General features: G+C 66.1%; 51 protein-coding genes (1 of these 51 cut by a window edge). 31 read left to right on the top strand and 20 right to left on the bottom strand.

The genetic code is table 11. The features are described 5' to 3' along the window. Positions 1-1,428: flagellin (locus QX128_RS24490; protein ID WP_316238743.1), on the top strand; the 1,428-nt coding region annotated here is incomplete at its 5' end. Between the two features lie 178 nt (positions 1,429-1,606). On the opposite strand, the gene flbT is transcribed toward QX128_RS24490, so the two are convergent. After that, positions 1,607-2,032 (bottom strand): flagellar biosynthesis repressor FlbT, encoded by a 426-nt coding sequence (flbT, locus tag QX128_RS24485; protein ID WP_315715996.1) that lies wholly within the window; start codon positions 2,030-2,032, stop codon positions 1,607-1,609. A gap of 388 nt (positions 2,033-2,420) precedes the next feature. Between flbT and QX128_RS24480 the strand changes: the two genes are divergently transcribed. The 3 genes from QX128_RS24480 to flaF all read left to right on the top strand — a co-directional run bounded on the left by QX128_RS24480 (position 2,421) and on the right by flaF (position 6,505). Beyond that, entirely contained in the window at positions 2,421-3,965 is a 1,545-nt protein-coding gene (locus tag QX128_RS24480; protein ID WP_316238742.1) for a flagellin, read from the top strand. Between the two features lie 231 nt (positions 3,966-4,196). Next, positions 4,197-5,768: a flagellin gene (locus tag QX128_RS24475; protein WP_316180414.1), complete on the top strand. Its 1,572-nt coding sequence runs from the start codon at positions 4,197-4,199 to the stop codon at positions 5,766-5,768. 371 nt (positions 5,769-6,139) lie between these two features. Further along, positions 6,140-6,505 carry a flagellar biosynthesis regulator FlaF gene (gene flaF, locus QX128_RS24470; protein ID WP_315715999.1) on the top strand — a complete coding sequence of 122 codons (366 nt, stop codon included), beginning with the start codon at positions 6,140-6,142 and terminating at the stop codon, positions 6,503-6,505. A gap of 490 nt (positions 6,506-6,995) precedes the next feature. Here flaF and QX128_RS24465 read toward each other — a convergent pair whose 3' ends face one another. The 4 genes from QX128_RS24465 to QX128_RS24450 all read right to left on the bottom strand — a co-directional run bounded on the left by QX128_RS24465 (position 6,996) and on the right by QX128_RS24450 (position 9,647). Beyond that, positions 6,996-7,382, bottom strand: coding sequence for a hypothetical protein (locus tag QX128_RS24465; protein ID WP_316180416.1), 387 nt, complete (start codon positions 7,380-7,382; stop codon positions 6,996-6,998). Between the two features lie 212 nt (positions 7,383-7,594). Then, positions 7,595-8,080 carry a hypothetical protein gene (locus tag QX128_RS24460; protein ID WP_316180418.1) on the bottom strand — a complete coding sequence of 162 codons (486 nt, stop codon included), beginning with the start codon at positions 8,078-8,080 and terminating at the stop codon, positions 7,595-7,597. A gap of 56 nt (positions 8,081-8,136) precedes the next feature. Beyond that, positions 8,137-8,523 (bottom strand): flagellar assembly peptidoglycan hydrolase FlgJ, encoded by a 387-nt coding sequence (flgJ, locus tag QX128_RS24455; RefSeq protein WP_316180420.1) that lies wholly within the window; start codon positions 8,521-8,523, stop codon positions 8,137-8,139. Beyond that, on the bottom strand, positions 8,523-9,647 hold the full coding sequence (locus QX128_RS24450; protein WP_315738786.1) for a flagellar basal body P-ring protein FlgI: 1,125 nt from the start codon (positions 9,645-9,647) through the stop codon (positions 8,523-8,525). The genes flgJ and QX128_RS24450 overlap by 1 nt, the downstream gene beginning before the upstream one ends. 269 nt (positions 9,648-9,916) lie before the next feature. Here QX128_RS24450 and QX128_RS24445 point away from each other — a divergent pair, with 269 nt between their 5' ends. Then, positions 9,917-10,330, top strand: a complete 414-nt coding sequence (locus QX128_RS24445) for a flagellar assembly protein FliX (protein ID WP_315804304.1) — start codon at positions 9,917-9,919, stop codon at positions 10,328-10,330. Positions 10,331-10,346: 16 nt separating this feature from the next. On the opposite strand, the gene QX128_RS24440 is transcribed toward QX128_RS24445, so the two are convergent. Next, positions 10,347-10,721, bottom strand: coding sequence for a helix-turn-helix domain-containing protein (locus tag QX128_RS24440; protein ID WP_316238741.1), 375 nt, complete (start codon positions 10,719-10,721; stop codon positions 10,347-10,349). Between the two features lie 144 nt (positions 10,722-10,865). Between QX128_RS24440 and QX128_RS24435 the strand changes: the two genes are divergently transcribed. The 6 genes from QX128_RS24435 to QX128_RS24410 all read left to right on the top strand — a co-directional run bounded on the left by QX128_RS24435 (position 10,866) and on the right by QX128_RS24410 (position 16,435). Next, positions 10,866-11,477 (top strand): NAD(P)-dependent oxidoreductase, encoded by a 612-nt coding sequence (locus tag QX128_RS24435; protein WP_316238740.1) that lies wholly within the window; start codon positions 10,866-10,868, stop codon positions 11,475-11,477. 228 nt (positions 11,478-11,705) lie between these two features. Further along, positions 11,706-12,071 (top strand): RNA polymerase-binding protein DksA, encoded by a 366-nt coding sequence (gene dksA / locus QX128_RS24430; protein WP_170323279.1) that lies wholly within the window; start codon positions 11,706-11,708, stop codon positions 12,069-12,071. A 238-nt stretch (positions 12,072-12,309) separates the two neighbouring features. Next, positions 12,310-13,548: a cache domain-containing protein gene (locus tag QX128_RS24425; protein ID WP_316238739.1), complete on the top strand. Its 1,239-nt coding sequence runs from the start codon at positions 12,310-12,312 to the stop codon at positions 13,546-13,548. 17 nt (positions 13,549-13,565) lie between these two features. Next, positions 13,566-14,366: a sensor histidine kinase gene (locus tag QX128_RS24420; RefSeq protein ID WP_316238738.1), complete on the top strand. Its 801-nt coding sequence runs from the start codon at positions 13,566-13,568 to the stop codon at positions 14,364-14,366. Positions 14,367-14,463: 97 nt separating this feature from the next. Continuing rightward, the gene (locus QX128_RS24415) at positions 14,464-15,501 is read left to right on the top strand and encodes an aldehyde reductase (protein ID WP_316238737.1); all 1,038 of its coding nucleotides are present in this window, start codon (positions 14,464-14,466) and stop codon (positions 15,499-15,501) included. 142 nt (positions 15,502-15,643) lie between these two features. Beyond that, positions 15,644-16,435: a 2-keto-4-pentenoate hydratase gene (locus QX128_RS24410; protein WP_316238736.1), complete on the top strand. Its 792-nt coding sequence runs from the start codon at positions 15,644-15,646 to the stop codon at positions 16,433-16,435. Positions 16,436-16,793: 358 nt separating this feature from the next. Here QX128_RS24410 and flgH read toward each other — a convergent pair whose 3' ends face one another. The 4 genes from flgH to flgF are packed head-to-tail and all read right to left on the bottom strand — an operon-like array spanning position 16,794 to position 20,241. Then, positions 16,794-17,573 (bottom strand): flagellar basal body L-ring protein FlgH, encoded by a 780-nt coding sequence (gene flgH / locus QX128_RS24405; protein WP_315804298.1) that lies wholly within the window; start codon positions 17,571-17,573, stop codon positions 16,794-16,796. Between the two features lie 5 nt (positions 17,574-17,578). Beyond that, positions 17,579-18,643: a flagellar basal body P-ring formation chaperone FlgA gene (gene flgA, locus QX128_RS24400; RefSeq protein WP_316238735.1), complete on the bottom strand. Its 1,065-nt coding sequence runs from the start codon at positions 18,641-18,643 to the stop codon at positions 17,579-17,581. A gap of 22 nt (positions 18,644-18,665) precedes the next feature. Beyond that, the gene (gene flgG / locus QX128_RS24395; protein ID WP_315804296.1) at positions 18,666-19,454 is read right to left on the bottom strand and encodes a flagellar basal-body rod protein FlgG; all 789 of its coding nucleotides are present in this window, start codon (positions 19,452-19,454) and stop codon (positions 18,666-18,668) included. 22 nt (positions 19,455-19,476) lie between these two features. Next, entirely contained in the window at positions 19,477-20,241 is a 765-nt protein-coding gene (flgF, locus tag QX128_RS24390) for a flagellar basal-body rod protein FlgF (protein WP_316238734.1), read from the bottom strand. Between the two features lie 376 nt (positions 20,242-20,617). On the opposite strand from flgF, the gene fliL reads away from it, so the two are divergent. The 5 genes from fliL (at position 20,618) to QX128_RS24365 (ending at position 27,477) form a co-directional block, all read left to right on the top strand. After that, entirely contained in the window at positions 20,618-21,112 is a 495-nt protein-coding gene (gene fliL / locus QX128_RS24385; RefSeq protein WP_316238733.1) for a flagellar basal body-associated protein FliL, read from the top strand. A gap of 20 nt (positions 21,113-21,132) precedes the next feature. Beyond that, positions 21,133-22,335 (top strand): flagellar motor switch protein FliM, encoded by a 1,203-nt coding sequence (gene fliM, locus QX128_RS24380; protein WP_315804293.1) that lies wholly within the window; start codon positions 21,133-21,135, stop codon positions 22,333-22,335. Beyond that, positions 22,332-22,811 carry a DUF6468 domain-containing protein gene (locus tag QX128_RS24375; RefSeq protein ID WP_315804292.1) on the top strand — a complete coding sequence of 160 codons (480 nt, stop codon included), beginning with the start codon at positions 22,332-22,334 and terminating at the stop codon, positions 22,809-22,811. Before fliM ends, QX128_RS24375 begins: the two co-directional genes overlap by 4 nt. Continuing rightward, positions 22,808-23,578: a flagellar protein FlbB gene (locus QX128_RS24370; RefSeq protein ID WP_315804291.1), complete on the top strand. Its 771-nt coding sequence runs from the start codon at positions 22,808-22,810 to the stop codon at positions 23,576-23,578. The genes QX128_RS24375 and QX128_RS24370 overlap by 4 nt, the downstream gene beginning before the upstream one ends. Positions 23,579-23,682: 104 nt before the next feature. Continuing rightward, positions 23,683-27,477, top strand: a complete 3,795-nt coding sequence (locus tag QX128_RS24365; RefSeq protein ID WP_316238732.1) for a tetratricopeptide repeat protein — start codon at positions 23,683-23,685, stop codon at positions 27,475-27,477. A 131-nt stretch (positions 27,478-27,608) separates the two neighbouring features. On the opposite strand, the gene fliP is transcribed toward QX128_RS24365, so the two are convergent. Continuing rightward, on the bottom strand, positions 27,609-28,364 hold the full coding sequence (gene fliP, locus QX128_RS24360; protein ID WP_316238731.1) for a flagellar type III secretion system pore protein FliP: 756 nt from the start codon (positions 28,362-28,364) through the stop codon (positions 27,609-27,611). After that, on the bottom strand, positions 28,361-29,428 hold the full coding sequence (locus tag QX128_RS24355; RefSeq protein WP_315804288.1) for a flagellar biosynthetic protein FliO: 1,068 nt from the start codon (positions 29,426-29,428) through the stop codon (positions 28,361-28,363). The genes fliP and QX128_RS24355 overlap by 4 nt, the downstream gene beginning before the upstream one ends. A gap of 356 nt (positions 29,429-29,784) precedes the next feature. Here QX128_RS24355 and flgB point away from each other — a divergent pair, with 356 nt between their 5' ends. The 9 genes from flgB to QX128_RS24310 all read left to right on the top strand — a co-directional run bounded on the left by flgB (position 29,785) and on the right by QX128_RS24310 (position 38,162). Further along, positions 29,785-30,192, top strand: coding sequence for a flagellar basal body rod protein FlgB (flgB, locus tag QX128_RS24350; protein WP_316238730.1), 408 nt, complete (start codon positions 29,785-29,787; stop codon positions 30,190-30,192). Positions 30,193-30,222: 30 nt separating this feature from the next. Further along, the gene (flgC, locus tag QX128_RS24345; protein WP_315716023.1) at positions 30,223-30,648 is read left to right on the top strand and encodes a flagellar basal body rod protein FlgC; all 426 of its coding nucleotides are present in this window, start codon (positions 30,223-30,225) and stop codon (positions 30,646-30,648) included. Positions 30,649-30,664: 16 nt separating this feature from the next. Next, on the top strand, positions 30,665-31,021 hold the full coding sequence (gene fliE, locus QX128_RS24340) for a flagellar hook-basal body complex protein FliE (protein ID WP_315716024.1): 357 nt from the start codon (positions 30,665-30,667) through the stop codon (positions 31,019-31,021). A gap of 132 nt (positions 31,022-31,153) precedes the next feature. Continuing rightward, complete coding sequence (fliQ, locus tag QX128_RS24335) at positions 31,154-31,417, top strand: flagellar biosynthesis protein FliQ (protein ID WP_008965881.1); 264 nt, start codon at positions 31,154-31,156, stop codon at positions 31,415-31,417. 218 nt (positions 31,418-31,635) lie between these two features. Then, a complete protein-coding gene (fliR, locus tag QX128_RS24330) occupies positions 31,636-32,403 on the top strand; it encodes a flagellar biosynthetic protein FliR (RefSeq protein WP_315716025.1) in 768 nt (255 codons plus the stop codon). 12 nt (positions 32,404-32,415) lie between these two features. Further along, a complete protein-coding gene (gene flhB, locus QX128_RS24325; RefSeq protein ID WP_316238729.1) occupies positions 32,416-33,495 on the top strand; it encodes a flagellar biosynthesis protein FlhB in 1,080 nt (359 codons plus the stop codon). A gap of 155 nt (positions 33,496-33,650) precedes the next feature. Continuing rightward, positions 33,651-36,218 carry a cell cycle histidine kinase CckA gene (cckA, locus tag QX128_RS24320; RefSeq protein WP_315804285.1) on the top strand — a complete coding sequence of 856 codons (2,568 nt, stop codon included), beginning with the start codon at positions 33,651-33,653 and terminating at the stop codon, positions 36,216-36,218. 166 nt (positions 36,219-36,384) lie between these two features. Further along, positions 36,385-37,350: a Tim44 domain-containing protein gene (locus QX128_RS24315; RefSeq protein ID WP_316180463.1), complete on the top strand. Its 966-nt coding sequence runs from the start codon at positions 36,385-36,387 to the stop codon at positions 37,348-37,350. Between the two features lie 107 nt (positions 37,351-37,457). Beyond that, a complete protein-coding gene (locus QX128_RS24310; RefSeq protein ID WP_316218140.1) occupies positions 37,458-38,162 on the top strand; it encodes a glutathione S-transferase in 705 nt (234 codons plus the stop codon). Positions 38,163-38,458: 296 nt separating this feature from the next. On the opposite strand, the gene QX128_RS24305 is transcribed toward QX128_RS24310, so the two are convergent. From QX128_RS24305 to QX128_RS24290, 4 genes are all read right to left on the bottom strand, one after another. After that, positions 38,459-38,683, bottom strand: a complete 225-nt coding sequence (locus QX128_RS24305; RefSeq protein WP_315804283.1) for a hypothetical protein — start codon at positions 38,681-38,683, stop codon at positions 38,459-38,461. Between the two features lie 163 nt (positions 38,684-38,846). Continuing rightward, complete coding sequence (locus QX128_RS24300) at positions 38,847-39,326, bottom strand: hypothetical protein (RefSeq protein WP_316238728.1); 480 nt, start codon at positions 39,324-39,326, stop codon at positions 38,847-38,849. A 144-nt stretch (positions 39,327-39,470) separates the two neighbouring features. Next, a complete protein-coding gene (locus QX128_RS24295) occupies positions 39,471-39,788 on the bottom strand; it encodes a Kazal-type serine protease inhibitor family protein (RefSeq protein ID WP_316238727.1) in 318 nt (105 codons plus the stop codon). 103 nt (positions 39,789-39,891) lie between these two features. Beyond that, positions 39,892-40,572, bottom strand: a complete 681-nt coding sequence (locus QX128_RS24290; RefSeq protein ID WP_316238726.1) for an alpha/beta hydrolase — start codon at positions 40,570-40,572, stop codon at positions 39,892-39,894. Between the two features lie 116 nt (positions 40,573-40,688). Here QX128_RS24290 and QX128_RS24285 point away from each other — a divergent pair, with 116 nt between their 5' ends. Genes QX128_RS24285 through QX128_RS24280 form a run of 3 tightly spaced genes read left to right on the top strand, consistent with a single transcriptional unit; the run spans position 40,689 to position 43,675 of the window. Beyond that, entirely contained in the window at positions 40,689-42,344 is a 1,656-nt protein-coding gene (locus QX128_RS24285; RefSeq protein WP_316238725.1) for a fumarate hydratase, read from the top strand. A 3-nt stretch (positions 42,345-42,347) separates the two neighbouring features. Further along, positions 42,348-42,983, top strand: a complete 636-nt coding sequence (locus QX128_RS33260; RefSeq protein ID WP_410053177.1) for a hypothetical protein — start codon at positions 42,348-42,350, stop codon at positions 42,981-42,983. Further along, positions 42,977-43,675 (top strand): DUF429 domain-containing protein, encoded by a 699-nt coding sequence (locus QX128_RS24280; RefSeq protein WP_316238724.1) that lies wholly within the window; start codon positions 42,977-42,979, stop codon positions 43,673-43,675. Before QX128_RS33260 ends, QX128_RS24280 begins: the two co-directional genes overlap by 7 nt. Before the next feature lie 901 nt (positions 43,676-44,576). Here the strand turns inward: QX128_RS24280 and QX128_RS24275 are convergent. The 4 genes from QX128_RS24275 to QX128_RS24260 all read right to left on the bottom strand — a co-directional run bounded on the left by QX128_RS24275 (position 44,577) and on the right by QX128_RS24260 (position 47,694). Next, positions 44,577-44,873, bottom strand: a complete 297-nt coding sequence (locus tag QX128_RS24275; protein ID WP_315739925.1) for a hypothetical protein — start codon at positions 44,871-44,873, stop codon at positions 44,577-44,579. A 119-nt stretch (positions 44,874-44,992) separates the two neighbouring features. After that, the gene (locus QX128_RS24270) at positions 44,993-45,544 is read right to left on the bottom strand and encodes a septation protein IspZ (RefSeq protein ID WP_315804277.1); all 552 of its coding nucleotides are present in this window, start codon (positions 45,542-45,544) and stop codon (positions 44,993-44,995) included. A gap of 25 nt (positions 45,545-45,569) precedes the next feature. After that, complete coding sequence (locus QX128_RS24265) at positions 45,570-46,154, bottom strand: hypothetical protein (RefSeq protein ID WP_316238723.1); 585 nt, start codon at positions 46,152-46,154, stop codon at positions 45,570-45,572. Positions 46,155-46,269: 115 nt separating this feature from the next. Continuing rightward, positions 46,270-47,694, bottom strand: a complete 1,425-nt coding sequence (locus tag QX128_RS24260) for a carotenoid oxygenase family protein (RefSeq protein ID WP_316238722.1) — start codon at positions 47,692-47,694, stop codon at positions 46,270-46,272. A gap of 121 nt (positions 47,695-47,815) precedes the next feature. Here QX128_RS24260 and QX128_RS24255 point away from each other — a divergent pair, with 121 nt between their 5' ends. From QX128_RS24255 to QX128_RS24245, 3 genes are all read left to right on the top strand, one after another. Then, positions 47,816-48,532, top strand: a complete 717-nt coding sequence (locus QX128_RS24255; RefSeq protein ID WP_315804274.1) for a TetR/AcrR family transcriptional regulator — start codon at positions 47,816-47,818, stop codon at positions 48,530-48,532. Positions 48,533-48,577: 45 nt separating this feature from the next. Continuing rightward, positions 48,578-48,862 (top strand): hypothetical protein, encoded by a 285-nt coding sequence (locus tag QX128_RS24250; protein ID WP_316218132.1) that lies wholly within the window; start codon positions 48,578-48,580, stop codon positions 48,860-48,862. A 237-nt stretch (positions 48,863-49,099) separates the two neighbouring features. After that, positions 49,100-49,293, top strand: the beginning of a protein-coding gene (locus tag QX128_RS24245; RefSeq protein ID WP_316238721.1) for an SET domain-containing protein. The gene runs 472 nt beyond the window's last position; 194 of the gene's 666 nt are visible here — the first part of the coding sequence; its start codon is at positions 49,100-49,102; its stop codon lies off the right edge, out of view.

Here is a 49,293-nt window from a genome sequence, read left to right as displayed (position 1 = left end):
CTCGACAATCCGACCAACTTCTTCACCGCCCAGGGTCTCGACAACCGCGCTTCCGACATCTCCAATCTGCTCGACGGCATCGGCAACGGCGTGCAGGTGCTGCAGGCCGCCAACACCGGCATCACCTCGCTGCAGAAGCTCGTCGACAGCGCCAAGTCGATCGCCAACCAGGTGCTGCAGAGCGCGGTGGGCTACTCCACCAAGTCGAGCGTGACCTCGGCAGCCCTGACCGGTGCGACCGCCACCGACCTGCTGGGCTCCAGCTCGACGGCGGTGACCGGCTCGGTCGTGCAGAACGACAACACGACGCCGGCGGCGATCACCGGCTCGACCAAGCTGTCGGGCACGTCGGGCACCGCGTCGAACAACCTCGCCACCGGCATCACGTCGGGTGAGACGCTGGTCGTCAACGGCACCACCTTCACCTTCGTCACCGGCACGTCCTCGACCGGCACCGACATCGGCATCGGCGACAGCGTCAGCAACCTGCTGTCGGCGATCCAGACCCAGACCGGCGTGACCGCGTCGATCACCGCAGGTGCGATCACCCTGACGCCGCCGGCGTCCGGACTGACGCTTTCGGGCAGCAGCGGCACCTTGGCCAAGCTCGGGCTGACTGCCGTCGGCGATGGCTTGTCGGGACAGACCTTGACGGTCGGCGCCACAGGAGGTGGCACGGCGACCAGCATCACGTTCGGCCTGGGGACAGGGCAGGTCAAGTCGCTGAACGATCTCAACGCCAAGCTCGCAGCCAACAACCTGCAGGCCTCGATCGATTCGTCGACCGGCAAGATCACCCTCACCACGACCAACGACGCGGCGTCCGCCACGATCGGCGCGATCGGCGGTACGGCGGCGGCTTCCAGCCAGTCCTTCAACGGTCTGACGGGGGCGGCTCCGGTGGCGGATGTGACCGCGCAGACGCAGCGCGCGAGCCTGGTCTCGCAGTACAACAACGTGCTGGCGCAGATCAACACGACCGCGAGCGATGCGTCGTTCAACGGTGTCAACCTGCTGAACGGCGACACGCTGAAGCTGACCTTCAACGAGAACGGCAAGTCCACGCTGTCGATCACCGGCGTGACCTTCAACTCCGCGGGCCTCGGCCTCTCGACGTTGACCTCGGGCACCGACTTCCTCGACAACAACTCGGCGAACAAGGTGATCGGCGTGCTCACCACGGCGAGCTCGACGCTGCGCAACGAGGCCTCGACGCTGGGTTCGAACCTGTCGGTCGTGCAGGTTCGTCAGGACTTCAACAAGAACCTGATCAACGTGCTGCAGACCGGCTCGTCGAACCTGACCTTGGCCGACACCAACGAGGAAGCGGCCAACAGCCAGGCGCTGTCGACCCGCCAGTCGATCGCGGTGTCCGCGCTGTCGCTCGCCAACCAGTCGCAGGCGAGCGTGCTGCAGCTGCTGCGCTGATCCGAAAGGCATCGCATCTCGACGACCAGGGCGGCGGGGAAAACCCCGCCGCTTTTTTATCGGACGACATGGAGAGGTCCGACGTTGCTGGCGGCGGAGCCTGGCGACCGCGCAAAAATTCGGAAGGCCCGGCCTCGCGACTGGCGAGCCGGGCCTTCCGATGGGAGGAGGCGAAAGCTCAGGCCGCCGAGCTCACCGGCTTGTCCTGCTGTTCGGCTTCAGCCTGCTCGATCAGCTTCTTCTCGTAGGCGACGAGCTTCTTGGCTTCCTTCAGGGCCTGATAGAGATCGCCGTTCAGGATATGGCCGTTGATCGCCTCGATGATCGGCCAGGCGCTCGGCACCGTCGTGATGATGTCGCGCAGCAGGTTGAAATAGGTGCCGTGATCCGCATCTGCGCCCGGCGAGATGTACATCAGCTGGACCGCAAGATAGACGAGCTTGGCCGGCGTGTCGGCCGTCTCCGGCGTCAGGATGTCCTTTTCGCGCAGGATCGGAATGTTCTCGCCGTCGATCAGGAGGCGCGCGCGCTGGTCGGTGTTGGTGATCACGCAGGAGCCGATGATGATGCGCTCATGCGGCTTCAGTTCGACTTTCAGGGCCATTCTCATTCTCCGTTGCCGCACTCGGCGTGGCGCCGAACCTGCTGCGTCGAGGCCGATGACCGGTCCAGCTGCCAGTCTCAATCGCGCGGGGAGTCTGCGCGCTCGATCGGTCGGCGCGCAGCAATCCTTTCCGATCATGGTTAACGGACGGTAAATGGCCGCGCGTGCCCGGCGAATATGCGGTGTTTTCAAGGTGATCCGCGGCGAATCACCTCGGCGCGGCCGTGCCGGGGCGGCGCGTCGGGCAACGCGAGCGGTCGTCACTTCACTGTTTGTTAGCCGCTCGCATTTACCTTAACGCACGTCGCCCAGTGGTGCAGTCACCCGCGGGCTTCGCCTTGATCCTGAATGGATCGGGCAGTTTGTTTCACACCAGAAGGGTATGAAAATGTCAGGTATTGTTCTCTCGGCGTCGGTGCGTCAGAATCTGCTCTCGCTTCAGTCGACGGCTCAGCTCCTCGCCACCACCCAGAACAACCTCTCCACGGGCAAGAAGGTCAACTCGGCGCTCGACAATCCGACCAACTTCTTCACCGCCCAGGGTCTCGACAACCGCGCTTCCGACATCTCCAATCTGCTCGACGGCATCGGCAACGGCGTGCAGGTGCTGCAGGCCGCCAACACCGGCATCACCTCGCTGCAGAAGCTCGTCGACAGCGCCAAGTCGATCGCCAACCAGGTGCTGCAGAGCGCGGTGGGCTACTCCACCAAGTCGAGCGTGACCTCGGCAGCCCTGACCGGTGCGACCGCCACCGACCTGCTGGGCTCCAGCTCGACGGCGGTGACCGGCTCGGTCGTGCAGAACGACAACACGACCCCGGCGGCCATCACCGGCTCGACCAAGCTGTCGGGTACGTCGGGCACCTCGTCGAACGACCTCGCCACCGGCATCACCTCGGGTGAGACGCTGGTCGTCAACGGCACCACCTTCACCTTCGTCACCGGCACGTCCTCGACGGGCACGAACATCGGCATCGGCGACAGCGTCAGCAACCTGCTGTCGGCGATCCAGACCCAGACCGGCGTGACGGCGTCGATCACCGCGGGTGCGATCACCCTGACGCCGCCGGCGTCCGGACTGACGCTCTCCGGCAGCAGCGGCACCTTGGCCAAGCTCGGGCTGACTGCCGTCGGCGATGGCTTGTCGGGACAGACCTTGACGATCGGCGCCACAGGAGGTGGCACGGCGACGAGTGTCACGTTCGGCCTCGGGACAGGGCAGGTCAAGTCGCTGAACGATCTCAACGCCAAGCTCGCAGCCAACAACCTGCAAGCCTCGATCGATACGACCGGCAAGATCTCGATCACGACGACCAACGACGCGGCTTCGGCCACGATCGGCGCGATCGGTGGTACGGCGGCGGCTTCCAGCCAGTCCTTCAACGGCCTGACGGCGGCGGCTCCGGTGGCGGACGCGACCGCGCAGACGCAGCGCGCGAGCCTGGTCTCCCAGTACAACAACGTGCTGGCGCAGATCAACACGACCGCGGCCGACGCTTCGTTCAACGGCGTCAACCTGCTGAACGGCGACACGCTGAAGCTGACCTTCAACGAGAACGGCAAGTCGACGCTCTCGATCACCGGTGTGACCTTCAACACGGGCGGTCTCGGCCTGTCGAACCTCACCTCAGGCACCGACTTCCTCGACAACAACTCGGCGAACAAGGTGATCACCCTGTTGAACTCGGCGAGCTCGACGCTGCGGTCGGAAGCCTCCACGCTGGGTTCGAACCTGTCGGTGGTGCAGATCCGTCAGGACTTCAACAAGAACCTGATCAACGTTCTGCAGACCGGCTCGTCGAACCTGACCTTGGCCGACACCAACGAGGAAGCGGCCAACAGCCAGGCGCTGTCGACCCGCCAGTCGATCGCGGTGTCCGCGCTGTCGCTCGCCAACCAGTCGCAGGCGAGCGTGCTGCAGCTGCTGCGCTGATCCGCAGGCATCGTCATCTCTCGAAAACCAAGGCGGCGGGGGCAACCCCGCCGTTTTTTTTCGCCCGGTTTGGCTGTCCGGCCCGTATCAATACTGGTCTGGAACCGGACGCGAGTGGAGCTGAGGGATCGCAACCAGTCGTTAAGCAAGAAATTTAAAGTGCCATTAACCATGTTTTAAAAGTGGGTGGACTAGAACCTCCTGGTGAATAACTAGGAAGGTTTCACACACATGTCCGGTATCGTTCTCTCGGCTTCGGTTCGCCAAAACCTGCTGGCGCTGCAAAACACCGCATCGCTGCTGGCCACGACTCAAAACAACCTGGCCACCGGCAACAAGGTCAATACGGCGCTCGATAACCCCACCGAATTCTTCACCGCGCAATCGCTCAACAACCGCGCGAGCGACATTGCGAACCTGCTCGACAGCATCGGTAACGGTGTCCAGGTTCTCCAGGCTGCGAATACCGGTCTCACCTCGCTGCAGAAGCTGGTCGACAGCGCCAAGTCGATCGCAAGCCAGGTGCTCCAGGCTCCCACGGGCTACACGACCAAGTCGAGCGTAACCTCCGCGGTCATTCCGGGGGCGACGGCCAACAACCTGCTCGGCAGCTCCTCGAACAAGTTCGTGACCGGCTCCGTGGTCAACAACGACAACACCAGCACGGCGGTCGCGATCACCGGCTCCACCAGGCTGTCCGGCACGGCGAGCTCGACCTCGAACGACCTGGCGAGCAGCGTCACGACCGGCGACACGCTCGTGGTCAACGGCGTGGTGTTCACCTTCGTGGCCGGTTCGGTCTCGGCCGGCACCAATATCGGCGTCGGCGACACCGTCAGCAACCTTCTTGCAGCCATCGACTCCGTGACCGGTGCGACTGCGACGCCGTCCACTGTGAGCGGCGGCCAGATAACTCTCGCGACAGGCACGGCGCAGGATCTGACGGTCTCGGGCACGGCCCTGGCCAAGCTCGGATTGACGGCCGCAACCACGACGCGCAATCCGCCTGCATTGTCAGGACAGACACTGACCATAGCCTCGACAGGAGGCGGTGTCGCCACGAACATAACGTTCGGCACCGGCGCCTCGCAGATATCGACTCTGGCGCAGCTCAACACCGCGCTTGCGGCGAACAATCTGCAGGCAAGCCTCAGCACGAACGGCCAGCTCACGATCCTGACGACCAACGAATCGGCGTCGTCGACGATCGGCGCGGTGGCCGGCTCCTCCACGGCGGCAAGCCAGGCCTTCAATGGTGTGACCGCATCCACGCCGGTGGCCGACACCAACTCGCAGACCACACGCGCCGGATTGATCGCCCAGTACAACAACGTGCTGGCGCAGATCGACACCACGGCGCAGGACGCCTCGTTCAACGGCATCAACCTGCTGAACGGCGATACGCTCAAGCTGGTATTCAACGAGACCGGACGGTCCACGCTGAACATCACCGGCGTGACCTTCAACAGCACCGGTCTCGGGCTGTCGGCGCTGGTCGTCGGAACCGACTTCCTCGACAGCAACTCGGCCAACAAGGTGCTGTCGACGTTGAACAGCGCATCGACGGCGATCCGCTCCGAGGCGTCGTCGCTCGGCTCGAACCTGTCGATCGTGCAGGTCCGTCAGGACTTCAACAAGAACCTGATCAACGTGCTGCAGACCGGCTCGTCGAACTTGACGTTGGCCGACACCAACGAAGAGGCGGCCAACAGCCAGGCGCTGTCGACCCGCCAGTCGATCGCGGTGTCCGCGCTCGCGCTGGCCAATCAGTCGCAGGCGAGCGTGCTGCAGCTCCTGCGCTGAGCGCGAACGAGCTGGAATAATATCTCATCGAAGCGGCGGGCCTTGCCCGCCGCTTCTGCGTTTGGCCATGCCGAGCGTGCCGGCACTGGTCTCCGTTCGATGTCGGGGAGCGGTAGTTGAGCTCTGCGAGAACGCCGTTGTTCGTGTAGTTCGCGCCGCCGGGTTGGATGAACAACGTACGATCTTCGTCCGGACATTTTGAATCAGCGCGTTCGCAAGAAATTAAGAGGTGCACCAAACAAAGCGATTTGCGGTGCTCCGTGACGCGACGAAACAAATTCCGCTAACGGCCGCTAACCATATTTTAAAGGCACACAAAGTACAAAACCTGAGCAGTTTGGTCGTGTCCCTGCGTCAGTCCGGAGTAGTTGATGTCATATGCCGCTCAAGCCTATGCCCGCACGTCGCAGACGACGGCATCACCACGGGAGATCGAAGCCCAGGCTCTGTTGAAGGCGGCACGGCAGCTGCAGGAAGTCCAGGCCAATTGGAATGGCCCCGATCGCAACATGTACAAGGCTCTGCTCTTCAATCGCCGCTTGTGGACGATCTTCATGAGCGCGATGGAGGCGGACGACAATCCGAATCCGCTCGACATCCGCCAGAACATCGCAAACATCGGCGTGTTCGTGATGAAGCAGACGATCGAGATGCAGATGGATCCGGATCCGGCGAAGCTCAAGTCGCTGATCGACATCAACTGCCACATCGCCGCGGGATTGTCCGGGCGGAGCTGACCACAGGGGGCAGGGGCGGGAGGCGCGCCATCGCGACCGATATCGCCAGCATCCCGTCTGCGTCCGACAAGTCGAACCTGTTCAATACGGCGCGAAGCAACAGCAGATACGTGGCCGTCGATCCGAGCTCCATCAGGGCGGCTGGCGCGGAAGATATGCCAACGGGACGTCGTTCACGGTCTCGATCGCCAACGTCGAGGGCTTTCACGCCTAGGTTCGCTACCAGCGCGACGGCGTGAACAAGTATCAGGACATGCTGATCAAGCACAATGCGTTCAGGATCGGCGATACGAAGTTCACGCTGGCCGGCAACGGCAAGGCCTAGATCGAGAACGTGGTCACCGACGCCGCCTCGGGCCAGACCTATCTCGACACCGCCTACGCGATACGGAGCAGTTGATCCGCCAGAGCTGCGCCGCTCGATACGGCAACGCCGCCCGGTGGGGCGGCGTGCAGGCGGCGGAATGAAGCGGCTCGATCCCGCGGGGGCTCAGGCTGTGCGATCGGTCGCCACGACGCGCGGCACGTCCGCCTTCTGCAGATCCTTCTGCAGATCGAGCGTGTTGAAGTAGGCCCGGCGGCGCAGCACGGCCTCATCTGGATATTGGGTCACGACCTGGTCGGTCTTGCGGTTGACCACCTGGAACACCAGAGCGGCAGCGGCGCGATCGTAATAGGCCTGGCGCGACACCGAAAGATCGTTCGCGATGTTGACCGGGATGTCGTTGCGCACGGGGGCGCCGGGCTCGGCCGCGGTCACGGTCTGGCTGGGAGGAAGGTCCGTTGGAACAGCGCTCACCACCGCCTGGCTCGACGGTGGAATTATCGGAACGGACGCTGGCGTCCCTACCGGTCTTACGCTGAAATCGGAACTCATGGCAGCCTCCTCATGGCCATCGAGTCAATTCCCAACCCATCCCGCTTGCAACTATGCCGATGACCAATCAACGTTATGTTAGGAAATAGGATGAACGGCGCGTTGTGATTCGCCCGGGCCTTTTAAGCTTATCCGAGCGTTAAGCGGCGATGGCCGCGCGGCCCGTGAGGCGGCGCGGCGCTGCGATGCAGATGGGGGTCTGGCGGTGAGGCTCAGAGCGTCCGGCTGACGGCGAGCGGGGTGAGGTGCCGCGCCCCCGGGGCGGCGCGGCGGCCGCCGGCGGTATAGGTGCTGGGGATGTTCTTGCGCTGAACCTCGGCATTGACGCCGCGCACGATCTTTTCCGAGATCGCGTGCGCAGTGGCCAGCACGGTCAGGTTCACCTGCAGCATGGCGCGGAAGGTGTCGTGGTGACGGTGCAGGGTGGCGAGCAGCTCCGGCGCGGTCTGCTTCATGAAATTCTGGCTCGCCTTCAGACGACCGACGGCCGTGACGTAGTGACGGGACAGCTCGGTCTTCCTCGGGCCGAACGCCATGCCTTCGCGCAGCTTGCCGGCGCGGACCAGCTCGGTCTCCTGCTCGATGACGGCGATCAGCTCGCTCATGACGCTCACCATCTCGTCGGCGAGCGCGCGTGCCTCGGCGGCGCTGGTGGCGGCGGTGTAGGTCGTCTTCTTCGCCTGGCCCTGTGCGGTCATTTCATAACTCCCTTCGGCGCGAGCGTTTGCCGCCCACGCGCTTGTCACGCGAACATCTACGCTTTGCCGTTGGCGCCGGAGCTGCTGCCGGCCTGTTGCAGGATGAGAGTGCGGAAGACGTCGTTTGAGATGCCGACGCCGCCGGCCTTGGCGAAGTTCTTGGAATATTGCTCCGTCAGCATCGAGCGCCAGACGCCCGTGCCCGGCGTGTCGCCGAACGGACCTTCGCCCTTCACGCCGCTGGTCATCTGCGAGAACATGCTGTTGAGGAACATCGCTTCGAAGTCGGTTGCCGTCGCCTTGGCCCTGGCCTGCGCCTTGGGCGAGACCTTGGTCAGCGCCTCGGCGAGATCGAGATCGGTGCGCGGCGCGGTGACCGCCGCCGCCGTCGGCATGCTGAGGGCGACGCGGCCATGATAGGAGTCGATGAAGGACGTCGCCATCACATCACCTCGATGTCGGCTTCGATCGCGCCGGCCGCCTTGATGGCCTGGAGGATGCTGATCAGGTCGCGGGGACCGATGCCCAGGCCGTTGAGGCCGTCGACCAGCTGCTGCAAGGACACGCCGTCCTTGACGACCGCGAACTTCTTGCCTTCCTCGGTGACGCCGACGCTGGTGCGCGGCGTGACCACGGTGCGGCCGCGGGACAGCGGGTTGGGCTGGCTGACCTGCGGACTTTCGGAGATCGTGACGGTGAGGTTGCCCTGCGCCACCGCGACGGTCGCCACGCGCACGTCGCGGCCCATCACGATGATGCCGGAGCGCTCGTCGATGACGATCTTGGCGGCAAGGTCAGGATCGACCTGCAACTGCTCGATCTCGGTCAGGAAGGCGACGACGTTGCCCTTGAACTCCGCCGGGACGCTCAGTTGCACCGTCGACGGGTCGATCGGCTCGGCGGTCTTGACGCCGAGGAAATCGTTGATCGCGGCGGCGATGCGCTTGGCGGTGGTGAAGTCGGCGTTGCGCAGGGCAAGCCGTACGTTCGGCAGCCGGTTCAGCGCAAACTCGATCTCACGCTCGATGATGGCGCCGTTGGCGATGCGGCCGACCGTCGGCACGCCGCGCACGATCTTGGCGGCCTCGCCCTCGGCCTGGAAACCGGAGATCGCGAGCGAGCCCTGCGCCACCGCATAGACGTTGCCGTCGGCGCCGAGCAGCGGGGTGACGAGCAGGGTGCCGCCCTGCAGGTTCTTGGCGTCGCCGAGCGCGGAGACCGTCACATCCATACGCGTGCCTTGTGTGGCGAATGGCGGCAGGTTTCCGGTGACCATGACAGCGGCGACGTTGCCGGTGCGGATGGTGGCGCCGCGGATGTTGACGCCCATGCGCTCGAGCATCGCCTGCAGCGACTGCTTGGTGAACGGGATGTTGTTCAGCGTATCGCCGGTGCCGTTGAGACCGACCACGAGACCATAGCCGATCAGCTGGTTCTGGCGCACGCCCTCGATATTGGCGAGATCCTTGATCCGCGAGGTCGCATTCGCAGACATGACGGTAGATGCCAGCGCCAGCACGGCGGCGCAGGCGACCTGAAACAGGCGCGTAGTTCGGACGCGTCGCATCCTATGCTCCCCTCGAACACTTCAAGTGATCACTCGGCCACTCCCATGACCGCATGATCGGCATCAACTATGCGAGCACCGTGCCAAGGCGATGCTCCGGGCTAACTCATTGAAAGAGTGTGAAATCAATCGCGAGCCTTGTTGCGATCCCGGGTTGCTCCGGGGGAACGAAGCTGCCGCCCCGGCAGAATTTGCCGGGCCGTTTACGCACCGTTAACCACGGCGGAGCCAATCTCCCGCTCGACACGCAAAGCTTGCGGGAGCCATCGATGCGCATCTACGGACCGAACGGCACGACCCTGGGCTCGTCGACCAGCTCCACGCGGAAGACGTCGTCCAGCGGCTTCAAGCTGCCCGACGTCGGCACCACGCAGGACACGCGCGCGACCCTCGCGCCGAAGCAGACCGCGAACATCGACGCGCTGCTGGCGCTGCAGGGCATCGAGGAGGAGCCGGCGGAGCGCCGCAAGCGCTCGGTCCAGCGCGGCAAGCGTGCGCTCGACGTGCTCGATGATCTCAAGCTGACGCTGCTGTCCGGCAAGCTCGACACCGCGATGGCGCTGCGGCTGCGCGATGCCGCGGCCGACCTGAAGCAGACCTCGGGCGACCCGGGACTGGATGCCATCCTCTCCGAGATCGAGCTGCGCGTCGAGGTCGAGCTCGCCAAGGCCGGGCGGGGCTGAGACGCATCGCGCGCGTTCAGGCCGCCTTCGACGGCTGCTGCGCGTCGTAGCGGCGCTGCGCCGCGGTGACCTCCTTGAGATGGCGCTCGGCCCAGTCGCGCAGCGGATCGACCGCGGCGGCGAGTGTCAGCCCGAGCGGCGTGATCGAATATTCGACCGTCACCGGAACGGTCGGGGTCGCGCGCCGCCGCACCAGGCCATCGCGCTCCAGGCTCTTCAACACCTGGGACAGCATCTTCTGCGAAATGCCTTCGATCGTCCGCCGCAACTGATTGAAGCGCAACGGTTCGTTGCGCAGCAGGATCAGGATCAGCACGGCCCATTTGTCGCCGACGCGATCCAGGATCTGGCGGGTCGGGCAGTCGGCGGCGTAGACGTTCGCGGCTCTCATCGGTTACTCCGGCGTGACCAGGTGATCTTAAAGTGCGCTCTTAACACCAGCATTCGTTCGGCTATCTAGTTACTATCGGATACCGAAGCGGCTGCGTCCAGTCTCGGATCCGACCTCGTGATCTCGAACATAGGAGCTGCCCCCATGAAGATCGCCGTCGCCGGCGCGTCCGGCCGTGCCGGATCCCGCATCACCGCCGAGCTGGCCAGCCGCGGCCACCAGGTCACCGGCATCGCCCGCAACCCGGACAAGATCGAGAGGCGCGCCAACGTCACGGCGGTGCAGGGCGATGCCAACGACCGCGCCGCGCTGGCGAAACTCTGGGCCGGCCATGATGTCGCGATCAGCGCGATCCACTTCCTGGTCAGCGATGTCGAGACCCTGATCGGAGCCGCCAAGGACTCCGGCGTATCGCGTTACCTCGTCGTCGGCGGCGCCGGCTCGCTCGAGGTCGCGCCGGGGGTGCGGCTGGTGACGACGCCCGGCTTTCCGGCCGCCTACAAGGCCGAAGCGGAGAAGGGCGCCGCGTTCCTCGACCGTCTGCGCCAGGAAAAGGAGCTCGACTGGACCTTCCTGTCGCCCTCGGCAATGATCGATTTCGGCGCCCGGACCGGCAAGTTCCGGCTCGGAACGGACCAGCTGCTGGTCGATGCCGACGGCAAGAGTTTCATCACCTTCGAGGACTTCGCGGTCGCGATGGCCGACGAAATCGAGCGTCCGGCGCACCGGCGGGCCCGTTTCACGGTCGGTTACTGAGGCCATCCACGGCGTCCCGCCGGCCGGGGTCGAATTTGCCTGTGCAACGGCCCGAACGGCGGGGCGCCCGTGCCGATGGAAATATTGTCTGTCACATGAGGCCGCTATATAACGCGGCCGCGAACGGGCGTATTCCGTCCGCCGGTGCCGAAACCGGCGCCAGCACGTACAGATGGGCTGACCTTGGAAAAGTTGAAGAACTACAAACCTTCCGAAAAAGAGCCTTTCATGAACGAACGCCAGCGCGACTATTTCCGCGCCAAGCTGCTGGCATGGAAGGAGGAGATCCTGCGCGAATCGAAGCTCACCCTGCAGGCTCTGCAGGAGGAGAACGTGAACCATCCGGACCTCGCCGACCGCGCGTCGTCGGAGACCGACCGGGCGATCGAGCTTCGCGCCCGTGACCGCCAGCGCAAGCTGATCTCCAAGATCGACGCGGCGCTCCAGCGTATCGAGGACAACACCTACGGCTATTGCGAGGAGACCGGCGAGCCGATTTCGCTGAAGCGGCTCGAGGCCCGTCCCATCGCGACGCTGTCGGTGGAGGCGCAGGAACGCCACGAGAAGCGTGAAAAGGTCTATCGCGACGAGTAGATCGCGACGCTGACCTGAACGAGCAGGGATTGCGGCCGCTTGCCGGGTGCGGCCGCAGTGTTGACGGCCGAGACGCGTTCGTGCGGTCCGCACAGGATGTGCGGGAGCGAACGCAAGCGCCTTTGTTCTCCAAACATCCGGAACTTTTCGGCGTCTGCTGAATTATCTGCGGTTCCATCTCGGAACGCCGCGGGGAATCATGGGCGAGCCGAACATAGCCAGAGGCGCGCTGGCAACGATGCAGCGTTCCTACGGCGCCCTGAGCATCAAGGGACGCCTCCTTCTGCTGGCCGGCATTCTGTTCCTGCCCTGCGTCGGGCTGATCGCCTATGTCATCGTGTCGATGGCGCAATCTGCCGACGCCTCGATCCGGCGCGGCCTGTCCTATGCCGCGCAAACGATCTCCGGTGCCGTCGACGCCGAACTGCGGCGCTACATCGCGCTCGCGGAGGTGCTGGCGAAGTCGCCTGATCTCAGCGCTGCCGATCTCAGCAGCTTCGAGGCAGAGGCGCGCCGTGTCGGTGCGGTCAGCGGCGAAGGATGGATCATCGTGTCCGACGCCAGCGGCCGGCTGCTGCTCAACACCATCGCAACGCCGGGCAAGCCGCTCGGCGAGCGCACTCCCGAGGGCCGGCGCTCGCAGGAGCGGGCGTTTCAGTCGGGGCGGCCGTCGATCTCGGACATCTTTACCGGCCCCAACTCCGGCGCGTGGGTGGCGACCGTCGATGTCCCCGTCTTCAAGGACGGCAAGCCGTTCCGCTGCCTTTCGATTGCCATGCCGGCCGCGAGCTACACCCGGCTGCTGGCCCAGCAGCAGCTGCCGGCCGACTGGCTGGTCGGCATCATGGACGGCCAGGGCCGCTACGTTTCGCGCATCCCGAAGAACGCGACCACGACCGGGCAGCCGGCGTCGGCCGGCTGGCGGGCGACGGCCAAGACCGAGGGGATTGCGGAGTTTCCGTCGATCGAGGGCGATCGGGTCATCAACGCCAATGCGCGTCCCCAACTGAGCGACTGGACGGTCGGGGTCGGCATCAAGCAGGCGGCCTTCGCCCAGGCGATCTCCTCGACGGTCCAGACCGCGACCATCGTGGCGACGACGATCTGTGCCTTGGCGCTGCTGCTGGCGGCCGGCATCGGCCGAAGCATCGCCCGGCCGCTCGAAAGCATCGCCGTCAAGAGCGCCATCCCCGGCGAGGCCGCGCCCGCCGATCCCCCGGAGGTCCGGGCGCTCAACGCCCGACTGGCTGCGGCCGAAAGGGCGCAGGCGGAGAGTGCACGCGTCATCCAGGAGAATTTCGGGATGCTCGCGCAGGCCAGGGACGATGCGTCGCGCACGGCCGGGCAGCTCAAGCTCGCCGCGAAATACGGACGGCTCGGCACCTTTACCTGGGACGGCAGATCCGGCGCCAGCCACTGGTCCGATGAGATCGAAGAGCTCTATGGTCTTGCGCCGGGCACGTTCCCCGGGACCTAGACGCCTGGCTGGCGCTGGTGCATCCCGAGGATCAGGCGCGTGCCGACCGGGACAACAAGCAGGCGCTGATCACCGGGGAGCTCGATTCGGAATGGCGGGTGCCGCTGCCCGACGGCTCGATCCGGTGGATCGAGGCGCGCGCCCGCATGCTGGGCGGCGAGGGCGGCGGCGATCCGTACATGATCGGCGTGAACATCGACGTCACGGCCGCGAAGGAAGCCGATCGCAAGCGCGAGCTGCTGGTGCATGAGCTCGCCCATCGCGTCAAGAACAGCCTCGCCGTGGTGCAGTCGCTGGCGCATCAGCTGCTGCCGCGCCACGACGCCAAGGTCCGCGATTTCACCTCGCGCCTGCATGCGCTGGCGACGGTGCACACCAGCCTCGCCGAGAACGACTGGCAGGGCGCCGATCTCGCCGCGCTCATCAGGAGCCAGGTCGCGCCGTTCGCCGGCACACCGGATCAGCTCGCGACCAGCGGCCCCGCCGTCCTGGTCCCGGTCGAGCTGACGACGCAGCTGGCGCTCGTCATCCACGAGATGGCCTGCAACGCCAGCAAATACGGCGCGCTTACCACGCCCAACGGTCACGTCGATGTCAGCTGGTCGCTGGCGCAGGACGCGCTGCATGTCCGTTGGCAGGAGAGCGGCGGCCCGCCGGCAACAGAGCCGCCGGTGGTCGGCTTCGGCAGCCGGCTGCTGACCCGCACCGTCAGGCATCTGCAGCGGACGTTTGCCGAGAGCGGGCTGACCTGCCAGTTCGAGCTGCCCTGGCTCAGGACGCCTGGCGAGAGTTCGGTGGCCGCAACGGAAGCGAGCTGAGCGCCGGCGCGCGAAGCGCAGCGGGTCCCGACATGGCCTTGCCATCGCGCACTGCCATCCTTGCGCCCAGGAGTCCTGCCCGGAGAACGCAATTCTGATGAGCGAGGTTCTGGTTACCGGCGGCTCCGGCTTCATCGGGGCGCATGCGATCCTGCAGCTGCTGGCCGCGGGTCACCGTGTCCGCGCGACCTTGCGCAGTCCCGATCGGCGAAGCGAGGTTTTGACAATGCTCCGGCGCGGCGGTGCGACCGACACCGGGCCGCTGTCGTTTCATGCCGCAGATCTCACCTCGGACGAGGGCTGGGCGGCGGCGGTCGATGGGTGCAACTATGTTCTGCACGTCGCCTCGCCACTGCCGGCCTCCGTGCCCAAGGATGAGGATGAGCTCATCGTGCCGGCCCGCGAGGGCACCTTGCGGGTGCTGCGGGCGGCGCGCGATGCCGGTGTCAGGCGCGCGGTGGTGACCTCTTCCTTCGCCGCGATCGGCTACGGCCACGAGGGGCGGCGCCGGCCGTTCGACGAGACCGACTGGAGCCGGCTCGATGGTCCGGGCATTCAACCCTATCCGAAGTCCAAGACCCTCGCCGAGCGCGCGGCCTGGGAGTTCATCGCCCGCGAGGGCGGCGCGCTGGAGCTTGCAACGATCAATCCGGTCGCCGTGCTCGGCCCTGTCCTGGGCCCGGATTTCTCGACCTCCATCGCGATGGTGCAGGCGCTGCTGGCCGGCCAGGCCCCCGCCGTGCCTCGCATCAGCTTTGGCCTCGTCGACGTGCGCGATGTCGCCGACCTGCATCTGCGGGCGATGACAGACCCGGCCGCCAAGGGCGAGCGCTTCCTGGCGATGGCGGGCCGGAGCGTCTCGCTACTGGAAATCGCGCAAGTCCTGCGCGCGCGGATGGGCGTCGGCGGGCGACGGGTGCCACGGCATGAGCTGCCTGACTGGCTGGCGCGCCTGCTCGGCGTGGTGGTGCCGCAGCTACGCGCCGTGCAGCCGCTGCTTGGGCGTTATTGCGAGGCGAGCGCCGACAAGGCGCGGCGTCTGCTCGGCTGGAGTCCACGCTCCAACGAGGACGCGATCGTCGCCACTGCGGAAAGTCTGCTCGAACTCGGTATCGTGAAACGTGAAATCGGTTGAACGAGCCGCTTGCGCCGCGGCCGCGCCGTCTCAAATTGTTGATGAAGCTGAGATGGGAGTCCAAAACTCGTTTATAAACAATCCATTCACCATAGATCCTGCGATGCCGGTTCGGGCCGCGGGCCAGGGGAGTTGAAGGGCCATGGGAGCAGACGAGATCCTTGCCGCTGCGCGACTGATCGTGGATGCCCGCAAGCAGCGGGCGCCCCTGGGGGCTCTGCCGCCTCAGCTTCAGCCGAAGGATGAAGCGGCCGGCTATGAGATCCAGCGCGAAGTCCATTGGCTGCTCGCCGAGCAGGCCGGTGACTTCGCCGGCTACAAGATCGGCTGCACCAGCAAGGTGATGCAGGACTATCTTGGCATTCCGCATCCCTGTTCCGGCGGAGTGTTCGCGTCCGGTATTCACCAGACAGGTGTCGAACTGCGCACGGCCGACTTCGTCCGCGTGGGCGTCGAATGCGAGATCGCCGTGCGACTCGAGCACGACCTGCCGCCGTTGGACGCGCCGTTCACCATGGATCGGGTCATCGAGGCGATCGGCGACTGTCATGCGGCGATCGAGATCGTCGACGACCGTTATGTGCAATGGCAGACGCTGGGAGCGCCGACGCTGGTCGCCGACGATTTCTTTGCTGCCGGCTGTGTCCTCGGCCCGGCGCTCCCACGCGCTGCCGTGGCGGACCTGGCCGCTGTGCAGGGCCGTGCCATCGTCAACGGCACCCTGGTCGGCGAGGGCACAGGCGCGGATGTGCTGGGACATCCGGTCCATGCGCTGGCCTGGCTTGCTAATCATCTCGCCGCGGGTGGTGACGGGCTCGAGGCCGGGCAGCTCGTCCTGACCGGCAGCCTGGTCAAGACGATCTGGCTGGGCGCGGGCGACCGGGTACGGATGGAGCTGGACGGCCTCGGCGTGGTCGAGGCCGCGTTGGTGTGAGCCGAGGTGGCGCTGGAACGCTTTGAGCTGGCGTCCATCAGCTCGGGTGTGACAACTAAAACGAACACGGCCTCCGGCAGGGGAGCTACCGGAGGCCGCGTATACATCACCCGCCGCGCCTAGGTTCGCATTGGGCAATGTGGGAGCTCGTTTTCAGAGAAGGGCGGCGGCTGCGGGGTCATGCACCATGACCCATATCGCGCTCGGCCAATCCCTTGTCCGACCCTCCCGCCTGGGGAGGGATTTCGGTCGTGTGTCCTGGTCCTCGTTTCGATTTGCGCCTTGCGAGGTCATCGCATGGGCGGCTTCCAGTGCGACCGGGCGGCGCTCCGCCCGGTCATTGATGCTGAGGTTTGCCTCAGAACGGCAGCAGGATGTCCATGACCTGCTGGCCATAGCGCGGCTGCTGGATGTCGGTGATCTGGCCGCGGCCGCCGTAGGAGATGCGGGCCTGGGCGATCTTGGTGGAGTCGATGGTGTTGTCGCTCTGGATGTCCTCGGGGCGGACGATGCCGGCCACGATCAGCTCGCGGATCTCGTAGTTGACCCGGATCTCCTGCTTGCCTTCGACGACGAGGTTGCCGTTCGGCAGCACCTGGGTCACGACCGCGGCGACGCTGGTGGTCAGGGACTCCGACCGCTGGATGGTGCCCTTGCCGTCGGAGGACGAGGTGCCGTCGGCGGTCAGGATGCGGCCGGGCAGCACCTTCTGCGCCTGCACGCCGAGCGTCTTCGCGCCGATGAAGTCGGTGATGCCCGAATCCTCCTTGTTGGTGCGGCTGCGCTGGGTTTCGTTGGCGAAATTGGCCTTGTCGGAGATGCTGACCGTGACGGTCAGGAGGTCGCCGACCTGACGGGCGCGCTGGTCCTTGAAGAAGGCGCGCGAGCCGTTACGCCACAGCGAGTTCGGCGCGTAGGACACGGTCTCGGGCTTCGGCATCGGCATCTGCACCGGCTTGTAGCCCGGCTGCGTGGTCGGATTGTCGATCTCCGTCAGCTTCGGCCGCTCGCCGATCTGGCTGAGACGGTCGATCGAGGAGCATCCGCCGGCGATCGACAGCACCGCGAAGGAGACCGAGATCAGCGCGACCCGGCGCAGGCTCGATGCGCCCCGATCATCAAACTTGAACTTCGACATGAAACTTACTCGGCTTTCGGGGTGGCGGAGGTGGGAAGGCGGCTGGCGACGGCCACGGGCGCGGCGATGTCCGCTTCGGAGGTCTGCGCCGGCTTGGCGACGGCGATGTCGACGGAGACCTGGCCGCGACCCGAGACGCGGCCGGTCACGGTGCGCTTGGACTGCAGATTGAGCACGCTGACGACATCGCCTTCGGTGCCCGACTCCAGCGCCTTGCCGCGCGTGGTGAGATAGATGCCGGCGGTCTGGAAGATCAGCGTGACCGCCTGGTCGCGCTGCACGAGGTCGGGCTTGGCGAGGTCGGTGGTCTTGAGCGCCTGGCCCGCGCGCGCCGGGCGGCGCATCTGCATGCCCACCGCGAGCTCGCGCGAGGCGGGTTCGCCGCCGCCGAGCTCGGCACGCGGCCGTCGCTCGGTCTGCAGGTCGCCGGAGCGGATCATCTCGTTGCGATCGATGTTGCGGGTCAGCACCACGGCCTCGACGGTCTCGATCGCCGTGCCGGTGTAGCGCAGCTTGGTCGTACCAGCGCCATTGGCCTGGCCGAGCTCCAAGGTGACGTCGAAGCGGCCGCTGCGCGGGTCGAACCGGACGCTGCTCGGCGCCAGCGTGCCCGACATCGATGCCTCGAATTTGAGGTCCTGCACCGGCTGGTCGAAGCTGATGCTGAGGTTGGCGGCATCGCCGAGGCCGTTGCGGTGATCGAGCGCCTGGGCCACCGCGGTGCTGATCTCCTTGGCGTCGATGGCGCGCGCCAGCCGCGTGACCGCGACCTCCTTGATGTTGCGGACCTCGACGCCGATCACCTGGTGGGTGCGCAGGGTCGCGATCACCTGCGCGGCCGGCAGCACGCCGGTCGTGCCGAGGTCGGGCGCGCGGTAGACGGCGATGTTGGCCGCGACGCCCGCATTGTCGATCAGGTCGCCGACGCGCACGATGTCGCCGGTGACATTCACTGTGGAGCGAAGCACGGGCGCCTTGATCTGGTCCTCGGCCTCGCCGGCCAGCGCCGAGAGCGCAGTCGAGGCGAGCAGGGCAGCCGCAAGAAGGAAGGGACGGACGGTACGGGTCATGACGGTGATCTCCCTTCGAACCTCAGCGGAACAGCGCCGTGGTCGACTGCAGCATCTGGTCGGCGGCCGAGATGACCTTCGCGTTCATCTCGTAGGCGCGCTGCGCGGCGATCAGCTCGCTCATCTCGCTGACGACGTCGACATTGGCCTGCTCCAGGCTGCCCTGGGTGATGCTGCCGAGACCGTCCTGGTTGGCGACGCCGTCCTGCGGCGGCCCGGAGGAGGGGGTGTCGGTGAACTGGTTGTTGCCGACCGGCTGCAGGCCGGCCTTGTTGATGAAGCGCGTGATCTGGAGCTGGCCGATGATGTTCGAGGTGGTCGAGCCCGGCAGCGTCACCGAGACCTGGCCCTGCGCGTTGACCGTGATGCCCGAGGCGTTCTGCGGGATCGTGATGGTCGGCTGCACCGGGTTGCCCTGGGCGGTGACGATGCGGCCCTGATTGTCCATCTGGAAGGTGCCGTCGCGGGTGTACTGGAAGGTGCCGTCGGGCATCAGCACCTTGAAGAAGCCCTCGCCCGAGATCGCGAGGTCGAGGTCGTTGCCGGTCTGCGACAGCGTGCCCTGGGTCATCGAGCGCGGCGTGCCGACGGTCTTGACGCCGCCGCCGATGTCGATGCCGACGGGCAGGATCGTGCCCTGGTCCGACGACTGCGCGCCGACGCGGCGCATGTGCTCGTAGATCAGGTCCTGGAACGCCACCGTCTGCTTCTTGAAGCCGGTGGTGCGGAGGTTGGCGATGTTGTTGGAGATCACCTGAACGTTGAGTTCCTGTGCCGCCATTCCGGTCGCAGCGGTGTGAAGCGCCTGCATGTCACGTCTCCTTCAAGATCTGTCAGGCCGGAACGTCGGCGAGTTTCTCGATCGCGTTCTTGCGCAGGTCGCTCTGGACCTGCAGCATGTTGGCGACCTGGGTGTAGGCACGCATCACTTCGACCATCTTGCTCATCTCGCCGACCGCGCTGACGTTCGACTTCTCGATGTAGCCCTGCTGCACGGTCGACTTGGTGTCCTGCTGCGCGGTGGCGCCGGCGGCGGCGGCGTAGAGGTTGTTGCCCTGCTTCTGCGCGGCCTGCGGATCGGCGAAGTTGACGATGCGCAGCTTGCCGCGGATCGAGTCGGTGCGGTTGAGGCCCTCGACCACCGTCACGGTGCCGTCGGGCGAGATGTTGATGTCGTGGTCGGTCTGCTGGAACACGATCGGACCGCCGGTGCCGAGCACCAGGTCACCGGCGGCGGTGACGAGCTGGCCGAGGTTGTTCATGTGCAGATTGCCATCGCGGGTGTAGCGCTCGCCGGCCGCGGTCTGCACCGTCAGGAAGCCGTCGCCCGTGACGGCGACGTCGAGCGCGTTGCCGGTGCGCTGCATCGAGCCCTGCGAGAAGTCGCGATAGGTGCCGCGGTCCTGGACATAGGACACCCTGCGGGCGGCGCCCGGAAAATTGTCTTCATGCGCGCCGGAGGAGAGATACTCCTCGAACAGCTGCTGATCGGCCTTGAAGCCGTTGGTGTTGACGTTGGCGACGTTGTTGGCAACGACGTCGAGTTGTCGCTCCAGCACCATCTGCCGCGACAATCCGATGAGAAGCGCATTCTCCACCGGTCGATCTCCCCTCTTAACGAATCCCGTTCGCGGCACCTCTCCCAAGGCGGTCTCGACCGGGTCTTCCAGAACCGTTCAGCTCTCCCAAGCCGGCGGGTTCGCAAGGGGTACAGCGAAAGCCGTGCCAACTCTGAAACTATCGATAAATCAATGGTTTGGATTTCAGTACGGGATCACAACACCCGGCAATAACGTCTCGCTAACCATAATTGCCCGGCAAGTTTTTCCCACCGCCTCGGCAAAAGAAAGCTTCCGTTAACCATTGTTACCGTAGCGTTCCCTCAACAAAGCGCAGATGCGCTGGGAGCGTTGGTTTCGCGTCATTAAGCTTTCTGGCGGCATCGGCTCGATTTTCCGGAAGGATCCGAAAGCTATGGCCGAGAACGAAGCCGGAGCAGGCGAAGGCGAGGAGCAAGCAGGCTCGCCGAAGAGCAAGCTCAAGCTGATCATCATGGTCGTCGGCGCGCTGGCGCTGCTCGGCGTCGGCGGTGCGGGCTATTTCTTCTTCTTCAGCCACAAGAACGACGAGCATCACGCCGAGGCGGCGCCGCCGCCGAAGCCGCCGGCCTTCGTCGAGGTGCCGGACCTTCTCGTCAACCTGGTCGGCAATCCCGGTGACCGCGTCCAATATCTGAAGGTGAAGATCGTGCTCGAGGTGAAGGAGGAGAAGCAGGTCGAGACGATCAAGCCGACGCTTCCGCGCGTCACCGACATCTTCCAGACGTATTTGCGCGAGCTCCGGCCGAGCGACCTCAACGGCTCGGCGGGCCTGTTCCGGCTCAAGGAGGAGCTCACCAAGCGGGTCAACGTCGCGCTGGCGCCCAACCAGGTCAACGCGGTGTTGTTCAAGGAAATCGTGGTCCAGTAAGGCAAAGAAGCGCAACGATCATGGCTGGCAACGATCAAGTCGACCAAGATGCGATAGCCGCGCAATGGGAAGCCTCGCTCGACTCGGAGGATCCCACAGAGGCCGCGGAAGCCGCAGCAGCCAACGAACTCACCGAATCGATGGCCCTGCAATGGGCCGCGATGGTCGAGGACGGCAGCCGCGATTTCGGCGCGACCAAGAATGGCGGCGAGCGGGTGCTGTCGCAGGAGGAGATCGACAACCTCCTCGGCTTCACCGCCGGCGAGGTCAGTCTCGACGACCATTCCGGCATTCGCGCGATCATCGATTCGGCGATGGTCTCCTACGAGCGTCTGCCGATGCTCGAAATCGTCTTCGACCGCCTGGTGCGGCTGATGACGACGTCCTTGCGCAACTTCACCTCCGACAACGTCGAGGTCTCGCTCGACCGCATCACCTCGGTGCGCTTCGGCGACTACATGAACTCGATCCCGCTGCCGGCCGTGCTCAGCGTGTTCAAGGCGGAGGAGTGGGAGAATTTCGGGCTCGCCACCGTCGACTCGACCCTGATCTATTCGATCATCGACGTGCTGCTCGGCGGCCGCCGCGGCAACACCCAGCTCCGCGTCGAGGGCCGCCCCTACACGACGATCGAGACCAACCTGGTCAAGCGCCTGATCGAGGTGGTGCTGAGCGATGCCGAGCAGGCGTTCCGGCCGCTGTCGCCGGTGCGCTTCACCATCGACCGGCTCGAGACCAACCCGCGCTTCGCCGCGATCAGCCGGCCCGCCAACGCCGCGATCCTGGTGAAGCTGCGGATCGACATGGAAGACCGCGGCGGCAACATCGAGCTGCTGCTGCCCTACGCGACCATCGAGCCGATCCGGCCGGTGCTGTTGCAGATGTTCATGGGTGAGAAGTTCGGCCGCGATCCCGTCTGGGAAGGCCACTTCGCCACCGAGATTACCAAGGCCGAGATCGCCGTCGACGCTGTGCTCTACGAGGCCGACGTGCCGCTGAAGCAGCTCATGAAGCTGAAGGTCGGCGACACCCTGCCGCTCGACATCCGTCCCGATGCGCTGGTCGCGGTCCGCTGCGGCAGCACCATGCTGACGGAGGGGCGGATGGGGCGGGTCGGAGACCGCGTCGCGATCCGTGTCACCAAGAATTTGCGCAAGCCGAATACGACGCTTGCGATGTTCGAAGGCGCCGAAGGCCAGAACAAGTTGATGGAGGCCCAATGAACCACTCCCTCGGATTGATCATCGAAAGCCTGGTGGCGGTCCTATTGGTGCTGACCATCGGCTATTGCATGCTGCTGAATTCCAGGCTGAAGCGGCTGAAGGCCGACGAGCATTCGCTCAAGGCCGTGATCGCTGAGCTGATCACCGCGACCGAGATCGCCGAGCGCGCGATCGGCGGCCTCAAGCTCGCGGTGCGTGACGTCAACGACAATCTCGGCAATCAGCTCGCCGCCGCGACGCAGATGTCCGACCAGTTGCGCAAGCAGCTCGCCGAGAGCGACGGCGTGGTGCGCCGCCTGTCGCGCATCGCCAGCGCCGCGCGACCCATCACCTCGCCTGACGCCGCGCCCGAGCCGGCGCCGGCGCCTGTGCCGGCGATCACGACCGAGCCGGTGCGCGTCTCCGGTGCCAAGGCGGTTGCCGCCGCGGCCCAGGCATTCTCCGAACGTCGAAGGACTGGTGGCCTTGCCGCATGAATGCGTTTCGTAACATCCGCGTCATTCCCGTCGTCCTGATCGCGGTGGCCTGCCTCGCGGTCCTGAAGGTGGCCGGCCTGGTGATCGATGGCGGCTACGTTTTCGACTACGACCCTCACCCGACCAAGCGGTCCTGGGCTCAGGAGAACCTCGGCTATCCAGGCCGCGAGGACAATGACATCGTCACCGGCTCCACGCACGGCGCGCCGAAGGAGAAGAAGGAGGAGGCGCCCAAGCCCGCCGCTCCGGACACCAAGCCCGAGGGCGTCGTGATCAAGCCCGAGGAGAACCAGCAGCAGGTGTCGCCGGCGGAGAAGGCGATCCTCGAGCGGCTGCAGTCGCGCCGCCAGGAGCTCGACGCGCGCGCGCGCGAGATCGACATCCGCGAGAGCCTGTTGCGCGCCGCCGAGCAGCGCATCCAGTCCAAGACCGAGGAGATGAAGGCGATCGAGGGCCGCATCTCCGGCGCGCAGGCCGCCAAGACCGAGGCCGACAACGCCCGCTTCAAGAGCATCGTCACGATGTACGAGGGCATGAAGCCGAAGGACGCCGCCAAGGTGTTCGACCGGCTCGAGATGTCGGTGCTGATCGAGATCGCCTCGCAGATCGCGCCACGCAAGATGTCCGACATTCTCGGCCTGATGACGCCGGAGGCGGCCGAACGGCTCACGGTCGAGCTCGCCCGCCGGGCCGGCGCCGAACGGCCCGAGGCGAGCGCCGAGCTGCCGAAGATCGAAGGCAAGATCGTGCCCGTGAAGAGCAATTGAGCCGCATGTTTAATGCGCCCTTAAACGCCGGCACCTAGATTTCCGGCGTGGCGGGGCAGGCGTATCCGTCAAGTCAACGGATGTCGAACCGGAAGCTTGTGACCATGGCGCGCACGACTCCCATTGGATTGCGGTCGAAGGCCCGCGCACGGGCGCGCGCCGGCCTCGCGCTGCTGTCGGCCATCGTCATCGGCCTGGTGCTGTCCACGGTCGCGGCGGGCGCTGCACCGGTGCCGGGCGAGGCGAGCCTGTCGGCTCAGGACGGCTATGCGCGGCTGGTGCTGAAATTCGCCGAGGACGTCAGCGCCGACGTCACCACCGCCGGCTCGATTCTGCTGATCAGGTTCGATCGCCCCGCCACCGTTCCGATCGACCGCTGGGTCGATGCGGCGCCCGACTACATCTCGTCGGCCCGCGGCGACCCCGACGGCTCGGCGCTGCGGCTGTCGCTGTCGCGCAAGGTCCGCGTCAACACCATGACCGCGGGCGAGCGCGTCTTCATCGACCTGTTGCCCGACAGCTGGACCGGCCCGCCGCCGCCGCTGCCGGCCGAGGTCGTGCGCGAACTCGCCGAGCGCGCGCGCGCCGCCGAGAAGGCGCTGCGGCTGCAGCGCGCCGAGGCGGAATCGAAGAAGCGGCCGCCGATCCGGGTGCGCGCGCTGGTGCAGCCGACCTTCGTGCGCTTCGTGTTCGAGATCCCCGACGGCGTCGGCATCTCCTCGGTGCTCAACGACCAGAAGCTGTCGCTGTTCTTCACCGCGCCGCTGTCCTTCGATCTCGCCGACGCCAAGATCGTTTCGCCGCCCAACGTCGCCGCGATCAACCAGCGCATCGACGGCAGCAGGACTGTCGTCGAGATAGGCCTGATCGGCGAGGTGGACGTTCGCGCTTTCCGCGAGGAGAAGAACTACAACATCGACGTCGCCTATCAGCAGCCGGACAAGAAGGTCTCCGCAGTCTCCTCGGACACGCTGCCGGGCGCCAAGGCGGCCGCGGCCGAGAAACCCAACGGCAGCAAGCCCAATGGTGACAAGCCGAAGCAGGCTGCGCAGCCGGAGATCGTGCCGCCGACCTCCGACACCATCGCCAAGGAGATGAAGACGGAGGCCAAGCCGGCGCCTGCGGTCGCGGCGCCAGCCACCGAGCCCGCGGCCGAGCCTGCGCTGTCGGCAGCTGCTGCTGCCGCGCCGGCCGCCGCGAAGGCCGAAGCCGCGCCCGAGCTCCCCAAGCCTGAAGCTGCTGCGCCTGAAGCTGTCAAATCCGAGGCGGCCAAATCCGAACCGGCGAAGCCCGAGGCGATGAAGCCGGAGGCCGGCAAAGCCGAAGCCGCCAAGCCCGTCGAGAGCAAGTCGGCCGAAGCCAGGGCTGTAGAGGCCAAGTCGGCCGAAACCAAGTCGGCCGAAACCAAGCCTGCCGAAACCAAGCCGGCCGAGAAGGCAGCCAATGGAGCCGCCACCCTGGAGGCCTTGCGCGACAGCGAGGGCCTGCGGCTCACCTTCGGCTTCGGCCAGGTCACGCCGGCGGCGCTGTTCCGCCGCGGCGATACGGTATGGATGGTGTTCGATTCGACCAAGCCCGTCGACGTCGAGCCCATCCGCGCCAAGGGCGGCGCCATCATCGGCGAGGTCAACAGGATGCCGCTCGATAACGGGCAGGCGATCCGGATCCGGCTCAACCGCCCGCAGATGCATTCGCTCGGCAGCGATGATGGCGGGCGCAGCTGGACGCTGTCGTTCGCCGACAAGGGCCAAGCCAATCAGCAGCCGCTGATGGTGATGCGCAACGTTACCGATCCCGCGCTTGCCAATGTGATGGTGCCGCTCGCCAATCCCGGAGCCGGCATGCTGCACCGTCTGACCGACCCGGATGCCGGCGACACGCTGCTGGTCGTGACGGCGCCGCCGCCGATCCGCGGCTTCATCAAGCGCCAGGATTTCGTCGATCTGTCGCTGCTCGATTCCATCCACGGCATCGCGGTGCGTCCGAATTCGGATGACCTCGCCGTCGAGATCGCGCCTGACAAGGTGATCCTGGGCCGGCCGGGCGGGCTGACGCTGTCGTCGATCGGCTTTTCGCCGGAACGGGCGCCGACCGCTGTCAGGCCGATGTTCGACATCGACGAATGGCAGCAGAACCAGACCCAGCCGTTCGTGCCGCGCGAGGATCTCCTGATCAAGGCCGCGGCCAACGCCGAGCCGGAGCGGCGGGCGCAGACGCGGCTGGCGCTGGCGCGCTTCTACATGGCGCGAGCGATGTATCCGGAAGCGCGCGGTGTCACCAATCTGATGATCTCCGACGCCGATCCGCGCACCGACGAGACCGCCATGCTGATGATCCACGCGGTGGCAAGCATCCTGATGGGCCGGCCGGACCAGGGCCTCAAGGATCTCGCCACGCCGTCGATCGGCAACAATTTCGACTCCCAGATGTGGAAGGGCCTCGCTTTCGCCCGGCAGGGCAAGTTTGCGGACGCGCGCGAGAAGCTGAAGAACGTCGAGTTCGCCATCGCCTCGCTGCCGCTCGACCTGCAGCGCATCGTGATCGCGGATGCGATGAAGTCGGCGCTCGAGATCAAGGATTTCGCCGGTGCCGCCAAGCGGCGCGCCGAGATCGACGTGATCGGCGTGCCCGCGGACATGAAGCCCGACATCGCCGTGCTGCGCGGCCGGCTCGCCGAGGCGATGGCGCAGGAGAAGGATGCGCTCGACGACTATCGCTTCGCCGTGAACTCCGACGACCGCCCGGCGGCCGCGGAGGCCAAGCTGCTGGAGATCAAGCTCCTGCAGAAGCGCGGCGAGATCAAGCCGTCCGACGCGCTGAAGGAGCTGGAGACCTTGCAGGCGATCTGGCGCGGCGATGCCATCGAGGTGCAGACGTTGCAGATGATGGCGCAGCTCTACGAGGAGGCCGGGCGCTACGCGGACTCGCTCGAGGCCGCGCGCCAGGCCACCCGCCTGATGCCCAACTCCGACTTGGCGCGGCAGGCCCAGGATGCAGCCTCCCGCCTGTTCTCGCAGCTGTTCCTGAGCGGCAAGGCCGACGAGCTTCCGCCGGTCGATGCGCTCAGCATCTTCTACGGGTTTCGCGAGCTGACTCCGATCGGCCGCCGCGGCGACGAGATGATCCGCAAGCTCGCCGACCGCCTGGTCGGCATCGACCTGCTCGACCAGGCCGCCGAGCTTCTGCAATACCAGGTCGACCATCGCCTCGAAGGTGCGGCGCGCGCCCAGGTCGCCGCGCGTCTCGCCATGGTCTACCTCACCAACCGCAAGCCGGACCGTGCCATCGAGGCGCTGCGCACCACCCGCATCGCCGATCTCGCGGGCGAGCTGCGCCAGCAGCGGCTGCTCTTGGAGGCGCGCGCCAACAGCGACATCGGTCGTTACGACCTCGGGCTGGACATCATCAGCAACATCGGCGGCCGCGAGGCGATCCGGCTGCGCTCCGACATCTACTGGGCGTCGCGGCGCTGGCGCGAGGCGTCCGAGCAGATCGAGCTCTACTACGGCGATCGCTGGCGCGATTTCCGTCCGCTCAATCCTGCCGAGCGCGGCGACATCCTGCGCGCCGTGGTCGGCTATGCGCTCGCCGACGACGCCATCGGCCTCGCCCGCTTCCGCGAGAAATATGCGCCGCTGATGACCGGCGAGGCGGACAAGATCGCGTTCGACGTCGCCAGCAAGCCGGCGAGCGGCTCCAGCGCCGAATTCGCCCAGATCGCGAAGATGGCGGCGAGCGTCGATACGCTGGACGGCTTCCTTCGCGACATGCGGGCGCGCTTCCCGGATGCCACCGGCAAAGGACCGGACGGCGGCAAGGATGCTGCGAAGGCCCCGTCGGAGGCGACCGGCGCCCTGCCGCGCATCCAGGGTGTCAAGCAGGCGATCGCCGGCCGTTGATCTCAGCGCAGAGCGGGAGATCCAATCAGATGACCAAGCCGGCCAGGGAAAGCTACTTCCCCTCACCCTGAGGGCCCGCCATAGGCGGGCGTCTCGAAGGGCGAGGCCCGGATCGGGCGCCATGGTTCTTCTTACCCGCCATAGCTCTGCACCAGGCTGCCTGCCACCAGCGACCAGCCGTCGACCAGCACGAAGAAGATCAGCTTGAACGGCAGCGACACCACGACCGGCGGCAGCATCATCATGCCCATCGACATCAAGACCGAGGCGACCACGAGGTCGATGATCAGGAACGGCAGGAACAGCAGGAAGCCGATCTCGAAGGCGCGCTTCAGCTCGGAGATCATGAAGGCCGGCACCAGGATGCGCAGCGACAGCTCGTCGGGCGTCGCCGGCGGCGGCTCGCCGGAGAGGTCCATGAACAGCTTCAGGTCCTTCTCTCGCACGTTCTTCTGCATGAAGCCGCGCAGCGGCACCGAGGCGCGCTGCAGCGCGTCCTCGACGCCGATCTGGTTCTCGACCAGCGGCCGGATGCCGTCATCATAGGATTTTTGCAGCACCGGGCCCATCACGAACGCCGTGAGGAACATCGCGAGCGCGATGATGACCGAGTTGGGCGGCGCGGTCGCTGTGCCCATCGCCGTGCGCAGCAGCGACAGCACGACCACGATGCGCGTGAACGACGTCATCATGATCAGGATCGACGGCGCGATCGACAGCACCGTGAGCAGCGCGATCAGTTGGACCGCGCGTTCAGTGACGCCGCCGCCGCCACCGCCGCCGAGATTGATGCTGATGTCCTGCGCAGCAGCAGGTCCCGCCAGTAAACCGGCGGCAGTCAGGACAGCGATGAAGACAACTCTACGCGGGGGAAGCAGCGATCTCACTGCGACGACTTCGGACGTCCGAGCAGCGAGGCCATCTCGTCCTCCAGGTTCTCGAAGCTGGTCTTGACCGGCGCGGCTTGCGCCGGAGCCGGCTCGTTGCGCGCGGCCGCCCGGAGCGCCGGGGGACCCGAGGCCGGAGCAGCCGACGGATCGGCTGACGGACGCCGCAGCGCGGCCTCGAGCCGTTGCGCCATCTCGGCCAGATTGGCTTCGGCGCTCGAATCGGCCGCTGCGGGCGGCGGGGCAGCCGGGGGCGGTGGCGGCGGCATCTGGGCCACCGGCGGCAGCGGCGGCGCCGCCACGCGTTCGACGCGCTCGGCTGCGCGCTCAGCATTCCGCACCGGCGGCAGCCGGGGCCCCTCGGAAGCGCGCGGCGCCTCGGCCTGGCGTTGCGGCTCGGCGGGGCGCAGCGGGCGTGGCATTCCCGGCTCGCCGCGGATCACCCGCTCAGGGCGGGGCTCCAGGCGGGCTTCGTCTCCGCCGCGCGGTTCTCCACGGACGTCCGCCCGGAGGTCCTGGCGGGGATCGGGACGGCGCGGAGGGAGCGGTGGTTCCGGCGGGAATGCCGGTGCCGGCTCACGCCGCTCTGCGGCAGCCGGCGCCGTGCGGCGAACCTCATCGATGAACGACGGCCGCATCGGGCGCTGCGGCGGCTCCGGCATCTGCAGCTCGGCAGGCTCGGCGGCCTCGGTCTTCGGCTCGTTGTCGGCCCAGGACGGCGCATCCGGCAGTGGCGCGATGCGCGCCGCCGGCGGCTCGGCATTGATGCCCGGCCGCTGCGGCAATTGCTCGCGCGCCGGCATGGCGCGCACGATGTTGGACTCAACCACGATGTCGGTGGGCCCGCCGATCATCAGAAGATGCTCTATGTTGTCACGGCGCACGAGCACGAGACGGCGGCGGCCATCGACGGCGGCGGCATCGATCACGGCGAGCCGGGGCATGCGGCCGCGATTCGGGTTGGTGCCGAGACGATTCCCCGCGAATCGACGGACCAGCCACGCGGCGAGGCCGATCAGCGCCAGCACCGCTACGAATGCAAAAAAGAACGTCAGTGCCTGCATCTCTGTCCCCGGCAAATACCGCGTCCTTTCGAAGTCTCTCGTCTGTCCAACGCATCGCCGGCAACGAACGGAGCTTCAGAACCGGAACCAACCTGTTAACGCATGACGGCAGGAACTGCCGCTCGGCCTCTTAATAACCCATGAATCGGCCGGGCCAAAACGACTTCTTGGCGAGCCGTGCCGTCCCGGAATGATGCATCGGTCGGCCGGGAGCCCGGCACTTTCCTAAGAAATCGTCAAAACACCGGGATAGTCCCGGTGGGCATCGCACCCTTTCTTAACTCCCTGTTAACCATATGCACGGCAATTTCTACCTACCCAGACCGTCCGGTAGTCGGACACAACCGAGCAGCGCCATGTCCATCAACGATATCCCCGTGTTGTCGGCGTTGCGGACCAAGATGCAATGGCATCAGGAGCGCCAGCGCGTGCTGTCCGAGAACGTGTCCAATTCGGATACGCCAAATTTCAAGCCGAGGGATCTGGTTGAGCCGAAGTTCGATTCGACCGGCCAGGCGGTCGGCGGCTTTGCGCCGCTGTCGCTGACCCGGACCAGCACCGCGCACATCGCACCGTCGTCGGGCGAGAGCGCGAGCTTCGACCAGAACCGCAAGGTCGGATTTCAGACGAGGCCCGCCGGCAACGCGGTGAGCCTCGAAGAGGAGATGCTGAAGGTCTCCGCCAACCAGATGGACTACGCGGCGGCGACCTCGCTGTACGGCAAGAGCCTGCATCTGTTGAAGACGGCGATCGGCAAGGGCTGAGCTCGGGTTTAAGGACGGAGACCGACAAGCATGGCAAACGACTCCAGCGATTTCCTGCGCTCGATGAGCATCGCGACCTCCGGCCTGCGTGCGCAGGCGGGACGTATGCGCGTCATTTCCGAGAACATCGCCAATGCCGATTCGACCGCCGCCAAGGCGGGTGGCGATCCGTATCGCCGCAAGGTCCCGACATTCACCTCGGCGCTCGACCGTGCTCTCGACGCCAAGGTGGTGGCACTCGGCAAGGTGGTGCCCGATCAGTCGTCGTTCCGCGTCAAATACGACCCCAGTAACCCGGCCGCGGACGCGTCCGGCAATGTCAAGTACCCCAACGTCAATCCGCTCATCGAGATGACCGACATGCGTGATGCACAGCGGTCCTACGAGGCGAATTTGAACATCATCGGCGCCACGCGCCGCATGATCCAGCGCACACTCGACATTCTGAAGACCTAGGACAGGAACGAAAGTCATGGCCTCCCCAATCTCCGCAGCGAATGCCTATGCGAATTCCGCCCGCGTGCTCGACACCGGCGGCTCAAGCGGTGCCTTCGGCAGCCTTGGGCGCGTGCGCGACGTGCTCGGTAGCGGCAACGGCGCCGACAAGGGTGGTCCGTCATTCAGCGCGGTGCTGAAGGACGCGATCGGCAGCGTGATGGAGGCCGGACGCAAGTCCGACAGTCAGGCGGTCGCGATGGCCGCGGGCAAGGCAAACGTCATGGATGTCGTCACGGCGGTCGCCGAGACCGACGTCGCGGTGTCGACGCTGGTGTCGGTGCGCGACCGCGTGATCCAGGCCTATGAAGACGTGATGAAGATGACGATCTAGGCGCTGCTCGCAACGCTTCAGGCCGCCACGTGCCTGATGCGCCCAGGGGATTTGCGGTCTGCCGCGACTGCGCGCGATGCGCGCTGACGCGGGGCCGGACCGGAGCCGATCGACAGTGAGGAACGACAGGACATGACGGGAGCTGAAACGCTCGATGTGGCGCGCGATGCGATCTGGACCATCGTGCTGGTGTCGTCGCCGCTGATGGTGGTCGGCCTCGTGGTCGGCGTGGTCGTCTCGCTGTTCCAGGCGCTCACGCAGATCCAGGAGCAGACGCTGGTGTTCGTGCCGAAGATCATCGCGATCTTCGTGACGCTGCTGCTGGCGCTGCCGTTCATGGCCGATGCGCTGCATTCGCACATGATGCGGATCTCGTCGCGAATCATCGGCGGATGAGGCAATGTCCGGGGCGGCAGGGCAGGCCTGCGTGAGGGCGCTGCGAGCGGTCGTAAGGAGCAGTGCGGGGGGCGCTGCTGCTTTCGGCCGTGCGCGGGCAGCCTTTCGGGCGAGCTCTTCGCAGGCTGACTCGTCTGAGGCTGTCTATTCGCAGGTTGTCTCTTCAAAGACCGCCGTGCCGCACCAGCATGCGGTCGAAAGGGCCGTGACGGCGGACGATGCGCATCGATATTTCCTTCCTTCCGGCGCTGGCCGCCGTGTTCATGCTGGCCTTCGCGCGCGTGGGCGCGATGGTGATGCTGTTGCCGGGCCTCGGCGAGGTCAACATCCCCGTCCGCATCAAGCTCGCGACCGCGCTGCTGCTCACGATGATCGTGCTGCCGCTGCACCGTCAGGCCTATCAGGTCGATTTGCAGGCGTTGTCGCCGCTGCTGGTGATGATGGTGCACGAGATCGTGATCGGCATCGTGCTCGGCGCGACGGCGCGGGTGACGCTGTCGGCGCTGCAGGTCGCGGGCTCCGTGATCGCGCAGCAGATGGGGCTCGGCTTCGTCACCGCGGTGGATCCGACGCAGGGACAGCAGGGCGTCCTGATCGGCAACTTCCTCACAATGCTCGGCGTGACCCTGTTGTTCTCGACCGACAGCCATCACCTGGTGATCGCCGCGCTCAGCGACAGCTACAAGATCTTCGCGCCGGGCGAATTGATCCCGAGCGGCGACGTCGCCTCGCTGGCGACCAAGGCGTTTGCTGCGGCCTTCAAGATCGGCCTGCAATTGTCGGCGCCGTTCCTGGTGTTCGGTCTGGTCTTCAACATCGGGCTCGGCGTCTTGGCGCGGCTGATGCCGCAGATGCAGGTCTATTTCGTCGGCGCGCCGCTCTCGATCCTGATCGGCTTCCTGATCTTCGCGCTGGTCCTGACCGCGATGATGGGAACGTTTCTCGGCTATTTCGAAGGCGTCATGCACGAGATGATGCCGCGGTGAGGGGCCTGACCGATGGCCGATGAAGCCGATTCCGAAGACAAAACAGAAGACCCGACGCAAAAACGGCTCGATCAGGCGCTCGAACGCGGCGACGTCGTCAAGAGCCAGGAGCTCAACACCTGGTTCGTGATCGCCTCCGCGACCCTGGTGATGTCGACCTTCTCGGGCTCGATCGGCACCGCGGTGCTGGTGCCGATGCGCAACCTGATCGCCAATTCCTGGATGATCCAGACCGACGGTGCCGGCCTGCTGTCGCTGGCGCGCAGCCTGTCGTTCGCCGTGATCGCGGCAATCGGCGTACCGATCCTGATGGTGATGCTGGCGGCGATCGCCGGCAACATGATGCAGCATCGCCTGGTCTGGTCCGGCGAGCCGATGAAGCCGAGCCTGAGCAAGATCTCGCCGCTGGCCGGCGCCAAGCGCCTGTTCGGCAAGCAGGCCGCGGCCAATTTCGCCAAGGGTCTCTTCAAGCTCGTGCTGCTCGGCACGGTCATGGTCATGATCCTGTGGCCGGAGCGGCTGCGCCTGGAATCGCTGCTGCATATGGACGTCAGCGAGCTGCTCGGCGTCACGATCTCGCTGACGACGCATCTGATGGGCTCGGTGGTCGCGCTGCTCGCCCTGGTCGCGATCGGCGACTACCTGTTCCAGTACCGGCAATGGTACGAGCGCCAGAAGATGTCGGTGCAGGAGATGAAGGAGGAGTTCAAGCAGTCGGAAGGCGACCCGCACGTCAAGGGACGCATCCGGCAGATCCGCCAGCAGCGCATGAAGAAGCGCATGATGGCCGCGGTTCCCAAGGCGTCCGTGATCATCACCAACCCGACGCACTACTCGGTCGCGCTGTCCTACGAGCGCGGCATGTCGGCACCGGTCTGCGTCGCCAAGGGCGTCGACAACATCGCCTTCAAGATCCGGGAGGTCGCCAAGGCGCACGACATCCCGATCGTCGAGAACGTGCCGCTGGCGCGCGCGCTCTATGCCACGGTCGAGATCGACGAGGAGATCCCGGTGGAACATTATCACGCGGTCGCTGAGATCATCGGCTACGTGATGGGGCTGCGGCGCAACCTCTCGGGGCGCCCGCAATGACAACCGAGCAGGTCCCCGGACGGACCGCAAAATACGGATAAATCATGGAATATCGGCTTGACGGGCTTGCGCTTGACCCGTCGATTCAGGCAGGTGGAAGGGGGAGCCGCGCGAACGGGCTGGGGCTCCCAGCCGACAGGTCGCGTCCCCGAGCCATGAGCGCCGATTCCGACAATGATGGGTTACAGGATCAGGCGGGCCTGCCGGAGCGGCCGCGCCGCAGCGGCAGCATTCTGCTGATCCTTCTGGTGGCGTTCGGCCTCGTCGCGGTCGCGATCGCGCTGATGACGATCGGCCGCGCCCAGGCGCAGCCCTACATTCTCGGCCTGCTGTCGCTGCTCGCCACCGTCGGCCTGTTCAATCTGTTCGCGTTCGCCGCTGGCATCGTCCGCTTCGCCGACAAGTCGACCGACGATCCGGTGTTGGGCGCGATCGCCGATCACGCCTTCGATGGCCTCGCGGTGACCGATCCGCGCGGCCATGTCGTCTACGCCAACGCCGCCTATCTCAACATGACGGGAGCAGCGACCGCGCAGGAGGCGCGTCCCGTCGAGCGCGTCTTCATCGGCAATCCCGATGTCTCCGAAGCGGTGTTCCGCCTGCTCAAGGCGGCGCGCGAGGGCAAGCGGCAGCAGGAGGAGGTCCGCATCACCGCGGCCGAAGGCGCGCAGGGGCGCTGGCTGCGGATGCGCGTGCGCCCGCTCGGCCAGACCAAGCGCCATGCCCGCTACGCGGTGTGGTCGATCGCCGACATCACCCGGGATCGCGAGCGCCAGGAGGACGTGTTCCAGGAGCTGCAGCACGCGATCGAATATCTCGACCATGCGCCGTGCGGCTTCTTCTCGGTCAATCCGGAAGGCAGCCTCGTCTACGTCAACGCCACGCTCGCCAACTGGCTCGATTATGATCTCGCCGAGATCGGCTCGGGCGGGCTGAAGCTCGCCGACGTCGTCTCGGGCGACGGTGCCTCGCTGCTCAGCTCGATCGTCGCGGTGCCCGGCGAGGTCCGCACCGAGGTGTTCGACATCGACCTGAAGATGCGCGGTGGCAAGACCATGCCGGCGCGGCTCTACCATAAGCTCGCCTTCGGCGCCGACGGCAAGCCAGGCGCCTCGCGCACGCTCGTCATCAGCCGCGCCCGCGACGAGCGCTCCGATCCGGAGCGCGCCGCCGAGGTGCGCTTCATGCGCTTCTTCGACCATACGCCGATGGCGATCGCGACCGTCGACCGCGGCGGCGCCGTGGTGCGCGCCAACGCCCGCTTCGCCAAGCTCGCGCAGAGCGTCAGCGGCGATGCGGCGGCGGCGAAGTCGATCTTCCGCGCCGTCAGCCAGCGCGACCGGCATCTGCTGATCGCCGCGATCAACCAGGCGGCCGAGGGGCAGGCGGACATTCCGCCGGTCGAGGTGATGCTGGACGGGCCGAAGGAGCGCTTCGGCCAGTTCTTCGTCACCGCGGTCGACGAGGACGAGCGCGAGACGGAAGCTGCGATCGTCTACATGCTGGAGACCACCGAGCGCCGCGCGCTCGAGAACCAGATCAACCAGTCGCAGAAGATGGAGATGGTCGGCCAGCTCGCCGGCGGCATCGCCCACGACTTCAACAACGTGCTCTCGGCCATCATGATGGCCAACGACTTCCTGCTGAACGCGCACAAGCCGACCGACCCGTCGTTCCAGGACATCATGCAGATCAAGCAGAACGCGACCCGCGCCGCGACCTTGGTGCGGCAGCTGCTCGCCTTCTCGCGCCGGCAGACATTGCGGCCGCAGGTGCTCGATCTCGGCGACGCACTGTCCGACCTGACGATGCTGCTGCGCCGGCTGATCGGCGAGAAGGTCAAGCTCGACCTGGTTCACGGCCGCGACCTCTGGCCGGTCAAGGTCGACGTCTCGCAGTTCGAGCAGGTGGTCGTGAACCTCGCGGTCAACGCCCGCGACGCGATGCCCGATGGCGGCAAGCTGTCGGTGCGGACCGCCAACGTCTCGGCCGACGAGGTCGCGCAGGCCGCCTACAAGGGCATGCCGGTCGCCGACTACGTCCGCATCGAGATCAGCGATACCGGCACCGGCATTCCGGCCGAGATCCGCGAGAAGATCTTCGAGCCGTTCTTCTCGACCAAGGAGGTCGGCAAGGGCACCGGCCTCGGGCTGTCGACCGTCTACGGCATCATCAAGCAGACCGGCGGCTTCATCTATGTCGACAGCGAGGTCGGCAAGGGGACCTCGTTCCAGATCTTCCTGCCGCGCCACATCGTCGTGCCGGAGGTCCAGGTCGAGCCGCAGGCCGTCAACGGCGCCGCCAAGGAGCCGGCTGCCGCCGATGCGCCGAAGCCGCGCGCCGACCTGACCGGGCAGGGGACGATCCTGCTGGTGGAGGACGAGGAGGGCCTGCGGGCGCTGAACGCGCGCGGCCTGCGCTCGCGGGGCTACAGCGTCATCGAGGCGTCGAACGGCGTCGAGGCGATGGAGGCGCTGGAGGAGTGCGACGGCGTGCTCGATCTCGTGGTGTCCGATGTCGTGATGCCGGAGATGGACGGGCCGACGCTGCTCAAGGCGATGCGCGAGCGCAATCCGGAGATCAAGATCATCTTCGTCTCCGGCTATGCCGAGGATGCGTTCGAGAAGAGCCTGCCGGAGAACCAGCAATTCGCCTTCCTGCCAAAACCCTTCACGCTCAGCCAGCTCGTGGCGGCGGTCAAGGAAACCATGGCGCCACAATAGGTTACCGGAGTTCCTTGACAGGTTCCCGGGGATTGCGCGCGAGCGCGTTCATCCCGCGACCCAGCGCCGCAGCCGCGCGGCCTCGTGCCGCCTTCCTTTTTCGTGGGTTGTGCCCATCTTACGGGCATCCCCATTCCGGGGATTATGGGAAACACAGATGAGCTTCATGCAGCGCAAAAGCGGCCTCCTCAAGGCGATGGCCGTGGCCCTTTCACTGGCGCTGCCGACGGTGCTCGCCGTCTCGGCGGCCGACGCCCGGATCGGCGGCGGCTCCAGCTCGGGCTCCCGCGGCACGCGCACCTTCTCCGCGCCGCCTTCGACCACGACCGCGCCGGGATCGGCGTCGCAGTTCAATAGGACGATCACCCAGCCGGGCCAGCCCGGCGGCTTCAACACGGCTGCGCCCGCGCGTGGCGGCCTGTTCGGCGGCCGCGCCGGTGGCCTGCTCGGCGGCCTCGCCGCCGGCTTTCTCGGCGCCGGCCTGTTCGGCATGCTGTTCGGCGGCGGCCTGTTCTCCGGCCTCGGCGGCTTTGCCTCGATCATCGGCCTGATCCTCCAGGTCCTGCTGGTGGTGTTCCTGGTGCGCATGGCGATGGCCTGGTGGCAGCGCCGCAATCAGCCGGCCTATGCCGCCGGCCCGGCGCCGGCCGACGGCCAGCAGAGCTTCCGCTCCGGCTTCGGTGGTCTCGGCGGCTTCGGCGGCCTGGGCGGCGGCAACACTGCGCCTCCGCTGCAGATCCAGCCGGCGGACTATGAGGCGTTCGAGCGGCTGCTCGGCGAGATCCAGTCCGCCTGGTCGAACGAGGATGTCGGCCGCCTGCGCCTGCTCTCGACGCCCGAGATGGCCTCGTATTTCGAGCGCGATCTCGAGCAGAACCAGGCCCGCGGCGTGGTCAACAAGGTCAGCGCCGTGAAGCTGCTGCAGGGCGACCTCGCCGAAGCCTGGCGCGAGAATGGCGCCGACTACGCCACGGTCGCGATGCGCTTCACCCTGGCCGACAAGACCATCGAGCGCGCCTCGGGCCGCGTTGTCGACGGCTCCGACCAGCCGCAGGAGGTCACGGAGATCTGGACCTTCCTGCGTCACCCCGGCGCCGACTGGCAGCTGTCGGCGATCCAGCAGGTCGGCTGACGCCATAGGTCGAACGAACATCGGGCGCCGCGGAGCAATCCGCGGCGCTTTTGCTTTGCGCGTGGTTATAGTGGCGTGCCGCGATGAACAGGCAATGAGGATGGCCCATGCGTTACGAGCTCTACTACTGGCCCATGATCCAGGGCCGCGGCGAATATGTGCGTCTCGCGCTGGAGGAGGCGGGCGCCGCCTATCGCGATGTCGCGCGCGAGGACGGCATCGGTACGATGACGGCGATGATGGCGGCGGACAGCGACACGCCGCCGTTCGCGCCGCCGTTCCTGAGAGCGGGCCGCCGCGTCATCGGCCAGACCGCCAACATCCTGCTGTTTCTCGGCAGCCGCCATGGCCTCGCACCGAAGACCGAAGCCGGCCAGCTCTGGGTGCATCAGCTGCAGCTCACCGTGACCGACTTCGTCGTCGAGATCCATGACACGCATCATCCGCTGGGGCCGACGCTGTACTACGAGGACCAGCGCGCGCCGGCCAAAAAGCGCACCGCCGAGTTCTGGAGCGAGCGGGTGCCGAAATTCCTCGGCTATTTCGAGCAGCTCCTATCGAAAAGCGGTGGCGCCTACATCACCGGGCGCCGGCTCACCTATGTGGACCTGTCGCTGTTCCAGATCGTCGCCGGCCTGCGCTACGCCTTTCCCCATCGCATGACGGCATTCGAGCGCAACATTCCAGGCCTCGTCGCGCTGCACGACCGCGTCGCCGCCAGGCCGAACATTTCGGCCTATCTGGCCAGCGACCGCCGCATCCCCTTCAACGAAGACGGCATCTTCCGCCACTACAAGGCGCTGGATGCCTGAGGGCTGAGGGCGTGCAGTCATGCTGAAGCGAGCTTCGCGTGCTCCTCTGAGAGCCTCGCTGGCGCCTCGTCGGCGCTGCGCTCCCTCTCCCCGTTCTTCACGGGGAGAGGGTTGGGGTGAGGGGCGGCCGCACGGGAAGTGGGTGTCGGTAGACCTGTAACGCCTCACCCGAGCGAGCCGCGCGCGTGCTCCAAAACCACGTGGATCGCCGCGCCGCCAGGGCCCCGCTCACACGTATAGCGGCAGGCGCCTGAGGCGCCGCCGCTATACGAAGTTGGCCTGAGGGTGTGGGATCGTCAGGCGAGAATGTCGACGCGGGTGCCCTGGCCGGGCGGCAGCGGCGGACGCGAGGCCTGCTTCTCCGCGGCCGCCTCGTCGCCGGTCTTGGCGGGATTCACGGCCTGGCTCTGCTGCGTCTGGTTCCGCGCCTGGGTGTCTTGGGTCTGCGGCTTGGTCGTCTCGGTCGAGACCGGCGGCGGTGAGGGCGGCGGCGATGACGACGAAACGCTCGAAACGGACATGGTCCAGCTCCTCGCTTGGTGTTGCGACAAGCGTGGCCATCCCTGACGAAAACTTCGTCAAGCAGATCGTTTGAATTGTCTGCAACTGTCGGTGGCGCGGCGAATAGTGAACGGGTCGCTGCCGCCGGCGCAGAAACCGCAAGGCTCTCGCGTCACCCCCGGCCTATTGGTCCTTGCTGCGGCTGATCGTGATCGAGGACTCGGTCTTGGTTCGGGCGCAACGCATGTCGAGCCGGCGGTAGCGGCTGGCGACGTCGTCGCCGCGGAAGATTCCGAGCCGGCGGTAACAGCGTGTGACGCCGCGCTGCATGTCGTCCTTCGGCAAGGTGAACACGATCGCCGCCGCGCTCGCCATCAGCTCGATGAAGGCCGGTGTCGGCTTGCGTTCGGATTTACCGAACAACTGGTTGCTGACATTCTTCGATGAGCAGCCGAGCGTGATCTCGCGTGCCTTGGGATGGGCGAGATAGACCGTGCCGGCCGCGGTCTGGCCGATCTTGATGCCGTCGATGCCGTTCTTCAGTTCCTTGGCAACGTCATCGCAACGATCGGCCCGTGCCGCCCGCGGCAGCAGCGCGCTGCTCAACGCAACGAGAAAAACAAAACCGGCCAAGCGGCCAAATGAGCAAAGCGATGACTGCATTCCAAATACCCCCGCGCCATTGAAGCCTGCGCGAGGGGGGCATGCAAGCGCGATGCGCCGCAGCCGCACAAGATCATCAGCGGGTGTGGCCGCGTGTTGACGGGACGGCGGTCACATGCCGGCGGCAGCGGCGCGATCGCTTGCTCAGAACCAGCAGCGGCCCGGATGTGCGAGCGAGACGCCGGCTGCGCGGCGCTCGCAGTCGTTGCCGTAGGTCTGGAAGTTGCAGCCGCAGACCGGCATGTAGATGCGTGGGCAGAGCGTCGGCTTTCGGCGGCAGACGCCCATCATGTCGAACCGGCCGCACTGGCCGGCTGGGAATTCGCAATAGAGACCGGCATTGCAGCGAATGCCGGCGAAGCCGCCGCACGCGCGGCCGGGACCGACGGCACCAGCGGAGTTCGGGAGCAGGGTGATCAGGGCGAGGACGAATGCGATGATGGAAACGAGACCTCGTGTCATGACGCCTCCAGGAAGAAAATGAATATGTCAACAATCTAAGGTTACATAATTTGGCAGCCGATCGCAATCGATCTCGCCGCACGACACTGCGCTGCTCGCGGCGTCATGTTGCGGCGACCTCGCGGGCCGTCTCGACCAGCAGGTCGAACGTCTCGTCGGGGGCGTGCTGCACGACATCGTGCCCGCACGCAAATGCCAGCACGCGCCACGCGGGATCGCTGCGCAGCCGCTCATATTGCGCGGTGAACGGCGTCGCGCTCCATCCGCTGGCGTAGACGAAGGTGCGGCGCAGAGTAGGCGGCGCCGGACTGCGGAGGTTCAGGGCCTGGATGAAGGTCCCGAGCGGATGTGGCCGGCGGCGCGGATCGGAGCCTTCGCGCGGCAGCGCCGTCAGCCCGTCATGCCCGGCGCGTTCGATCACGAACCGGCGATACGCGTCACCGGCGAGATCCCACCATGACTGACCGTTCTCGGGTGCGAAGGCATCGAGATAGATCAGTGCGGCGAGCCGTTCCGGCACGCGGTCGGCGACGCCGGTCGCGACCATGCCGCCATAGCTGTGCGCGCACAGGATGACCTCGGACAGATCTTCGATCGTCAGCAGCTCGACGACGTCGGTGATGTGGGTCTCGAGATTGACGGCATGGGTGCGGGCGGGCGTTTCCTCCAATCCGCTCAGGGTCAAGGCATAGGCGTCATGACCGGCCTGCCGGAGCCTGGCCGAGAGCGCGGCGTACATCCAGCCGCCGTGCCAACCTCCTGGAATCAGGACAAAAGTCGCCATGATCTTACTCCTCGGCTGCTGTACGGAGACATGTCTTGCAAGGCTTCCGACGGGTAGCGTATCAGACCTGTCAAGACCGCTTTGGGCGGCCATCTTTAGAACCCCACGAGCTCGCCATGAACGCGCCGACCGCCTTCCCCGACCAGTCCAAGCCCGTCCCGCCCTACAAGCACACGCCGCTGTTTCCGCTGGGGCCGGACACCACGCCCTACAAGAAGATCACCACCGACGGCGTGCGGGTCGAGAAGGTCTTGGGCCGCGACATGCTGGTGGTGTCGCGGGAGGCGCTGCGGACCTTGTCGGAGGCCGCGTTCGGCGAGATCAACCACTTCCTGCGCCCCGGCCATCTGAAGCAGCTGCGCAGCATCCTGGAGGATCCGGAGGCCAGCCCGAATGACAAGTTCGTCGCGCTCGACTTCCTGAAGAACGCCAACATCTCCGCCGGCGGGGTGCTGCCGATGTGCCAGGATACTGGCACCGCGATCATCATGGGCAAGAAGGGCTGCAACGTCATCACCGATGGCGACGACGAGGCGGCGCTGAGCGAAGGCGCACGTGACGCCTATCTGCGCCGGAACCTGCGCTACTCACAAGTCGCACCGCTGTCGATGTACGAGGAGAAGAACACCGCCAACAACATGCCGGCGCAGACCGAGATCTATGCCGAGGGCGAGGACGCCTACAAGTTCATGTTCATGGCCAAGGGCGGCGGCTCGGCCAACAAGAGTTTTCTGTTCCAGGCGACGCCGTCGGTGCTGACCAAGGACCGGCTGCTGGCGTTCCTGAAGGAGAAAATCCTGACGCTCGGTACCGCGGCGTGCCCGCCTTATCACTTGGCCATCGTCATCGGCGGCACCTCGGCCGAGCTGTGCATGAAGACGGTCAAGCTGGCGTCTGCGCGTTATCTCGACGCGCTGCCGACCCAGGGCTCCCCGGACGGCAACGCCTTCCGCGATCTCGAGATGGAGCAGGAAATCCACAAGATGACGCAGTCGCTCGGCGTCGGCGCGCAGTTCGGCGGCAAGTATTTCTGCCATGACGTGCGCGTCATCCGCATGCCGCGCCACGGCGCGTCATTGCCGATCGGGCTTGGCGTGTCGTGCTCGGCCGACCGCCAGGTGCTCGGCAAGATCACCAGGGACGGCGTCTATCTCGAGGAGCTCGAGCACCATCCGGCGCAGTATCTGCCGGAGGTCGAGCAGGCGCTTGGCGGCGAGGTCGTGAAGATCGATCTCAATCAGCCGATGAAGGACATCCTCGCCACCCTGTCGAAGAACCCGATCAAGACCCGGCTGTCGCTGACCGGCACCATGATCGTCGCCCGCGACGCCGCGCACGCCAAGCTGCGCGAGCGTCTCGATCGCGGCGAGCCGCTGCCGGACTACTTCAAGAACCATCCGGTCTACTACGCCGGTCCCGCCAAGACCCCGGACGGCTACGCCTCCGGCGCGTTCGGCCCGACCACCGCGGGCCGCATGGATTCCTTCGTCGACCAGTTCCAGGCGGCCGGCGGCTCGATGGTCATGGTCGCCAAGGGCAACCGCGCGCCGGCCGTGCGCGAAGCCTGCAAGAAGCACGGCGGCTTCTATCTCGGCTCGATCGGCGGCGCCGCGGCGAACCTCGCCGAGCACTGCATCAAGAAGGTCGAGGTCGTCGAATATCCCGAGCTCGGCATGGAGGCGATCTGGCGCATCGAGGTGGAGGATTTTCCGGCCTTCATCATCATCGACGACAAGGGCAACGACTTTTTCAAGGAGCTGAACCTCGGCTAGATCATGCACTTGTGGCGATACGTCATCACAGTGGATCACGGTAGCGCACCGAACTATGGTCCGCCCTCCGTAACGCTCGCCATATGCAAACCGGAAATACGCAGGCTGGCTGAGGTGGGCGACCTCGTGATGGCATTCGCGGGGCGCTCGCTGCTAAGAGGAAAGGATGGAAAGTGGCATCCTGATGCAGTCATTTGGGCTGGAGAGGTCGGCGAAATCTTGAGCTTCGATCAATATTGGCGGGATTCGCGCTTTCAGACAAAAAAGCCCGACCGGAGTTCGCGTCCTGACAATATCTATCGCCCTAGAGCCGGCGGATATATTCAGGTTCGGAACTCTGTCCATCAGCTGGGAGACCAGTCTCGGGATATCGGTGGGCGCAATGTTTTGGTCATGAAGGCCGCATGGCATTTCGGCCGGAACGGCGTTGTATTGCCCGCGAAATTTCTGAAATTTCGCATCGAGATCGGTGCTCGACGTGGTCATCGCCGAAGCGAAATAGGTGATACATCAAAAAGGGCGCTTCTCGCGTGGTTTAGAGAAAGTGGCGTCCAAGTACCTAACAAGCGCACATATCCCGAGCCGCGGCTGCAGTCTTGTGGCTGCTCTCCGCGTCACAAGCTTACGCGAACGTGCTAGGCGGGAATTTCCACTCGCGGCCCTTGGTCGTCGGGCTCGACGGATTCCGCAACGGTTGGGTCGCTGTCTCGATCGACGGCGATGATCACGCGATCAGCTTCCCGGCTGATATCTCGACCGCGCTTGCAGCCCCCTTCGCCCGTGCCGCCATCGATATGCCGATTGGCATGACCGACGACGGCAATCGCGACTGCGACCAGCTCGCCCGCGACAAGCTGACGCCGCATCGCTCCCGCGTCTTCACTGGCGCGCGGCGCTGGCTGTGGGAGGAGTACACGGATCCCGATGAGGCGAATATCGAGGCCTCGCGCCGCCGCCAGCCGCGCGCCTCGCGCCAGCTCTGGCATCTCGGCCGCAAGATCATGGAGGTCGATGCCTTCGTGCGCGCGCATCGCGACCTCGACATTCGCGAGGCCCATCCGGAGCTGGTGTTCCTGCGCCTGAACGGCGCGCCGCTGCCGTCGAAGAAGACGGAGCAGGGCGCCGCGCTGCGGCGCGCCTTGCTGATCGCCGCGGGCTTTGCCGAGATCGATGACTGGATCGGCATCGCGCGTCGCGGCACCGGCGCCAAGAAAGACGACGTGCTCGACGCCTGTGCCGTCGCACTCGCCGCTTGCGACTGTGTCGGCAGCGTCCCTGAGGGCGAGCCGCCGCGCGACGCGCATGGCGTGCCGATGCAGATCTGGTTTTGAACGCGGCATATGGGCACGACGGCCGCGACAAACTCAGCCGTCATTCCGGGCGGCGCGCGCAGCGCGAGCCCGGAATCCATTTTGCCGCGCGCATTGCCGCACGATGGAGTCCGGGCTCGATGACAAAAGAGAGAGTGTTGCGTGATGCCCGGCCGGGGAGGCGAGATGGCGGCTCCTATTTCCGAAAAAAATAAATCACTTGCCAAATTTCGGAAATCGTGGTTCTCTCTCGCCATCCCGCCTCACTGCGGAGGGGCGTTGCGCGCGATCGTCACGACACGCGAGGCGGGGAGGCGATGGCCGCGGATTGCCGCAGCATGCCCTCGGGGTGTGCCGACGAACGGCGATATGCGGACGCGAAGTCGCGTGGTCCTGGCGCCCCGAAGCTGGCGCCAAGTCCGGAGGATGATGATCCTTCGGGCGACGGTGGCTAACAAGCCGGACACCGGGGAGATCGCGTATAAGCGTGAAGACCATCGCGCAGGGAAGGCCGGGCGTTCTCGGCTGCACCTGTGGTACCTGCCGCCTGCATTTTTCTCGCAGGCGGGCCGCAGGCGTCAGCCGACGCCTGGCCTTCCCTGCGCCCTCTGCATCTTCGAGGGCCATGCCGATGCATCACTCGGGCGTTATCAGCCGCGAGGCTGCGTCCGCTTGTCCGGGCTGTTTGAGATGTGAAGCGGGACTGCTGCGATTAAAAATCGGTGTCGTCCCGGGCAAGCCATGAGCGCGCGACAGCGCGATCGTGGCGCCGACCCGGGACCCATAGGCCGCGGCCGTCGTGACGGGCGAAAAGCCAATTGCCAGCGTGCCTCGAACCACTCCCTGGGGGTGTAGGTCCCCGCTTTCGCGGGGACGACAGCGGAGAGTGTCGATGCGACGCGCCCACGCAGAATAATAGCGCTCAGGCCCGCGCGCCGGTGAACGGGAAGCTGCCCATGAAGCCGATGCCCATCTCACCCGAGATGGTGTCGCCGGCAACCTTGCCCTTGAAGTCGAGCGTCAGCGGCATCGGGCTGGTGATGGAGACCTTCCAGGCGACGTCATCGCCGTTGACGGTGCCGTCGAAGATCTCGGCGGAATCGCCCTCGGCGGCCTGGGTGCCGGTCAGCGTCGCGCCCGAGCTCTTCACGCTCAGGGTCGCGCTGCGCTCGCCCATCGGCGTGTTCAAGGTCAGATTCCAGTTGCCGTCCACAGCCATCGATCGTTCTCCTGGCGTTGCGCTTTGCGGACCTCGAGGCGGCGGCCTCGAGGATGCGTTCGGCCGCCCCTATAGCGCATCTTTGCGCGTAAGCCCATTGCGGCGATCGGATGCAGCGGTCAGGCCCGGGCCGCCCTGAGGCGGTTGGCGACCACGAAGCGGAAGGCGATGAACTGCAGCGCGAAGGCCGCGACCTTGGCGCCGCCCGCGACCACGGTGATGTAGAGCACCCACAGCTTGATGTCGCCGGTCATGGCGACCGCGATGGTGCCGAGGCCGAGCGCGAACATCAGCGCCGCCCAGGCATAGCCGGCGATGGTGACGTATTCCGGGATGGTCTCCGACACGATCGGCGGCACGTAGCGCAGCATCCAGCCGCGCTTCAGCATGATCAGCCCGATGGCGAAATGCCCGATCGCGGGCTTGGCGAACATGAAGCGGGGATCGTTGGTCAGGAGCGTCACGCCGCCGAGCACGATCACGAGGCCGACGCTGGCATAGGCCATGAAGCTGAGGTGCACGCCCTTGATGCGCGCCCAGACCACCTGCACCACGGCGACGGCCACCGCGACGGCGGTCGCCAGCACCACGTCGTCGGTCGCGATGTAAAGGAGGAAGAACACTGCGGCCGACAGGAAGTCGGCAATCAGCTTGGCAAACACGACTTTCACGCACGTCTCCTGCAGCAGACCCCGGTCACGAATCTTGGCCGGACATTGCGGCGGCAGTCTGCGCTGCCACGTCCTTTGTTCGGCGGTAGTCAGGATACCAGCGCGTGAAATAAAGTGCACTGTTGCGGGCGGCAAAGGCGATGGCGAGGCCGGTCCAATAGGGCAGGCCGGGCACGTAGAGCGTCATCAGATTGCCGACGATCATCAGCAGCGCGGAAGCAGTCCAGGCGCCGGTGATGACGTAATTGGCGCGCAGGAAGCCCGGAATCGCCGCGGTTTCCGGAGGGACGGCCTCGAGCGCATATTGCAGCGTGAACGGCATGCGCAGCAGCATCGAGCCCAGCGACAGCGCGAAAATGCCGCAGTCGACCGCAAGACGCACCATAGAGGCGCTCGGCGTGGGATCGATGAGCTGGAGGTAGGCGGCTACGGCGGCGAACACGACGGCCGAGCCGAGGCCGAGGATCTTGATCGACCGGCCCTTGATCACATCCAGCGCCACCACCGCAAGGCACAGCGCGGCGCCGACGGCCAGGCTGAGCGTGGCCGAGACCACCATCATCAGCGCAGCATAGACGCCGTAGGGCGCAAGGATGAGGAAGATCGTCATAAGTTCGCCCGGCCAATCTTTACACTGCCAAGATACTTAGAGTCCGTACGGCGTCGGGTCAAGCAAATCTTGACAGTGTCAAAATCTTGTGACTTCGCAATTTACCCAAGGCTTTTCAATGTCTTGGATCGTCAGCCCCGACCCAATTGCCGTGGAAGCCGTCGGGCACGCGATGGCCGAGATGCACCAGTGCCACCGGCCCATTGCCGATGTCGGTGGCGTTGAACACCGCGAGGTCGGACGTGTTGCTCTCGGCGCGCCAGACCACCGTGAGCAGCCAGCCGTCGCCTTCGGCGGCATCGCGGCTGCGCGGCACGAACACCGGCTCGGACAGGGTGTCGCCAGCGGGCAGCAGGTGCGTCGCCCGGCGCGTGCCGGCGCCGTCGACATGGGCGAGCCCGGACAGCGCGCCGAACTGTGGCCCGTCGGGATTGGCGCAGGCGTACCAGCCATGTTGGCTGGCGAGACCGGCGCGGCGGTCGTCGATGCGGGGGAATTCGCCGGTGAGGTCGTCGAGATAGCTCTGCGAGAAGCGGTCGGTGTTGCCGGCGAGGTCGAAGCTCCAGCGGCACAGCCGCGCGACCGACTTGGCCGGATCGGTCGGGCGCCCGTCGGGATGCGGAAACAGCGGCGCTTCCTCGAACTGCATCACGTCGGCGACGATGCGGTTGCCGTCCTCCCAGGCGTTCATGATGTGGAAGACGTAGCAGGCGTCACCGCGAAACCAGACGATGTCCTTGATGTCGCCGCTGCGCTTCATCACACCGACGTAGGCGCCCTTGTCGGGCTCCCAGGCATAAGGCGGCCTGCCGGACATTGCGCGCTCGATGCTGCCGGTGAGCGGCAGGATTGGAAACAGCACGTGGTTGGCCGTGACGATGAAGTCGTGCACCATGCTGGCATAGGGCGCCTCGAAACGATCGAGGCGCGTCAGCCTGCCGGCCGCATCGACCGTGCCGTAGGACAGCGCCGGCGTCAGCGGTCCGGCGGCGTTGTAGCCGAAGAACAGCAATTCGCCGGTGACCGGATCGGTCTTCGGATGCGCGGTGAAGGCGCCGCGGAGGCGGCCGCCGAAATCATGATAGCCGCGCGTGGCGAGCGTGCCCGGCTCGATCTCGGTCGGCAGATGCGCCTCCTCGAGCGCGAGCAGGCGGCCGGCATGGGCGATGACGTTGGTGTTGGCGACGCCGCCATCGGTGACGTCGGCCGGCGCATCCGGCAGCCTGCGGCCGAAGCCGCCGAACAGGGCGCGGCCGGCCTTGCGCTCGGCCTCGAATTTCGGGGTGCGGATCCAGCGGTTGCGATAAGACGCGCGGCCGTTCTCCAGATGGAACGCGTGCAGCATGCCGTCGCCGACGAACCAGTGCGAGCCTGGCGAAGAGAATTGCGGGTTGGGGCCGTTGCGATAGAGCGTGCCGTTCAGCTCGCGCGGCAGCTCGCCGGTGATGGCGAGGAACGGCGCGTCGGCCTCGAACGGGATCGGCGCGATGTTGTCGCGCGGAGTGCGGCGCTGGACTGTTTCTTTCGACGGTCCATTCATGGCGTGTCCTTCCCCTCGATGCCAGCTTTATCTTTACGATGTAAAGATAAAGCTACCGGCCGAGAAGCCCGAGGTCAAGGCTAATCTTTACGCTGTCAAAATTGCTTGTATAAGGAGAAGCATGACGAAGATCGAACAGGCAAGACTGAGCAGGCACCGGACGACGACGGCGGCGGCCCGGACGCGATCGCGGCGCGCGGTGAGCGCAGGCGAGCCGGCCGCCCCCTATCATCACGGCGCGCTGCGCGATGCGCTGCTCGAAGCGGCCGAGCGCGTGCTGGAGCGCGACGGGCTGGCCGGACTGACCTTGCGCGCGGTGGCGCGCGAGGCCGGCGTGTCGCATGCGGCGCCGACGCATCATTTCGGCGATCTCACCGGGCTGGTGAGCGAGCTCGCGGCAATCGGATTCACGCGGTTCAATGCAGCGATGAAAGCGGCCGGCGAGCAGCCGGGCACGCCGATCGAGCGGGCGATGGCGCGGGCCCGCGCCTATGTCGCCTATGCGCAGGCCAATCCCGGCATGTATGGACTGATGTTCCGGACGGAGCGTCTGGATTATTCTCGCCCCGCGCTGCACGAGGCCGCGGAAGCCTCGTTTGCCGGACTCGCGGGCTCGGTCGCCGCGCGCAGCGAAGGTCCGGTCGGCGACGAGGAATTGTCGCTCGATCAGTCCGCGGCGATCGCCCGCGCCTGGTCGCTGGTGCACGGCTACACGATGCTGCTGCTCGACGGCCGCCTTGCCGACATCCTGCGCCGCTCGCCGCCGGGCACCACGGCCGAAAAGCTGCTGGAGGCGATGCTCAGGGCCACGGTGCCGAAGCTGCCGCCGGGCGCGTAGGTCGACGCACCGGAAACCGGGTGGGGGATCATGCGTTGGCAAAGCATGGCACGAACCCCACGCGCTCCCTGGAGCAAGGCCAATCCGCGCAAGCGCGCCGGCAAGGCCTCCACCCATCTCACTCCGGCCGAGAAGGCGACGGCCAAGGCCCGCGCCCGGCGCGCCGGACGGCGCTATCCCAATCTGGTCGACAACATGCGCGTCTTGGCCAAGAAGGCGGCAAAGACCAAGACCAGCGGCCGCAAGCGGGCGGCGAAATCGAAGACCGGGAAGAGCGCATCGAAGCCAGCGAGCAGGCGCACATCCGCCGTGCGCAAGACCGCGAAGTGACGTTCGCTGCGGCCGCCCGGCCGACGGACGCAGCCTAGAGCATCAGCGCGGCGCTGATTCGCGCCACGTCGCGATGTCGAAGGATTTCGAGCGGCAGGGCCCCTGATGACCGGAACTCGTCCTGCGCAGGACGCTGCAAGCTGGGGACGGCGCGAAACGGCGGCGGGAAACACCTGACAGCGTCGCGAATTTATCCTAGAACGGCGGCCTCGCGAGGTCCAAGTCTTCTCATCACTCATGCCTGTCATCCCGCAATCCAAACCCTATCGCATCGGCCGCTCCAAGACGGGGCTCGGCCTGTTTGCCACACAGCCGATCAAGAAGGGCACCAAGATCATCCGCTATTTCGGACCGCTCCTGGATTCGAAGAAGGCGGAGGAGGATGCGATCGAGAACAAATATCTGTTCGAGCTCGACAAGCGCTGGACCAT

This window comes from Bradyrhizobium sp. SZCCHNR1015 (genome assembly GCF_032489875.1).
Classification (GTDB): domain Bacteria; phylum Pseudomonadota; class Alphaproteobacteria; order Rhizobiales; family Xanthobacteraceae; genus Bradyrhizobium.
The sequence above is the reverse complement of the archived record's forward strand: the minus strand, read 5'-3'. Positions and strand labels throughout refer to the sequence as shown.

What these genes read in the sequence shown, in the direction of transcription:
- flbT (WP_315715996.1), bottom strand. Translation starts at nt 2,032, where the DNA reads ATGGCCCTGAAAGTCGAACTGAAGCCGCATGAGCGCATCATCATCGGC.
- QX128_RS24480 (WP_316238742.1), top strand. Translation starts at nt 2,421, where the DNA reads ATGTCAGGTATTGTTCTCTCGGCGTCGGTGCGTCAGAATCTGCTCTCG.
- QX128_RS24475 (WP_316180414.1), top strand. Translation starts at nt 4,197, where the DNA reads ATGTCCGGTATCGTTCTCTCGGCTTCGGTTCGCCAAAACCTGCTGGCG.
- flaF (WP_315715999.1), top strand. Translation starts at nt 6,140, where the DNA reads ATGTCATATGCCGCTCAAGCCTATGCCCGCACGTCGCAGACGACGGCA.
- QX128_RS24465 (WP_316180416.1), bottom strand. Translation starts at nt 7,382, where the DNA reads ATGAGTTCCGATTTCAGCGTAAGACCGGTAGGGACGCCAGCGTCCGTT.
- QX128_RS24460 (WP_316180418.1), bottom strand. Translation starts at nt 8,080, where the DNA reads ATGACCGCACAGGGCCAGGCGAAGAAGACGACCTACACCGCCGCCACC.
- flgJ (WP_316180420.1), bottom strand. Translation starts at nt 8,523, where the DNA reads ATGGCGACGTCCTTCATCGACTCCTATCATGGCCGCGTCGCCCTCAGC.
- QX128_RS24450 (WP_315738786.1), bottom strand. Translation starts at nt 9,647, where the DNA reads ATGCGACGCGTCCGAACTACGCGCCTGTTTCAGGTCGCCTGCGCCGCC.
- QX128_RS24445 (WP_315804304.1), top strand. Translation starts at nt 9,917, where the DNA reads ATGCGCATCTACGGACCGAACGGCACGACCCTGGGCTCGTCGACCAGC.
- QX128_RS24440 (WP_316238741.1), bottom strand. Translation starts at nt 10,721, where the DNA reads ATGAGAGCCGCGAACGTCTACGCCGCCGACTGCCCGACCCGCCAGATC.
- QX128_RS24435 (WP_316238740.1), top strand. Translation starts at nt 10,866, where the DNA reads ATGAAGATCGCCGTCGCCGGCGCGTCCGGCCGTGCCGGATCCCGCATC.
- dksA (WP_170323279.1), top strand. Translation starts at nt 11,706, where the DNA reads ATGAACGAACGCCAGCGCGACTATTTCCGCGCCAAGCTGCTGGCATGG.
- QX128_RS24425 (WP_316238739.1), top strand. Translation starts at nt 12,310, where the DNA reads ATGCAGCGTTCCTACGGCGCCCTGAGCATCAAGGGACGCCTCCTTCTG.
- QX128_RS24415 (WP_316238737.1), top strand. Translation starts at nt 14,464, where the DNA reads ATGAGCGAGGTTCTGGTTACCGGCGGCTCCGGCTTCATCGGGGCGCAT.
- QX128_RS24410 (WP_316238736.1), top strand. Translation starts at nt 15,644, where the DNA reads ATGGGAGCAGACGAGATCCTTGCCGCTGCGCGACTGATCGTGGATGCC.
- flgH (WP_315804298.1), bottom strand. Translation starts at nt 17,573, where the DNA reads ATGTCGAAGTTCAAGTTTGATGATCGGGGCGCATCGAGCCTGCGCCGG.
- flgA (WP_316238735.1), bottom strand. Translation starts at nt 18,643, where the DNA reads ATGACCCGTACCGTCCGTCCCTTCCTTCTTGCGGCTGCCCTGCTCGCC.
- flgG (WP_315804296.1), bottom strand. Translation starts at nt 19,454, where the DNA reads ATGCAGGCGCTTCACACCGCTGCGACCGGAATGGCGGCACAGGAACTC.
- fliL (WP_316238733.1), top strand. Translation starts at nt 20,618, where the DNA reads ATGGCCGAGAACGAAGCCGGAGCAGGCGAAGGCGAGGAGCAAGCAGGC.
- fliM (WP_315804293.1), top strand. Translation starts at nt 21,133, where the DNA reads ATGGCTGGCAACGATCAAGTCGACCAAGATGCGATAGCCGCGCAATGG.
- QX128_RS24375 (WP_315804292.1), top strand. Translation starts at nt 22,332, where the DNA reads ATGAACCACTCCCTCGGATTGATCATCGAAAGCCTGGTGGCGGTCCTA.
- QX128_RS24370 (WP_315804291.1), top strand. Translation starts at nt 22,808, where the DNA reads ATGAATGCGTTTCGTAACATCCGCGTCATTCCCGTCGTCCTGATCGCG.
- QX128_RS24365 (WP_316238732.1), top strand. Translation starts at nt 23,683, where the DNA reads ATGGCGCGCACGACTCCCATTGGATTGCGGTCGAAGGCCCGCGCACGG.
- QX128_RS24355 (WP_315804288.1), bottom strand. Translation starts at nt 29,428, where the DNA reads ATGCAGGCACTGACGTTCTTTTTTGCATTCGTAGCGGTGCTGGCGCTG.
- flgB (WP_316238730.1), top strand. Translation starts at nt 29,785, where the DNA reads ATGTCCATCAACGATATCCCCGTGTTGTCGGCGTTGCGGACCAAGATG.
- flgC (WP_315716023.1), top strand. Translation starts at nt 30,223, where the DNA reads ATGGCAAACGACTCCAGCGATTTCCTGCGCTCGATGAGCATCGCGACC.
- fliE (WP_315716024.1), top strand. Translation starts at nt 30,665, where the DNA reads ATGGCCTCCCCAATCTCCGCAGCGAATGCCTATGCGAATTCCGCCCGC.
- fliQ (WP_008965881.1), top strand. Translation starts at nt 31,154, where the DNA reads ATGACGGGAGCTGAAACGCTCGATGTGGCGCGCGATGCGATCTGGACC.
- fliR (WP_315716025.1), top strand. Translation starts at nt 31,636, where the DNA reads ATGCGCATCGATATTTCCTTCCTTCCGGCGCTGGCCGCCGTGTTCATG.
- flhB (WP_316238729.1), top strand. Translation starts at nt 32,416, where the DNA reads ATGGCCGATGAAGCCGATTCCGAAGACAAAACAGAAGACCCGACGCAA.
- cckA (WP_315804285.1), top strand. Translation starts at nt 33,651, where the DNA reads ATGAGCGCCGATTCCGACAATGATGGGTTACAGGATCAGGCGGGCCTG.
- QX128_RS24315 (WP_316180463.1), top strand. Translation starts at nt 36,385, where the DNA reads ATGCAGCGCAAAAGCGGCCTCCTCAAGGCGATGGCCGTGGCCCTTTCA.
- QX128_RS24310 (WP_316218140.1), top strand. Translation starts at nt 37,458, where the DNA reads ATGCGTTACGAGCTCTACTACTGGCCCATGATCCAGGGCCGCGGCGAA.
- QX128_RS24305 (WP_315804283.1), bottom strand. Translation starts at nt 38,683, where the DNA reads ATGTCCGTTTCGAGCGTTTCGTCGTCATCGCCGCCGCCCTCACCGCCG.
- QX128_RS24300 (WP_316238728.1), bottom strand. Translation starts at nt 39,326, where the DNA reads ATGCAGTCATCGCTTTGCTCATTTGGCCGCTTGGCCGGTTTTGTTTTT.
- QX128_RS24295 (WP_316238727.1), bottom strand. Translation starts at nt 39,788, where the DNA reads ATGACACGAGGTCTCGTTTCCATCATCGCATTCGTCCTCGCCCTGATC.
- QX128_RS24290 (WP_316238726.1), bottom strand. Translation starts at nt 40,572, where the DNA reads ATGGCGACTTTTGTCCTGATTCCAGGAGGTTGGCACGGCGGCTGGATG.
- QX128_RS24285 (WP_316238725.1), top strand. Translation starts at nt 40,689, where the DNA reads ATGAACGCGCCGACCGCCTTCCCCGACCAGTCCAAGCCCGTCCCGCCC.
- QX128_RS33260 (WP_410053177.1), top strand. Translation starts at nt 42,348, where the DNA reads ATGCACTTGTGGCGATACGTCATCACAGTGGATCACGGTAGCGCACCG.
- QX128_RS24275 (WP_315739925.1), bottom strand. Translation starts at nt 44,873, where the DNA reads ATGGCTGTGGACGGCAACTGGAATCTGACCTTGAACACGCCGATGGGC.
- QX128_RS24265 (WP_316238723.1), bottom strand. Translation starts at nt 46,154, where the DNA reads ATGACGATCTTCCTCATCCTTGCGCCCTACGGCGTCTATGCTGCGCTG.
- QX128_RS24260 (WP_316238722.1), bottom strand. Translation starts at nt 47,694, where the DNA reads ATGAATGGACCGTCGAAAGAAACAGTCCAGCGCCGCACTCCGCGCGAC.
- QX128_RS24255 (WP_315804274.1), top strand. Translation starts at nt 47,816, where the DNA reads ATGACGAAGATCGAACAGGCAAGACTGAGCAGGCACCGGACGACGACG.
- QX128_RS24250 (WP_316218132.1), top strand. Translation starts at nt 48,578, where the DNA reads ATGGCACGAACCCCACGCGCTCCCTGGAGCAAGGCCAATCCGCGCAAG.